We start from the raw sequence: 57,671 nt of genomic DNA, 5'->3' as shown, positions 1-57,671 counted from the left end.
CCAGCACATTCACCTTTTTCTGCTCCATCCAGCGGTCCCAGGCGGCCTGAAAGTGCAGCACGATATAAGCGATGTCCGCGTCGAGCAGACAGATGCCGCTCGGCCAGAGCACGTCCTGGCATGCCCGCTTGACCGCGGCGAACATCCGCGGATACGAGCGGCAGATTTCGCTGGTTAGGGGATTGGGGTACAGCACCCCCTGCAGGTAGCGCATGATCCTGTCAGTCAGGTGGGCAAACAGGTGCTCGTGCAGCTCGGGATCGTCGTCAAACGGCACCTGCATCGCCTGGCTGACCGCTTCCGTCAGCCGGATGGTGACGTCGTAGATGTCGGGAGCCGGGCTGCTGCCGCGCACAGCCGTCAAGGGGTAATCCACCCCCAGCAGGGGGAGGCAGCCGTACGCCAGCTCGTCGGGTGTGACCATCAGTCGCAAGGCAGCAAACAGCCGGTTGGCCGTCTGCGCGAACAAGGGGTAGCCGCTCCATCCTTGCGCGGTTTGAATGGTTGTTTCATCGGCAGTCAGGACTTTCCCCTTTTGTACCCTGTGCACGAGTATGCACAGCCGGATGTGCAGGCTGATCAGCGTCCGGTCCGTCACGGCAAACGACAACTGCGCCATCAGCTCCCGCACCGCCTGATCGATCAGGCGAATCTCCTCTTCGCCGAGCAGCCGCTGTTCCACGAGGGGGCCTGCTTCATCGGCAGCAGCAGCGATGTCCGCCGCGCCTCCCTGTACCCGCTGCACCAGCCGGAACATCTCGTCGCCTTCCAGGAGATCGTGCAGGAGACACTCCAGGGCAAAGCGCACCGACCGCTCTTCTCCGAATATTCTGACTCCATAGCGCGGCCTGCTGATCAACTCCAGCCCCCACCCTGCGAGAAAGCTCTCCGCTTCTCTGAGGTCGGATATCACCGTATTGCGGCTGACCGCCATCCGGTCCGCCAGATCGTTCAGCCGCACGTACCCGTCGGCGAGCAGCAGCATGAGCGCCAGGTGCTTGGCCCGTTCCTTCTGATGCAGGACCCAATCGCTCCGACCCCATCCCTCCAGGTGCCGGCGCAGGCGGGCCCGCTTTTCCTCGTTTTCGCTGATCCAGATGCCCTTGTTCGGCTGGGAGTGCAGGGTGACGTGGCGCTCCTTCAACCACGTGCGGATCGCTTCCAGATCGTACTTGATCGTCCGCTCGCTGACGCGAAAATCGCGCGCCGCTTCCCGGATTTTCATCGGCCGTGTGCTGTCCAGCAGCACTTTCAGGAGCGCGCGGGAACGCGAGGTCAACTGCACCTTACCTCCCCCTTCCCGTCGAATCTTGTCAGCGTTGGTTGAGTCTCATTATAAGTAACCGTTTTCTTGGGGTAAAGCACGATTCTTTTCCCCATCAGATCGTGCAACTTTTGCAAGATTCCGTCGAAACTCTCTAACATGTTAATGAGCCGTCCCCTACAGGACGGCCTCATTAACATGCCCCTTATTCAAAAAAGTTCATGCTCAGATACCGTTCGCCCGTATCCGGCGCGATGCAGACGACCCTCTTGCCTGCTCCAAGCCGTTTGGCAATCGTGATGGCGGCGTACACCGATGCTCCCGACGACGGGCCTACCAAAATCCCCTCCAGCGCGGCGAGCTTGCGCATGCAGTCCAGCGCGTCCTCGTCTGCAATCTGGATGATCTCATTGTAGATGTCCGTATTCAAAATGCGCGGGATGAAGCCCGGACTGGTCCCGACCAGCTTGTGCGGTCCAGGCTTGCCGCCGGACAGGACGGGGGAGCCTTTTGGCTCGACGACAGCGATGTACAGCTCCGGCAGCTGCTCGCGCAAGGCTTCGCCCGTCCCCGTGATCGTTCCGCCTGTGCCCGCGGTTGCGACAAAGGCATCGAGCTGTCCGTTCGTCTGCTCTAAAATTTCGCGGGCAGTCGTGACCCGGTGGATATCGGGGTTCGCCTTGTTTTCAAACTGCTGCGGGATGAAGCTGCCCGGAATCTCCTTTTGCAGCTCCAGCGCCTTGGCGATCGCCCCCGGCATGCGCTGCTCGCTCGGCGTCAGCACCACCTCGGCGCCATACGCCTTCAACAGGTTGATCCGCTCCTTGGACATGTTGTCCGGCATGACCAGTATCGCCCGGTATCCTTTGGCCGCAGCGTTCATCGCCAGGCCGATCCCCGTGTTGCCGCTGGTCGGCTCGATGATCGTGTCCCCCGGCCGAATCAGTCCTTCCGCCTCCGCGGCCGCGATCATATTGTACGCCGCGCGGTCCTTGACGCTTCCGGACGGGTTAAATTTTTCCAGCTTCACCCAAACCTCTGCCGCTCCTTCCGGGACGATCCGGTTCAGGCGAACGAGAGGCGTATTTCCGATCAGCTCTGTAATACTTTCATAGACTCTCATAAAAAACCTCCCGATCAAGCTACAAAGGCGAATGTATACGTTTAAGGATAATACAACAAAACCGATCTGAAAATAACAAAATCACAGTTTGCTTTTTACCGGATTACCGTCTGGTTGACTCTAGTTTGCAAAAAAGCCCAGCCTTCCGCTGCATCGAGCCGTCGGAAAGCTGAGCTTTTTTCCATTCGACTATCTGTACTAGAAGCCGTACTTGGCCCTCGTCTGTTCGAGCACGGCTGCCGCCTGCCGGTAGAGCTTGTCTGCGGAGGCTTTGACGCCAGCCTGCTCATTTCCCAGTGCACTGAGCCGCTCATTTGCCTGCGCGATCGCTTCGGAGCCTGCCTTGACCGCTTCCGTCAACGCTTTCTCCCGCTTCTCTATATCTGTCACGCTCGCCTTGATTTCCTCCCACACCGCCTGCGCGTCTTTCATATCCGTCTCCAGCACGGCAATTATGTCTTGCATGCGCTTTTTCTTTTGCTCGATCGTGCCGTCCATGGCATTGATCCCGTCGACCAGCACCTTCATGTTGTTAAGCGTCCCGGCCATCACGTCGTAGTCCGTTTTGCTCAGACCAGGCTGTTTCGCATATGCAGTCAGCTCGTCCAAAAGTCCTTGCAGCTCGACGACCTGATCTTTGGAAAACTGCAGCTCCTCTGCGAACTGGATCTCCTGCAAATATTGGGCGCTCTCCAGCATATCGGCCGTAAGCCTCTCCGTCCGCTCGACCTTTTTGGCGAACTCGACGCGCGCTGCTTCCTTGGCCCGCTGCTCCTCCACTTCTTTTTTCTTCTGTGCAGCTTCCTGCTCGACGTTCTTCGTCCACACCGCCAGCTTGTCGTCGTACGCCTGCTTGTTGCTGGCCGCGAGCAAGATTTCTGCCGGCTCGCCTTGCGCAAGCGGCCCCTGGAACAGCAGTCCGTCTCTTCTCAGCTTGGCCTGGAGCTTTTGGCTCGTCGTCTTTTCTTGAAGCGTAAGCGTATTGTTTTCCATCGTGCCCGTCCAGACGCTTGTCTCAGTCTGCAAGCGCGGAATCGTATCCTCGACGAGCAGCTTGGTCAAGGTTACTTCAACGCTGACCTGGTCATTTTCCGCTGTTGCCTTCGCGTACACCATCCGGCTGTTGTCTTCGTACATGTATCCTTCGGCCAGTGCAATAGGCCCCAGCAACCGATAGCTCCAAAAGCCCAACACAATGACAACCAGCAGTGCGATTCCAAGGTATAGACGTTTGTTTTTCCCCTGCATGTGGCGACCCCTCATCCGTTTTCTGTTTCTTTTGACCTGCTTTTTTCCAAAACACGCCATAACTTCATCATACATGAACTGCAATCCAAAACCATATGAGTCGAAAGGCCAATTCCTGTGCAGTATGGCGGGGTCGTATTCTTACTTTTTTGCAGAGGGGGGATCAATTGTCAACATACTTCTCCTCATTTCCCTGCCATTTACAATGCAAAAGGCTGTTCCCCTGCCATTTTTCACGGGACAGCCCCTTTCATTCAGCTCTTTTTCTCAATATCACTCCGATAGATCAGATAGCAATCGCTAGGTTCATCGCTAATTTCTTCGTGCGCAAAAACAATCGTCCAGTCCAGCGTAGAGTCAAACAGGTACATATCAAAAGTGAAGCGCGTGTACGATTTCATCAATTTTTCGGCATCCATCGTAAACACTTTGCCGGATGCAAACTCTCTCCCTAACGGGCTTGTTGCATCCCAGAAAAACAGCAGCTCTTGTTTGCTCTTCAAATAATTGGTCGCGTCTTCCAGGCTCATCCCCTGCATGTTGTCAAGAGCCACTTCACTCAGAAACTCCCAAAGGTATCCACTGTGCCAAGGTAATCCAGTGTGTATTGCTTCATATCTTTTATAGAGAAACCTGCGAATTTGGTCGCTGTCCACATCGAAATATGTTTCGATGTACTGTTTGCGAAGCTGTTTGGCCCTCGCTTCGGGCAAGACGGGGATCTGCCGCACATTCACGACATCTGGCGAGTATTCGACTAAATTATAAGTGTACGAATGATACTTGCCGCCTGCTCCCAATACAAACTTTCGATACTCGCTGCAATCGTCCTCATTACCGAGTATGTAATTCGTCATCGAAAACATATCGTGGACATAGATGTCTTGATAATCAGGCACTTTGGCATAAAGACCCGCAGGTACTTTTGCTGCAACACATCCCTCCGGCAGATTCTCTATGGAACTGACTTGCTTGCCGAAAATCTCTTTTTCTCCGATGGAAAAGTAATAAAAGACATGAGGATTAATCACATGGTCAATCTCTGACAAGACAGGGTCGGGGGCTTCAAAATATTCATCCCAGTCAACCCCCAATCCAATCTCAATCCCTGCGATATAAAATTCGTCCATTTCTACAATGGTTAAGCGCATGTTATCCTCCTTATTTTTTACCAAAAACATGGCAGGAAAGGGCGTAACTGTATATGTTACGCCCTACCATTACTTTAACCCACTCACGAGAAGGAATGATAATCTCCCAATCCATCGCTTTACTTTCAGTATTCAGACTTGTTGAGGCTGCTAATCTAGCAACTCAAGATTACAGATTGCAATACCTTCACTATTAAAATCTGGATTTTGTTACCACTTGCACTTATAACATATTTTTACTTTTTCTGTAAACAAATTTTTCCCTCCATCTCAACACTGTCATTCAAAAATGAAAGATAATCATTCAAAAATGAATGAATCTTTGCAATCAGATTCTATTTTTCCAAAAATACAAATTGGTATAATGTTTGCATACTTGAATATAAGCGCGGCACAAATAAAGGAGGATATGTCGATGCAGCATGATTGAATCAGGTTACGAGGTGTTTGACACATACCAACAAGGGGGGAACCACATGTCCCAACAGCAAAGCAACACCTTGCAAAAGAAGTTGAAACCGCGTCATTTGACGATGATCTCGATTGGCGGAGTAATCGGTGCGGGATTGTTTGTCGGCAGCGGTTCGGTGATCAATTCCACAGGTCCAGGCGCCATTCTCTCGTATGCCTTGGCCGGGCTGCTCGTGGTAATGGTCATGCGCATGCTGGGAGAAATGGCTGTCGTCAATCCGGACAGCGGCTCCTTCTCCACCTATGCCCATCAGGCGCTGGGGCCCTGGGCAAGCTATACGATCGGCTGGCTGTACTGGTTTTACTGGGCCATTGTGATTGCCATTGAGGCGACGGCAGGCGGCGCCATCGTTCACGGCTGGATTCCGTCCGTGCCGGTCTGGTTGTTGAGTCTCATTCTGACCGTGTTATTGACCATTACCAACGTGCTGTCCGTGAAGTCGTTCGGCGAATTTGAATACTGGTTTGCCATGATCAAAGTGGTGGCGATCAGCCTGTTCATGTGTATCGGGGCTGCCATTCTGTTCAATCTGATCCCTGCCATCCCCTCGCCGGGATTGACCAACCTCCTGGGACAGGGCGGATTTTTGCCCAATGGCGCTTCGTCCGTATTCGTCGGGATCGTCGTCTGCGTCTTCTCCTTTTTCGGAGCGGAAATCGCCGCCATCGCGGCAGGCGAAACACCCAACCCGGAAAAATCCGTCGTCATCGCCATCAAAAGCGTGATCTGGCGCATTCTGCTCTTCTACATCGGCTCTGTCGCCATTCTGGTGATGCTTCTGCCCTGGAACGCCGCCGACCTGCTGAAGAGCCCGTACGTCACGATGCTGGACATGCTCGGCATCCCGGCAGCCGCGCAAATCATGAACGTGGTCGTGCTCGTCTCCGTTCTGTCCTGCTTGAATTCCGCGCTGTACACCAACTCGCGGATGCTGTATTCCCTGGCGCGCAAAGGAAACGCACCGCGCTCGCTGCTGCAGGTAAACAAAAACGGGGTTCCCGTTCGCGCCGTCCTGGCGAGCACCTTTTTCTCCTATCTCTGCGCGATTTTTCACTTTGTGTCTCCGGACAAGATCTTCCTCTTTCTGGTCAACGCGTCCGGTGCCATCGCCATTCTGGTGTACCTGGTCATCGCCGTGTCGCACGTGCGGCTTAGAAGAAAACTGGAGCGGGAAAATCCGCAGGCCCTCACGCTGAAAATGTGGGCGTTTCCCTATCTCACCTACCTGACCATCGCCGCCATGGTGCTCATTCTGGTGTCGATGCTCTTCATGGAATCCATGCGATCCCAGCTCTACCTGACGATGCTGATCACCGCTCTCGTCGTCGCCTCCTACTTCCTGTTCAAGCGAAAGTCCGCCGCGCTTGCTCATGAAGCTGGCGAAACCGAAGTGGAACACCAAAACCAGAACGCCTCGTAATCCCCCAAAAAATCCGTTAGCGCCCGGAGCGTTAACGGATTTTTTCGCCAGACCGCCGCAGAAGAAAGACAGCTCTTCCCCCACAGAACAAAACAGCCGATACCTGCATGCAGGCATCGGCTCAACCTCTGCTATGAAATTGGCTTGTCGATTGCTACAGGCGATTGAAAATCACCAGTTTGCTTTCCGTCATCTCTTCCACCGCGTACCTGACCCCTTCACGGCCCAACCCGCTTTCCTTGACACCGCCGTACGGCATGTGGTCGACGCGGAAGGTAGGCGTATCGTTGATGAGGACACCGCCCACCTGGAGCTTTTCGGCAGCCTCAAACGCCGTGTGCAGATTCTCCGTGTAGATGCCCGCCTGCAGCCCGTACTTTGAATGATTGACCAGCTCGATGGCTTCCTCGACGGATGCGACCTTGTTGATCAACACCACGGGGGCAAACACTTCCTCGCATGACACTTTCAACGTCGGCGCCGCATCCAGAAGCACCGTAGGCAGCAGGCAGTTGCCCTCTGCCGTACCGCCAGTCGCCACCCTGGCGCCGTGCTGCACCGCTTCGTCAATCCAGCCGAGGACCCGCTGTACTTCGCGCGGGGCGATCAAGGCGGAGATGTCCGTCTCGGGCAGAAGCGGATCGCCCACCTTCAACGTCTGGACCGCCGCGATGAATTTTTCCACAAACTCCTCATACGCCTCCTCGTGGACATAGATGCGCTGCAGCGAGATGCACACCTGCCCCTGGTAGGAAAACGCGCTGGTCACGCAGCGATTGATGATCTTGTCTATGGTGACGCCCTTGTCGACGATCACGGCCGCGTTGGAGCCCAGTTCAAGCACCACGCGTTTTAACCCGGCCTGGTTGCGAATGGCCTTGCCGACTGCGGCACTGCCGGTGAAGCTGATCATGCTGACGCGCTCGTCGGCGACGATCTGTTGGCCCACTTCGCCGCTGCCCGTAACGATGTTCAGCGCGCCGTCCGGCAGTCCTGCTTCCTGCAGCAGCTCGGCCAGGAAAAACGCCGACAGCGGCGTCTGCGGCGCCGGTTTCAACACCACGGTATTGCCTGCTGCAATAGCGGGCCCCACCTTGTGGGCGACCAGATTCATCGGAAAGTTGAAGGGGGTGATCGCTCCGATTACGCCCAACGGCTCCCGCGTGGTATACGCCACGCGCCCTTCGCCGCCCGGGGCCGCGTCCAGGGGAATTGTCTCCCCGTGGATGCGCTTGGCTTCCTCTGCGGCAAACTTGTACGTCGTGATGGTGCGCTGTATCTCTGCTCTGGCTGTCGTAATCGGTTTGGCCGCTTCCCGCGCGATGATGACCGCCGCTTCTTCCTTGCGCTTCTCCAGCAGGGTCACCAGCTTCTCCAAAATGGCGGCACGCTGGTGCGCCGGCATTTTCGCCATGGTGTCTCGGGCCTGGTACGCCGCCTCAATCGCCCGATCCACTTCGGCTGCGGTCGCCATCGGAATTTCTGCGATCTTCTCTCCGGTATACGGGGAAAAAAGGGGGGTGTAAGCCGCGGCTTCCACCCATGCTCCGTTGATAAACAATTTTTGCTTGATCATTTGTGCTCCACTCCCTTATGATGCGAACTTACGGCGTGACGAGTTCCCCCAGGACTTCTTCAATGATGTCAAGACCTTCATCCAACTGCTCATCCGTAATCACCAGCGGCGAGAGAAAACGCAGAACATTGCCGTACAGACCTGCGCTTAACAGTACCAGCCCGCGCTGAATGCACTCCTGCACGATCCGGCCAGTCAGGTCCTTGTCCGGCTCCTTGGTGACCGGATCCTTGACCAGTTCCACCGCACACATCGCTCCCAGACCGCGCACGTCGCCGATCACCGGATACTTCTGCTGCAGGCTGCGGAAGCGCGACATGATGCGTTCCCCGATCGCGTTTGCCCGTTCCGGAATGTTTTCTTGTTCAAACATCTCAATCACTTTCAAGGCCGCCACGCAACCAAGCGGGCTGCCGGCGTAGGTGCCTCCCACCTCGCCGGGGTTGGGGGCGTCCATGATTTCCGCCCGGCCGGTCACGGCGCTGATCGGAATCCCGGCAGCGATCGACTTCGACATCGTCATCAGATCCGGCACGACGTCAAAATGCTCCATGGCAAACATCTTTCCGGTACGGCCGAAGCCGGTTTGCACCTCGTCGGCGATGAACAGAATCCCGTGCGCTTCGCAGATGCGCTTTACCCCTTGGACGAAGGTTTTGGAGGGAACCACGAATCCCCCTTCCCCCTGCACCGGCTCCATGATAATCGCAGCCACGTCTTCGGCAGGCACTTCGGTCAAAAAGAAGGTCTCCAGCCGCTGCAGAAGCTGTCGGTCCAGTTCGTCGGGAGTCAACCCGTCGGCGCGGTAGTAGTACGGATAGCTTATCTTGTAGGTGTCGGGGGCAAACGGACCGAAGCCGTACTTGTACGGTTTTACCTTGCTGGTGAGCGACATGCCCAGCAGCGTGCGGCCGTGGAAACCCCGTTCAAAAGAGATGATCGCTTTGCGGCCGGTGTACTTCCGGGCGATCTTCACGGCGTTTTCCACCGCTTCCGCCCCGCTGTTCAAAAACATCGTTTTCTTTTCATGCGTACCCGGGGTGATCTGGTTCAGCTTCTCGGCCAACTGGACATACGATTCGTACATAAACACATTAAAGCCCGTGTGAATGAACCGGTCCAACTGCTCCTTGAGCGCAGCCACAACGGTGGGGGGACAGTGGCCGGCGTTCAACGTCCCGATCGCCCCCGCAAAATCAATGAAGGTATTGCCGTCAACATCCGTGATCAGCGCACCTTCCGCCCGATCAGCGAACGAAAACACCGTATGGGATAGGCCGCGCGTCACGTGCTTGTCCCGTTTTTCCAGGATTTCCTGCGCTTTCGGACCAGGGATGGCCGTGTTCAGCTTGACAAAGGTACGAGTGGTGGTCTTCATCGTAAACCCTCCTCGGAAGTTCGTTTCGGTCACGATTTTCCTTTTGCAAGGAGCGTGCCAACCTGAAAACACGCAGAGAGTAGGGCAGATGAAACTGTGTATTCCTGACAGTTATTCAAAAATGAATGACCGTTATTCAATGCTGCCGGTGTTCCCGATCCTGCTTGCAAGACAAAAAACCTTAGCCGGTGATACCGGGCTAAGGTTTTGTCTCCTGCTTTCTGTTTCGGCTGATTTTCTGAAATCGCCTGCTGAGCGTGGGCTGGCTCACTTCCAACACTTCGGCCACCTTCGTAATCGTCTTGTACTTGGCCAGGGCCAACTGGATGAGCTGCGATTCCGTCAGCTCCACCGCTTCCTTCAGCGGAATAATGCGGTTGACCTGGACGGGAGACTGGTCCTTCTCCCCACGACGGCTCAAAATGCTCGTCAGTTCATTTGCGGTAATCAGGTTTCCGGGAGAGATCACCATCGCCCGCTCGATCACGTTTTGCAGTTGCCTTACGTTACCCGGCCAGTGGTACGCGTTCAACATCTCGATGGCGTCCTCGGAAAAAAACTTGCGGGTTGAAAACTTTTTGTTGAATTTCTCCAGAAACGCATAGACGAGCGGTTCCACATCCTCGATCCGCTCCCGCAGTGCCGGGATGTACAGGGGAATCACGTGCAGGCGGTAGTACAGGTCTTCCCGGAACTGCCCGCGCTGCACCATCTCCTCCAGGTTTTTGTTGGTGGCGGCGATAATCCTCACATCGACAGGAATCGGACGGGTGCCGCCCACCTTCAGGATTTCTCTCTCCTGCAGAGCACGCAGCAGTTTCACCTGCAAGTTGATCGGCATTTCGGCGATCTCATCCAAAAACAGGGTGCCTTCGTGCGCCAGCTCAAACAATCCCTTTTTCCCCTGCAGGCTGGCACCGGAAAAGGCTCCCTTTTCATACCCGAACAATTCGCTCTCCAGGAGATTTTCCGGAATGGCCCCGCAGTTGATTTTGACAAACGGCTTCTCCCGTCTGGCGCTGCTGTTGTGAATGGCGTTGGCGATCAGCTCTTTCCCGACACCCGATTCACCGTACAGGATCACGGTCGATTCCACCAGCGCGATCCGCTTCACCTGTTCCATCACCTGAGCCATCGCCTCCGACCGGTATATCACCTCGTTTACGGCGACAACCTGGTGATTTCGCAGTTCATCGATTTCTTCCTTGTATTTTTGCGTCAGGCTCTTGGCGCGCTGCAGTTCGCTTTTCAACTCGCTCACTTCGGTAATGTCCCGCGACGCGATGACAATTCTCTCCAACTGCCGTTTCTTGTTGAAAATCGGATTGCCGACCGCCAGAATTTTGCGTCCGAAGCGATTTTGCTGCACGATGGAAATTTTGCGCTTCTCCTCCAACACCTTGCGCGTGACGGACGGCTTGAACCAGCCTTTTTCCTCCAGGTCGAGGATGTTCTTGCCCACCACCGTGGACAGGTTTACCCCCCATAAATTGTTCGCGCTGCGATTGGACACGCGCAGGATCGTTCCCGTCGCGTCCACGACCAGGATTTCATCGTAGATGGAATCCACAATCGCTTCCAGGTCTTTCGTCAATTCCGTCACATCCTGAGACAGCTTTCGTTTCATCAGGATGTTTTCCATTGTCACCGCATCAAGCCAGCCCGCAATCTCTCCCCGGTCGTTTTGGACAAGCCAGTAGGACGCCTGATCGGGCCGCTGCTGAAACAGCGCCTCTTCGTCCACCACGGCAAAGGGCTCGCTATAGGTCAGCTCCGCGGTTCCCTTCTCCAGCTGCCGTAGCAGTCCGTGCGCGTCGCACACGCCTACGATTTCCCCGCGGCGGCGCACGACCAGGAGACGCGCTCCGCTGATCTGTTTCAGGGCTTGTTCGATGGTAACGGGATGTTCTACGATCACAAAATCGTCGTATATTGCTGCCATACGCTCCACAGTCATCTTCCTTGTGATCCAGAATGAACGTGCTCGTTTCGTTTGCCGCCAGATCACGGCTCGATCGCGTGCGACAGAAAGGAGCACCTTGTAGATGAAGTCTACCACAAAGCGTTCAAAAGGCCAAAGCGTTCCATTCCAAAAAAAAAATCCTCCCTTCCATTCGCAAGGGAAGAAAAGGGAGGCCGGGTGGACTGGGTTCAAATCTCTAACTCACCAAGTCGAACGAGTTCGACTACTGCTTGAGATCGACCTTTGACACCTAATTTCTGCATGACATTGCTGATGTGATTGCGTACGGTCTTTTCGCTGATGAAGAGTTGTCCGGCAATCTCTTTCGTCGTCTTATCCTGGACCAAGAGTTCAAATACTTCTCTTTCTCGATTTGTCAACAACGGCTTGGTTTGATCGCTACCCTTCAATCGTGCCACCCCTCCTTGTGGGCTCTACAGGAACAAGGTTGAGGGATTACAGAGTCACCTTATCCTATGTAGGGGGGTGGGTGGTGGTGCCGGAATTACAGGGATTTTAGGCTTTTGTCTTACATCCTATTCAGAAAATGGGCGATGGGTTCCAGAGGTTGCAGCGAAGAGAATTTTCCTTACAGATAAACCAGTTAATCGCGCCCACATGCTGCTCAGATATACGATGTGCGCTTGTACGTCTCCTGGAAGTGATCGCGCAGCCCCTTGGCGAGCAGGGAAAACGACCCGACGGCAAACACGAAGCAGATCAGCGGGATGAGGAAAAGCCAGGCGTTTTTGCTGTAGACAAAGGTGCGATAGGAGCCGAGCAAGCCGGCCCACTCATGCGTGATGGATTGGTAGAGGACCGGATCGTACGACATTTTCGTGCCGCCGATGAACAGGTTGAACATGCCCATCAGCCCCATCAGCGTCATCACGGCCACCGTCTCCGTCGCCATGATGACGACCACCTGTTCCTTGATGTGCGGCAGGACGTGGCGAAACATGATCTGCCCCCGACCCGCTCCCATGGAAACAGCCGCCAGCACAAACTGCGTCTCTTTGATCTGCTCCGTCTTCTGCCGTATGGACGAAGCGACACTGGGCACGCCCAAGACGGACGCTGCGCCGATAAACAGCGCGACCAAGGTGGAGACGGACAGCTCCGAATTAATGCTGACCCCGCGGAGGAAAAAGTAGACCGGGATGAACAGCGGAATGTAGCTCCAGGCGTTTTCCACTGACAGCCACCAGCGCTGCGGCTTGTCCTGAATGCCGATGTACAAGCCAACCAGCGTGCCGAGCAGCACCCGGAGCAGCGCGACGGCCAGCGTGACGAAAATCGTGTACGGCGCCCCGTGGAGCAGCAATGTCAGCAGGTCGTAGCCCCAGTTGTCCGTCCCCAGCCAGTGCTCTGCGGACGGTGGAATCGGCGGGGAGAGGTATACTGATTTGCCGTTCACCGTCTCGCTGCGAAACACTTCCTGAAAATTCAGTTCATACGGAGCGATGTACGGCCCTATGAAACCCAGCACCACGAGAAATGCCACCAGGATTGCACCGATCCGCAATGACCAGTTGGTTCGACGTAACTGCATGACAAAACCTCACTCAAGTGGATCTAATCGTTCATTTGTAGACGAACACCCGCTCAAACAGGTACAGGATGGCCCGGATCAGCACATAGACGAGAATGGAGAGCAATATGATGCCCATCAGTCCCATGACGGCCGCGTTGAACTGCAGGTCGGCATTTTTGCTGAAAATGAACCGGGTCAAACCGACGACGTTCAGCAGGTATTCCACGACAAACAGGTTGGTTACCGTGATCGCGATCGTCTTTTTCAGATCGGCCAAAAGAAACGGTTTGACGTTCTTGTAGACGTGGTGAATGAGAATGTGCCAGATGCCCATGCCTTTGGCCAACACCGTGCGGATGTAGTCTTCGCCTCCGATCTGGGCGTACTTCAGGCTGACCCCCTTCATCAGGAAAATGGTAGGCCCGATGGACAGGATGGTCAGGGGAAGCCAGTTGTTGGTCGAGTCGTTGAAAGGCGAGAGCGAGATGATTTGGATGCCGGTCGCCTTGTAAAACTGGATGCAGCCCAGAATTGCCAGCAAGATCAGGATGAAGTCGGGCACGGTGGTGATGACGTCCAGCACCCGCTGCAGCTGGCGCACGACGCCGAACCGCTGCAGAAACAATCCAAACAATAGACTGGCGGTGACCGCGATCAGGACGCTGAAAAACAGCAGTCGAAACGAGCTCAGCGCAAACGGCCCGATGTCCTGGGCGATGCTTCGCTCCGTATTCCCCACCCAGTACGTGCCGAGTGAACCGTCGGCGATCTGCTCCAGCAAGTACACCGTGAGAATGACCATTCTTTCCGGCTCTACATGCACCTCGTCCTCGTCGGCGTACAGCATGAACGGCGCACTGCAGACGACGACCACGAGCAGAAACATCGCGATCAGCTGCTTGACGTAGGTCAAGCGAATCAGCCCTCCTTCCTACTACCAACAATACACGATTTGACAGAATTCAACCAGACAATAAAGAGTATTTTCTGTTTTCTTGCAATTCCTGCTGCTGCTGAAGAGCGCCTGCCCGAGCGCCGTAAAAATGGCGTGCCGCCTCCTGCCGCACGCCTTCTGCCTATTTCACCACGATGACCTGTATCTCCATGCGCCCCATGTCACTCAGATCCAGAGGAGCCGACAGCGCCGGGCCGCTCACTGTCAGCATGTCACTGTGCTGTATCAACTGCGGCGGCGTGATGTCAATTTCGACGCCCTGGCTGTACAGAATCGTACTGGCGTTGCCGGAGATCATGTTGCCCAGTTCGGAAATCGCGCTTTTTCCCAGCTCGTCCAGTTCACTGACGGGAAAACCGCCCATCATGGCCGAGACAATTCGCAGTGCGAGATCATTGTGCAGGCCGAACAGGACGTCACCTTCCAGATGACCGGTCATGCCGATGCGAATCCAGGTATGGTCGTCTCGGCAGTCCCACTCAGTCACAGCCAGCTCTCCCCGCGTGACGGTCACGTTGCAAAACTGTTGAATGACCATGGAGGCCGACTCCAGAAACGGATTGAGGTAATGGACGTTCATGATGGTTCCATTCCTTTCCCGGTCAAAATCTTCCTGTTTGTGCCCATTATAATGTCGAAATATGACAGTTACAAGAGATTTGCATAAAAAATCCTAATACTTTAGTCCTGGATTACAGGAACATCTGGAAAAAGCCCCCTGATTTCGGCAGCCGCATCCGCCCGCTTGGTGTAGATCCGCACGCATGTACGCAAATCCAGCACCTCCACTCCCACCTCGTGACGGCTGAGCTGCCACAGCGGCCCCTCCAGCCGTTCAAAGGCAAACACCGTATCCCCAAAGCAGAAACACTCCCGGACGCATCGCTCCGGCGGATAGTCCGCTCCCTCCTCCAGCAGGTGGACCGGTTCGAGGCCGAACTGCTGCAGCAGATGAAGCCGGTCGGCGAGCTGATCACCCCGCTTGCGCGAAACGCTGCGGCGCGGCGAGAGCAGCGGATACGCTTCCCGTACATATTCCCACTTGATGCCGTGGAAAAACACAGAAATCCCCTCCTGACCCGTAAAACGCTGTCGCGGCAATCCCCATGCTGCCGACATGGGCGTAAAAACGGTGCCCTTTCAGCGAAAAAAGGATGTCACCCGGACATCCTTTATCCGCCTTTCCCGATGACGATGATCTCGCCGTGGACCTCCCGTCCCAGTGCGTCGGTGGCGATCACCAACAGTTTCTGCTTGCCTTCCCGGACGCCGTCCAGCAGTACGCGAAACTCGCCCCGGTCGTTTACATCCGCCGGCAGCCGGCGATCGCCGTAGACGATCTGCAGCCGCGCGACGCCCGCAGCCGTCACCTTTCCGGAGACGGGAACCGATGACCCGACGCGGGCCTCCAGGCTGTTCTGTTCCAGTTTCAGCGTCGGAGCTGGCAGCGCTCTGGCCGTGTAGGTGAGCCGCTGCTCCCCGTGGTGCAGCACCAGTGAACCGGCATGGGCATCGACGTACGCGTAAACCACCAGCGAGGATTGGTTGCCGGCCCCGTCCTTGCCTTCCAACAGGATGCGGTTTTCCCCGTGCTTAAGGGACAGCGTGTGCGTGAATTGCTTCCAGACCGGCTTTTCCAACTGGTCTTCTTCCCAACTGCCGACGATCTGCCCGTTGACGCTGACCTGCCCCTTGTACGTCTGGTCGCGGTAATGGAAGCGGATCGGGACGAGCATGCGCTTGGTGGCCCCATCGTAGAGAATGTCTTCGGAGCCGTCGTTTGCTAACTGCAGGACCGGCGGCGTCGTGTCCACAATGACCCGCTGCGTGAACTGCCGGGTGTTGCCGTACATGTCGCTGGCGCTGTACGAGACGTAGTTCAACCCCTCCGGCAGGCGCAGGACGGTCTGAAACGCTCCGTCCACCTCCACCTGCACCGGTTTGTTATTGATCAAGAGGCGCACGCGGTCCAGCATGTCTTCCCCGCTGATCCGTCCGCTGATCGCCACTTCCGGCTGACGGGAAATCAGCACGTAGCGGAACAGGTCGTTGGGGAATTGCACGTACGGCGGAACGACGTCGCTCTTTCCGTTGAGGTGGACGATGCTGACATTGCCGGCGTAATCGTAGGCGACCAGCGAGACCTTTTTGTCCGGCTGGCTGACCACCGCGCTCGTGACGTTGGCCGAGTACGGTCCGCCCGTCTTCTTTCCGCCTACGTACAAGAGATAGCCCTGCACATCCTTGTCCTTGCAGCTCCATTGGACGCGGTTGCCCGACAGCGACGCGGTGACGACGGGTGCTTTGGTGTCCACCCGGACCGGCAGGGTCAACGTCTGCCAGTTGGCGTTTGGCCCGTCGATTTTGGCACGGATGACAAACTGGTAGACGCCGTCTGGCACCGGCTCGTACGTGCCTTTTTCCGGGGAGTACCCCCTGCCGTCCCAGCTCCACTCCTCCCGCTCGGTGTAGTAATAGGGAATGCCCCGTTTGGACTGATCGTACTTCCTCACCTTTTCGTCGCGAGCCAGGGAGCGAATCAATTTGCCCGTGCGGTCCGTCACGTCCACCATGACCTGCTTCGCGTTGCGCAAAAAGGTGATCGACGGAGCGGCCGTGTCGTAGTGACCGTCGCCGTTGGGAGAGAACGCAATCTTCGCCGGGTCCACCTGCACTGTCCCGTCTTCACTCACCCCGACGACTCCCAGGTAGTCACGGTATTTCCACTTGTCGTTTTCCTTGTCGTGATACCAGGTAGTCTTCACGCCGGTCCGGTTTTCCTGGCTTTCCTCCTCCCACATGGGGGCGTCCATCACCCGCGGCTCGTCCCAATCGCCGTAAAAGCCGTAGTACGGCACGCGCAGCACGGGCTCATCGCCATTCACCGGCTCAAAGGCGATATAACCTTCGGCAAAAATGTTGCGCTCCGTCTCCGCCGGAATGTGCAGCGTTACCTTGACCTCCGCACGCTCACCCGGCCGAACGGTCACCTGCTGGCTGGAGAATTGCAGCCGTGCCCCTTTCAGCGGGGTTTCCGTCAGCAGGTTCAACCCGTTTTGACGCAGGTCGGTCAGCACGCCGAACTCGTCCTTGATTTTGTAGGTGAGCGGTTTTTTCCCGAATTTGTTGTCCACGAAGAGGGAAAACGTCGTGCGGTTGCCGATTTCCCCGAGCGAGACACCTGCCTTTCCTTTGGCATCGGTGACAATCGCCGGCGTCTTGATCGCCTTGGCGATCTGCATGAGCCCCGCACCCTGGACGCGCGGGCTGTACGGCAGTTTTCCCGGCCGGCTGCCCTCAGAAGCGGCAGCAGTCTCCCGCGGGTCGAGGACGGGATTGGCCGTATTCATTGCGGCCGCCTTTAGCGTCTCCACCAGTGCCCGCCCTTGCAGGTTGCGCCCTTGCTTCAGATACGCCTGCTTGATGAGCGCCATCCCTCCCGCGACGTGCGGCGTTGCCATTGACGTGCCGCTTTTGACCGCGTAGTCTGACTCCCGCACTATCGACAAGATCCCTCCGCCCGGTGCGGCGATTTCCGGTTTGAACTGCAAATCGGGCGTCGGCCCCCAGGAGGAAAAGGCAGAGATGGTGCCCCCATCCGGATACGGCATTGGATTTTGCGCATACTGGCCGTCAAAGGTGACCGTAACCTTTTTGCCCTTTTTCAGCGCCTGGGCCAGCCGCTCGCCCGTCTGTTTCAAAATGGAGACGGCGGGAATCTGTTTGGCATTCTCCGCGCTGATGATCAGCGGCCCCGACTGGTTGTTGTAGATGATTACGCCTGCCGCTCCCGCTTCCTTGGCCAACCGCAGCTTCTCGTCAAACGGGATGTCACCCCGCTCCAGGAGCACCACTTTTCCCTTGACGGAGACGTTGTAATCTTCCTTTTTCCCCTTGCCCATATAGATCAGCGGATACGGTTTGAACAAGGACTGGACAGGATTCATCACGCTGCCGCTGCTGGCGTGGCCGTGCAGGTAGACCACCCGCTCCAGCCCGTCAACCCCCTGTACGGCAAAGCTGTAGCCGGCCAGGGCGGTCGCATTGACCGACGCGACGGAAAAAGCGTCCGGTGCCAGACCGGGAGAGCCGATCATGGAGACATCGGGATTTTGCGCTTTTACCTTGTCGCTGCCAAAGTAAGCGTCGTTGCCCGCTGCCGCCACCACAATCACACCGTTGTCCACCGCCCGCTTGATGGCATACTGCTCCGTGTTGGTCTCGTCCACATATCCGGCCGCTGAGCCGAGGCTCAGGTTGATCACATCCGCTTTTTTCGCAATCGAATCGTTGATCGCAAACAGGATCGATTCGCTCAATCCCGGCACTTCCCCTTGGTAATTGCTGAACACTTTCTGGCTCAGCAGTTGAGCTTCAGGCGCCACGCCCTTCAGCTTCCCGTTGGCCGCCACAATCCCGGCGACGTGCACGCCGTGCTGCGATTCGCCCACGTCCTCGGTCGTCTGGTTGCGGTCTGCCCAGTTGTAGCCGGGGATCACTTTTTGCGTCGAACCGGACTTTTGCTGGGCAAGCCGCTTGTCGCGCGGCGCAGGCAGATCGGGGTGCCTGCTGTTGATACCGGTGTCGATCACCGCCACCAGCATGCCTTCCCCTTTGACGCCGGCTTCCTGCCACGCTTTCGGCGCCTCAATCATCTCCAGTCCGGAGGCAGGGGGCTGCGCCACCATTTCGCCCTTTAGCACGTGCTCTGCCGCATTCCACTCGTCTGCGCCGGAAGCAGTAATTCCGCTGCGCTCCGGTTCAGACGCAGCCGCCTTCGCCTGCCAGTGGGCATCGCGAAGATCCTGAAGCACTTGTTTGGCAAAAGCGGCATCCTGCCCGCGTTGATTGGCCTCTGCCGTCCACATGTCCGCCATCTGCGCCGGAAGCAGGGATAGTGCCATCCCGATGCACAAGATCCGTTTTTTCATCGTCTGCCCCCCAAAAAAACATCCATTTCTTTCAGTTTTCCTTTGAAGGGAGATTCGTATTCCCAGAAATCGGATGGGCGAACAGATTGACAAATGCGTTGGCGCGCTATATATTTAAATACGTTAAATATTAGACACGATAAATTTTAACGATAGAAATTGAAGTGTCGTTGATAATGGAAGGTGAGTGACATGGATCAACTGGACTTGGATCAAGCGACTGAGCGGCTTCAGATCGCCTTTACCACGACGATGAGAAAAATAGGACAGGAACTGGCGGAATCGTCAACGGATATGACCGGTCCGCAGTTTTACATCCTAAATATGCTCGCCAAAAAGGGGCCGGATTCCGTGAGCGACTTGGCGGACGCCATGTGCGTCAAACCGAGTGCGATCACAGCAATGGTAGACCGGCTGCTGAAACACGGTTACGTCCAGCGAGATCGGCACGAGCACGACCGGCGTGTCGTGACCATCCGCTTGACCGAACAAGGTGCAACCATCTTGAAGCAGGCCAAACAAAAGCGAAAAGCGGTCATTGAACGCTATCTGCGCCATCTGAGTCCGGATGAGCTGGAGGCGCTCGTCCAGCTTTTCGAGAAGCTGGCCCGTATCGCAACACATGAGAAGGAGTGACATCATATGCAAGAACAGCAAGAACAACAGGAAAAACGCGGACTTCTCATTGTCGGACTGTTAGTGGCGATGTTCTTTGCGTCGCTGGACAATACGATTGTGGGAACCGCCATGCCGCGCATCGTCGGCGAACTGGGCGGCTTGGGGGTCATGACCTGGCTGACTACAGCCTACATGCTGACGTCCACCGCTGTCGTGCCGATCACCGGCAAATTGGCGGACTTGATCGGCCGAAAAGTGATCTATGTGACCGGTTTGATTCTATTCATGGTCGGTTCTGTCCTCTGCGGAGCTGCCCAGTCGATGAACCAGCTCATCATCTTCCGCGCGATCCAGGGCATCGGCGGCGGCATCATGATGCCGATGGCGATGATCATCGTCGGCGATTTGTTTACCGGCGAGCAGCGGGCCAAATGGCAGGGGGTCTTTGGCGCAGTCTTCGGCCTCTCCTCCATTCTGGGGCCGCAGGTTGGCGGCTGGATCGTCGACTCGTTGAACTGGCGATGGGTCTTTTACATCAATCTGCCTGTCGGCATTCTCGCCGTGATCCTGATTGCATCGGCACTTAAATCGCAGCGGCTGAACGGACCGGTCAACATTGACATCTGGGGCATGTTTACCATGACCGGCGGCGTCGTCAGCCTGCTTCTCGCTCTGACGTTTGGCGGAAAAGACTTCCCCTGGGCGTCGTGGCAGATTCTCTCGCTGTTTGCTCTCTCAGCCGCGTTTCTGATCGCGTTCGTGATCGTGGAGTCGAAAACAGCTGAGCCGATTTTGCCGCTGCATCTGTTTCGCAACAAAACCTTTTCGCTGTTGAACGGCATCGGGTTTCTCATGTCGGTCGGGATGTTTGGCGCCATCATGTTCGTGCCGTTATTCATGCAGGGCATCGTCGGCATCAGCCCGTCCGAGTCCGGGACCATCATGGTGCCGATGATGCTGGCCATGATGCTGACCAGTATCATCGGGGGCCGGATCGTGAAAAAAATCGGCGTCCGCACGCAAATGCTGGTCGGGATGATCACGATGGCTGTGAGCTTCTGGCTCTTGTCCACGATGGTCGTAACCACTTCCCAATGGGAAGCCATGGCATACATGATCGTGCTGGGATTGGGAATCGGGCTGGTGATGCCGCTGATTACCATCGCGCTGCAGGAAGCCTTCCCCAAATCGCAGCGGGGGGTCGTCACATCCTCCAGCCAGTTTTTCCGACAAATCGGCGGAACGTTTGGCATGACCGTTTTGGGAGCGGTCATGAACCATCGCTCGACCGCCCTGCTGACGCACGACCTCATGCCGCGTCTGGAAAAACTGCCGCAGGAGGCTCACGGCATGGCGGAGCAGTTCTCCAATATGATTCAGACGAACCCGCAGGGCCTATACTCCATGCTGCTGAGCCCGGAGGCGCTGGCCGCCATTCCGGAGAACATTCGGCAGTTTCTGCTGCCAATCCTCAAGACGGACATGGTCGCCTCGCTCCATGAGGTGTATCTCGTCGGACTTGTCTTTATCCTGGCAGGCGCCGTGCTCGCCATGTTCCTCGGCAAGATCAAGCTGTCTCCACGGGAGCAAAAGGCAGCCGAACAGAAAGCCGCGTAACCATCGCACGGCGCTCACTCGGGAAAACGGCTCGAACATGATTCCAGGCAGATACCGACATGCAAACAGGCGTGCAAACCACAGTAACGGTTTGCACGCCTGTTGTCTGTCATCCCCTGAAAAAATCAGGAGAAGAAGAATTTCTTCAGCGCGTGTTTGGTCGTCTCTTTGTTCATGTGAGCGATGGAAGTCGTCAGCGGAATGCCTTTCGGACAAGCCTGCACGCAGTTTTGCGAGTTTCCGCAGTCGGCGATGCCGCCGTCTTCCATCAGCGCTTCCAGACGCTCATGTTTGTGCATCGCACCAGTAGGATGCTGGTTGAACAGACGCACCTGGGAGATGGCAAACGGACCGATAAACGCCGATTTTTGGTTGACGTTCGGGCACGCTTCCAGGCAGACACCGCAGGTCATGCACTTGGACAGTTCGTACGCCCATTGACGTTCCACTTCCGGCATGCGCGGACCCGGTCCCAGGTCGTGGGTACCGTCGATCGGAATCCATGCCTTGACGCGTTTCAGCGCGTCGAACATGCGGCTGCGGTCTACGGACAGGTCGCGCTGTACCGGGAAGGTGCTCATCGGTTCCAGACGGATCGGCTGCTCCAGCTTGTCGATCAGAGCGGAACACGCCTGGCGCGGTCTGCCGTTAATCACCATGGAGCACGCGCCGCACACCTCTTCCAGACAGTTGGATTCCCAGTTGACCGGTGTCGTTTTTTGACCTTGCGCGTTCACCGGATTGCGCTGTATTTCCATCAACGCCGAAATCACGTTCATGTTCGGACGGTACGGAATCTTGAATTCTTCCTTGTACGGAGTGCTGTCAGGGCTGTCTTGACGAGTGATAATCAAGTGGACAAACTTTTCGGCCATGATCAGTTCCCTCCCCTCTTACTTCTTCTTGTCGGACGTGTAGTCGCGCTTACGCGGCGGAATCAGCGAAATATCCACGTCTTCGTAGTAGATCTCCGGTGCGGTGGTCTCCGGATTGAATTTGGCCATCGTCGTTTTCAGGAACTTCTCGTCGTCGCGTTCCGGGAACTCCGGTTTGTAGTGAGCGCCGCGGCTTTCGTCGCGCATCAGTGCGCTGATCGTGATAACGCGGGCAAGCACCAGCATGTTCCACAGGTGACGAGTGAAGGTTGCGCCGGAGTTGCTCCATTTGCTCGTGTCATTGATGTTGATCCGTTTGTAGCGCTCCATCAGTTCCTGAATTTTTTCGTCCGTCTTTCTCAGGCGGTCGTTGTAGCGCACGACGGTCACGTTGTCGGTCATCCACTCGCCCAGTTCCTTGTGCAGGAGGTACGCGTTTTCGGTGCCGTCCATCTTGAGGATGTTGTCGTATTTCTCCTGCTCTTTCTTCGTGTAGCTGTCGTACAGCGTGGAGGGAAGAACGTCGCAGGACTGTTCCAGACCGTTCATGTATTCGATTGCCTTCGGACCTGCCACCATGCCGCCGTAGATCGCGGAGAGCAGGGAGTTGGCACCGAGGCGGTTCGCACCGTGCTGGGAGTAGTCGCACTCACCCGCAGCGAACAGACCCGGGATGTTGGTCATTTGGTTGTAGTCTACCCACATGCCGCCCATCGAGTAGTGCACGGCCGGGAAGATTTTCATCGGTACCTTGCGCGGGTCATCGCCCACGAACTTCTCGTAGATCTCGATAATACCGCCAAGTTTGACGTCCAGTTCTTTCGGATCTTTGTGGGACAGGTCGAGATACACCATGTTTTCGCCGTTGATGCCCAGCTTCAGATCCACGCAGACGTGGAAGATTTCGCGGGTGGCGATGTCGCGCGGCACCAGGTTGCCGTAGGCCGGGTACTTTTCTTCGAGGAAGTACCACGGTTTGCCGTCCTTGTAAGTCCAGACGCGTCCGCCTTCACCGCGGGCCGACTCGGACATCAGGCGCAGCTTGTCGTCGCCCGGGATGGCGGTCGGGTGAATCTGAATCATTTCGCCGTTCGCGTAAATGACGCCCTGCTGGTACGCCGCAGATGCCGCCGTACCGGTGTTGATGATCGAGTTGGTCGATTTGCCGAAGATGATGCCAGGTCCCCCGGTTGCCAGGATGACGGCGTCGGCACGGAAGGATTGAATCTCGCCGGTACGCAGGTTTTGCGCCGTGATCCCACGACAGGTGCCGGCATCGTCCAGAACAACCCCGAGGAAATCCCAGTATTCGTACTTGGTCACGAGACCTTCCGTTTCAAAGCGGCGCACTTGCTCGTCCAGCGCGTAGAGGAGCTGCTGTCCGGTCGTTGCACCGGCAAACGCGGTACGGTGATGCTTGGTCCCCCCGAAACGGCGGAAGTCCAGCAGACCTTCCGGTGTACGGTTGAACATGACACCCATCCGGTCGAGCATGTAGATGATGCCCGGTGCGGCGTCACACATTGCTTTAACAGGCGGTTGGTTGGCCAGGAAGTCGCCGCCGTAAATGGTATCGTCGAAGTGCTCCCAGGTGGAGTCGCCTTCCCCTTTGGTGTTCACCGCACCGTTGATACCACCCTGGGCACAGACGGAGTGAGAACGCTTTACCGGAACCAGGGAGAACAACTGTACGGGAACGCCCTTTTCTGCTGCTTTGATCGTAGCCATTAATCCGGCAAGGCCGCCGCCGACAATGATCAGTTTACCTTTTGCCATGAATGAGTCCCCCAATCCCTACAGAATGAATGCAGACATCGCCCGCAAGCCAATGAGCGAAACGATTACAAAAATGCCCATGGTCAGATAAGTGGCGAAACGCTGGGAACGTGGACCGACGGTGATGCCCCAGTGTACGAGGAACGACCAGAGCCCGTTGGAAAAGTGAAACACGGTGCTGAGAATCCCGATCGTGTAGAAGACAACCATCATCGGACTGCTGAGAATGTTGGTCATCATGTCAAAGTTCACTTCGGCACCCAGCGCTTTTTGAATGCGCGTTTCGTACACGTGCCAAGCGACAAAGATGAGTGTGATGATTCCCGTAAGGCGCTGCCAGAGGAACATGTGGTTGCGGAAATGTCCGAAGCTGCCCACATTGTGTTTCGCCTGGAAGGCAATGTAGATCCCGTACACAGCATGGAACAGGATGGGAATGTAGATGAAGATGAATTCCACGGCGAGCAGGAATGGAACGTTTTCAATCATTCCTACTACCTGGTTGAAAGCTTCCGGTCCCCGGGTTGCCTGATAGTTCGCTGTCAAGTGGAACAAGAGGAACAGCCCGATTGGGAACAAACCGAAAAGAGAATGCAGCTTGTGGTTCAGAAAGCTATGGCCTTTTGCCATACAATGGTCCCCCTTTCAATCGTAAGTAGCGTTCTTTGGTTAATCTTTTCCCCACTATCCTAACCCATTGCCCAGCCGGTTAGACATGACGGCAGCTGCCTGCCACCCTGCTACACAGCCAGACAAATTGTGTCGGAAAACGGAAAAAAGTTGGGCAAAACGTTGAACCACAACCAATTGTACTCCTGTCTACAGAGAGCGTCAAGACAGTGAATAGACTAATTCCATTGTTGGATTACACGTATTAATCGTCCGATTTTTCTATGAATCTGTCATAGATTCGGCCGCTCTCTCATAATCTGTTACCAAACAGGTAGAGCAAACCGGCTGTAATAGACCTGGCGGCCGCAGGAGGGTCCGACAGGGGACAAGCCTCGCGCGGCCTGCAGCCGGGAAGGAGGGTCGTGACGTGAAAGAACCGGATCAACTGGAAGCCTTGCTGCCTTCCCGCATCATCGCAGATATTGAGCGCATCCACATGCCCTATCTGGGCTATCACTTACTGCGCGAGCACCTCACCCGCTCGCTTTTGGGCGAAAGCGAACCGCCCATTCTCCACTGGCTGGGAAAGGAAATGGGGCGGCAGATTCCCATCCGCTCCGCCAACGGTCTGGTGTTTCCCTTTATCCGTCTGGGGCTGGGCAAACTGGACCTGTTGGAAGACGGGGAGCGGCAGATTCGTTATCGGCTGACCCATACCATCTATCGCTACATGTCGCCCGAACGCATCAACCGTTCCCTCTCTCTGGAGTGCGGGATCATCGCCGGTGCTGTCGGCCGTTGGAAGCAGCGGGAGATGAAAACCCGGATGGAGACGGAGGAGACGGGCAGCGTCCTGATTACCGTTCACTGGTAAGGTCTGGCCGGGACGAAAGTGAGCCGACCGGGCAGGAGCGGGGAGGCGAGGCATCGCGCTGCCGCTGCCACGCGATTTCCCGCAAACATCCCACCAGAAGAAAATCCCCCTTTTTCCGCGGCGAAAAAAGGGGGACAGCATGTGTGTTCCGTATTGGGCTGTCAGCGGGTCATACTCCGTGTACGACAGCTGTTTCCGCCACGTCGAGGCCGTATGCGGTGTGCAGGCAGCGCACGGCCCGCTCGGTGTGTTCCGCCGGGATGACGCAGGACACCTTGATGTCAGACGTGGAAACCATTTTGATCGTGATCTCCTGCTCGGCCAGCACGCGGAACATCTCGGCGGCCACGCCCGGATTGTTCACCATGCCGGCTCCGACAATCGAGACCTTGGACAAGCCCTCTTCGCATTCCACTTTTTCAAAACCGAGCTGCTCGCGGTGGGCGTTCAGCGTATCGAGCGTCTTTTTCAAGTCGCTTCCTGCCACCGTGAAGGAAATGTTGGTCACGGCCGCGTCGTACGAGCTTTGGATGATGATATCCACGTTTACCTGGTGATCCGCCAGCGTGTTGAACAGCCGGGACAGCGTGCCTACGCGTGCAGGCATCCCCACAACCGTCACCTTTGCGACGTCTTCGTCGTGGGCGACGCCGCTAACTACTCTTCCTGTTTCCATATGCGCACCCTCCTCTACGTACGTGCCTTCTTCTGTCGTAAAGCTGGAGCGGACGACCAGCCGGACCTTGTGGGTCTTGGCTGCCTCCACCGAGCGCGGATGCAGCACGCCCGCCCCCAGGTTGGCCAGTTCGAGCATTTCATCATACGAGATGCTGTCCAGTTTGCTCGCCGTCGGAACCACACGCGGGTCGGCAGTGTAGACGCCGGCCACATCTGTGAAAATTTCGCATTTGTCCGCGTTGAGACTGGCTGCCAGCGCCACCGCGGACGTGTCCGAACCGCCGCGGCCCAGCGTGGTGATCTCGCCTGCTTCGCTGACGCCCTGAAATCCAGCCACGATGACGACCCGGCCGCGCGCCAGTTCCCTTCGGATTCGTTCCGTCTCAATATGGGTGATCCGGGCCTTGCCGTGGATCGACTCGGTCGTCACTCCCGCCTGCCAGCCCGTCAGGGAAATGGCGTCATACCCCTTTTGGTGCAGCGCCATCGCCAACAGCGCAATCGACACCTGCTCGCCAGTCGCCAGCAGCATGTCCATCTCCCGCTCCGACGGGTAGGGGGAAATCTGTTTGGCCATATCCACCAGCACGTCCGTGGACTTGCCCATTGCCGACACGACGACGACCATGTCGTGTCCAGCTTCCTTATATTGAATAATCCGGTCCGCTACTTTCATAATCCGTTCAATGGTACCTACGGAGGTGCCTCCGTATTTATGCACGATCAACCCCATGCGGCTTCTCTCCCTTTTCCTATTCAACATGTTCACATATCTCTTTGGATTCTTCTTTCATCAGGCCATCTTCTCAGGCCATCTTCGTTTCACTATTATTATTTCTCACTCTTGCAAAAAAGGCAGCGACGAGGATACACCTGTCACTGCCTGCCAGTTCGACATACCGGTTCCTCCTTCCCTTGGCCACGTGAACAGTTGAGCATGACAGAACATCCCCTGTTCCATTCTCAACCGACATCGTGAGATAGCTCTCCATCCGGCAACGGGAATTGCACGGATGACAGTCCTGCGCTTATTCAACGCAGACCCAGCACGGAGGAAGCGGGCCTTTCTCCGTACTTCGGCGAATTCCCCTTTCCCGTACCCGTCACAGATGCCCGATCTCAGGGAGGTACTCATGGTTTTCGCGCCTCTACCTCACTCCTAACGGGAAGTGAGGCTTGTTATGCTGTTTGTATGGGATTATACCACGTGTACGAAGGCGGTTCAATCAGAAATTTCATTAAAGTTTGCAGCATCATGGTAAAGTCCGTGCCTGTACGAGCCGTAACTTCTGTCCTAGCCCTTATTGCCAGATGATGCCGAAAATTGTATATTATTTCTCAATTTCATAGATTTTCATGTTGGGGGTATGCGAATGAAGACGATCGGCCTGATTGGAGGAATGAGTTGGGAATCGTCGCTCGAATACTATCGGTTGATCAACCAGCTCGTCAAAGAGCGCCTGGGCGGCCTGCATTCCGCCTGCTGCATCATGTACAGCGTCGACTTTGCACAGATCGAGGCATTTCAGCGTGAGGGGCGCTGGGACGACGCCGGTGCAGCGCTTGCACATGCGGCAAAGGCGCTGGAACGGGCGGGAGCCGACTTCATCGTGCTCTGCACCAACACCATGCACAACAACGCGGAGGCGATTGAACAAGCGGTGGCAATTCCCCTGCTGCACATCGTCGACGCCACGGCAGAGCGAATTGTTCAGCGCGGAATTCGGCGCGTTGGCCTGCTGGGCACCCGTTACACCATGGAATTTCCCTTCTATCGCGAACGGATGCGCCGATACGGAGTAGAAGTGCTGGTGCCGGACGAGCCTGACCGCGCCATCGTCAACCGCATTATTTTTGAAGAGTTGTGCCTGGGAAACGTATTGCCAAAGTCCAAGCAGGAGTACCTGCGGGTAATGGACGGCCTCGTTCGCCGCGGAGCGGAGGGCGTCATCCTCGGCTGCACGGAAATCACTCTGCTGATCAAACCGGAGGATATGCTTGTGCCGCTGTTTGACTCCACACGCATCCACGCGGAGGAAGCCGTGACGCGGGCTCTTGGATGACACACGTAAAAAAGGCTGATGCCCGCTCCCGTCAGGCGTCAGCCTTTTTGTCTGTTTCGCCGGATGCTCCGTTTGCATCCCCGTCCGCCTGTTGTCGCAGGTGGCGCAGGATCTCTCGGGCCAGCTTGTCGCCGATGCCGATCTGCCGGAAGTCTTCCACGGTCGCTTCACGCATTTTTTTCAGCGAGCCAAAATGCTGGAACAACAGCTTGCGCCGCTTTTCGCCAACACCGGGAATCTCGTCCAGCCGTGACGATAGCATCGTCTTGCTGCGCGCCTGCCGGTGAAATGTGATGGCAAAGCGGTGCACCTCGTCCTGAATTCGCTGCAGCAGGTAAAACTCGTAGCTGTCCCGGCGAAGCTCCACCGGCTCCGGCGGATCGCCGTAGAGCAACTGCGCGGTCCGGTGCTTTTCGTCCTTGGCCAGGCCGCAGACGGGGATGTAGAGCCCCAGCTCGTTTTCCAGCACGTCCATCGCCGCGCTGATCTGCCCCTTGCCGCCGTCGATGACGATAAGATCGGGCAGCGGCTGGCTTTCCTTCAGCAGGCGGGTGTAGCGGCGGCGAATCACTTCCCGCATCGCCCCGTAGTCGTCCGGCCCCTCCACGCTTTTGATCTTGAATTTGCGGTACTCTTTCTTGTCCGGCCGGCCATCGGTAAAGACCACCATCGCTGACACCGGTGTCGTGCCCTGAATGTTGGAGTTGTCAAATGCCTCGATGCGGTGCGGCGTACCAATCCCAAGGATGTGCCCCAGATTGTGCACCGCCTGGATCGTCCGCGCATCGTCCTTGGACATCAGCGCAAATTTTTCCTGCAGGGCAATCCGCGCGTTTTCGGACGCCATCTGCACCAGTTCCCGCTTTTTCCCTCGCTTGGGCGCGTACACCTTGACGCCCAGCCACCCCGCCAGCAACTCCGGTTCGCTTCGTTCCGGCAGCAAAATCTCCTTGGGCAGCGCGTTTTGCTTGTCGTAGTAAAACTGGGTGACGTAGGACATGAAATCCTCCGTCTCGTCGCCGTAATACGGGAACGACGTCGTCTCCCGTTCGATCATCTTGCCCTGCCGCATGTAAAAGATCTGGATGCACATCCAGCCCTTGTCGACAGCAAAGCCGATGATGTCCCGGTCCACCGTGTCGGTAAACGTCACCTTCTGTTTTTCCATCACGGCTTCGATGCTGCGGATTTGGTCGCGAAGCTCCTTGGCGCGTTCAAACTCCATGTTTTCCGCTGCCTGCAGCATCTTTTCCGTCAGCTCCTGCTTGACCGCCTCATGGCCGCCGTCGAGAAAACGGCAGATCTCTTCCACCAGCCGCTGATTCTCTTCCGCAGGCACCTCGTGAACACAGGGGGCCAAACACTGCCCCAGGTGGTAGTACAGACACACCTGCTTCGGCAGCGTTTTGCACTTCCGCAACGGGTAGAGGCGATCCAGCAGCTTTTTCACCTCGGATGCCGCTCCCGCATTGGCGTAGGGGCCAAAATAGCGCGCCTTGTCCTTGACCACCTTGCGGGTGATTTCCAGGCGCGGATGTTTTTCATTGGTAACCTTGATGTATGGATAGGTTTTGTCGTCCTTCAGCATTACATTGTAGCGCGGATTGTGCTGCTTGATCAGGTTGCACTCCAAAATCAGCGCTTCGATCCCCGAAGAAACGACGATGTATTCAAAATCGGCAATTTCGCTGACCAGTAATTGCGTCTTGCCGTCGTGACTGCCTACAAAGTAGGAACGGACGCGGTTTTTCAGCACTTTGGCCTTGCCCACGTAGATGATGTCTCCGTCCTTGTTTTTCATCAGGTAGCAGCCCGGCTTCTCCGGCAGGACGGCCAGCTTGTCTTTCAAGGAGCTGTTCACGGCTGCCCCCTCCTTTCTTCATATCCGGACCAACGGCCCTTCCCGCGCGGGCGGGAATATACGTTCCGTCCCCATGTTACCACGTTTTGCGGCGAAACACGAGTGTTTGCGCTGGCATAAAAAAATCAGCATCCGCGCAGTGCAGATGCTGATGACGGCCCCCGCCCGGCGCAAGCGGCCAGGCAGGTGCAGATCCGTTTTCCTTACAGGTGTTTGTTCAACGTGCCCATCAGCGCATCCTTCGGTTGGAAACCGATTACCTTGTCAACCGGTTGACCGTCCTTAAACACGATCAGGGTCGGAATGGACATTACGCCGAAACGGCCGGCAGATTCCGGATTCTCATCCACGTTTACCTTTACGATTTTCAGTTTGGTCCCTACTTCACTGTCGATCTGCTCGAGTACCGGCGCGATCATTTTGCAGGGACCGCACCACGGAGCCCAGAAATCAACCAGGACAGTGCCGCCTTGCTCCACTTCCTGGGAAAAGGTCTGGTCGGTTGCATTCACAATTGCCATGGTATCGTTACCTCCTTTCTATACGGTACGCCAAAAGGTTCCATACGCCCTACAGTATATCATTCTCCACCGGAAATGACTACAACGGACGACACTTTGCCGCGCTTTCCCCGTTAGTCTGTCCGAAATCGCCGCTCTCTATTGTCCCAAGTGCTTCAGGCGGTTGATTTCCCGCTCGTGGTCGCACACTTTGCGGTGCAGCAGGTCAAAAAACGGATTTTAGCAGTTGATAATGCCGTTCCAGGCGGTCAAAGCGGCGGTTGGTTTCGTCGCGAAACGCGTACATGTCGTCGCGAAACGCGTACATTTCACGTTTGAACTCACGGAGCTCCTCGACCGATTCCTTGACGATGCGGTTGTTTTCCGCCACCATGTGGATCAACTGATGCAGCAGTTCCTCACTCATTCCGACCACTCTCCCTTTCCTAGTTATTATAGCGGACAGGAGAAGCATACGACAGCGGGGGCGGACAAAAAAACGACCGCAGACAGAGAGCGCTTCATGATGACTGATGCCCGCCGCATGACTTCCCGTACAAAAAACGGCGCCCCGTCCAGGGCGCCGTTCCGTACCGCTCGCTTATACGAGCACTTTTTTGAATTCAGCCGTGAGCAGGGGAACCACCTCAAACAGATCGCCGACGATGCCGTAGTCCGCCACCTGGAAAATGGGGGCTTCCGGGTCCTTGTTGATGGCGACGATCACTTTGGAGTTGGACATACCTGCCAGATGCTGGATTGCTCCAGAGATGCCGCACGCGATATACAGGTCGGGTGTAACCACTTTCCCCGTCTGGCCGATCTGCATGGAGTAGTCGCAGTAATCGGCATCGCACGCGCCGCGGGACGCGCCTACTGCGGCGCCAAGCACCTCAGCCAGTTCGTAGAGCGGTTTGAAGCCGTCCGCGCTTTTCACGCCGCGACCGCCGGAGACGATGATCTTGGCCTCGGAGAGATCCACCTTTCCGCTCGTTTTGCGAACCACTTCCTTGACGATGGAGCGCAGATCCTTGATCTCCACGTCAAACAGCACCACCGTCGCCGTTTTCCCGGTGTCGGCCGCAGCCGCCGGGATGTTGTTGGGCCGAATCGTAATCATGATCATGCCGTCGCTGAACTTCCGTTTTTGGAAAGCCTTGCCCGCATAGATCGGCCGCGTAAAGACCGGACCGGGCTCCAGAGCCGTCACGTCAGAGATCAGACCGTACCCGAGACGGGCGGCAACACGCGGCGCCACGTCACGGCCGATCGCCGTGTGCCCCAGCACCACCGCGTCAGGAGAGACATGGTCAATCAACTGTTTCAGCGCTTGGACGTACGCGTCCGGCGTATACTGGGCCAGCGCGGCGTGATCCGCCACGTAGACCGTACCGGCGCCGTGATGTCCCAGTGTCGCCGCATGCGCGCCGCTGTCCGGTCCGAACAGGGCAGCCACCACTTCGCCGCCTTCTGCCAACACCTGCGCGGCGGCCAGTGCTTCCAGGGACACGTTGCGCAGTTGACCGTCACGCGTTTCTGCCAATACCAGTACCTTTTTCATCTGGATCCTCTCCCTCTCGCTTAGATCACTTTTGCTTCGTTACGCAACAATTGGACCAATTCGGACACCTGTGCCGCCAATTCGCCGGAGAGAATGCGGCCCGCCTGCTTTTTCGGAGGCAGGGTCTGGTCGACGATGACGGTCTTCGCCTGGACGTCCTGGGCGGACAGGCCAAGATCGTCCGCAGAGAGGCGATCCAACGGTTTTTTCTTGGCTTTCATGATCCCCGGGAGGGACGGGTAACGCGGTTCGTTCAGCCCCTGCTGGGCGGTGATCAGCACCGGCAGGCTGGTTTCCACCACTTCCAGGTCCCCTTCGACGTCGCGTTCCACCCGCACCTGGGTGCCGTTGATCTCCAGTTTGACAGCCGTGGAGACGTGGTTGATGCCCAGCTCTTCAGCCAGACGGGGACCGCCTTGTCCAGCGCCGGTGTCAACGGCCATCTGTCCGGCGAGGATGATGTCGTACCCCACTTTGCGGGCGACGGCAGCCAGCACTTTGGCAGTCGTGTACTCGTCGCCGAACAGGCTTTCGTCGTCAACCAGAATTGCCTTGTCCGCTCCCATCGCCAGTGCCGTTCTAAGCTCTTGTTCCACGCTGTCCGTACCGATGGAGACGACGGTCACCTCGCCGCCGTGCTCTTCCTTCAGTTTGATCGCCTCTTCCAGGGCGTATTCGTCGTACGGGTTAATGATGGTTTTCGCGCCGTCATCCAGGATTTTTCCATCCTCGATGACGATTTTTTCTTCCGTGTCAAAGGTTTGCTTCATGACAACCAAAATGTTCATGGGATTCCCTCCTTACTAGGTGGCGCAATTCCAATAGAAGCTAGCGGTCGGCAAACTGCGGCTTGCGCTTTTCCAAAAACGCGGCAACGCCTTCCTTGACGTCTTCCGAAGCGAACGCTTCAGCGAACAGTTCCGCTTCGCGCTGCATGCCATCTGCCTTGCCGAGCACCGTCCCGGCATGCACCGACTGCAGTGCCAGCCGCAGGGCGACAGCGCTTTTTTGGGCAATGGCGGCAGCCAGTTTTTTCGCTTCGTCCAGGAGCTGGTCCAGCGGATGGACCGCTTCCACCAGTCCGATGCGCAGCGCCTCTTCGCCGTCGATCATTTCGGAGGTGAGGATCATCTGCGTCGCCTTGCCCCGGCCGACCAGACGCGGCAGCCGCTGCGTGCCCCCGTAACCGGGGATGAGGCCCAGGTTGAGCTCGGGCAGGCCCAGCTTGGCTTCGGGCGCCGCCAGCCGAATATGGCAGGCCATCGCCAGTTCCAGACCGCCGCCCAGGCACGCCCCGTTGATCGCGGCAATGATCGGTTTCGGGAAGGTTTCCAGACGGTCAAACAATTGCTGTCCGGCTTTCGCCATCGCTTGGGCATCTGCGGGCACCAGTTGGGTAAACTCCTTGATATCCGCCCCGGCGATGAAAAAACGGCCTTCGCCGGTCAAGACGATCGCCTTTACCTGACCGTCCCGTTCCAGATCGTCCAGAAGCGCTGCCAGCTCCGTCAGCGCCGCCTGGCTCAGCGCGTTGGCCGGCGGACGGCTGATGGTGACGACGGCAACGCGATCTTCCTTGTGCACTTGCCAATACGAATACATCCCTCTCCCCCCTGCTTGCGTCAAGTCATGAAGCATCCGCCATCTGAGCGAACGCTCAGTCTTCACGTTTTTATTGTAACAAACGAAATCTTGCAAAAAAAGCGTTTTCTTTTGTCATTTTCCCTTCATACCGTACAGGAAGAGGTTATGAATGGGGTCAACATGGGAGACAAGATCGTACTTGCATTGTTTCATGACCCAGGATGTCGTCACTTCATCCAGCGTTCCGAAAATCATTTTCCGCGCCACGCGGACGTCGATGTCCGGGCGGAACACGCCTACCTGCATGCCTTCGTGGATCACTTCGTCAATCAGGTTAAAGTACTGCTTCATCACGGCACCAATGCCCTCACTGATTTCCGGATTGGACTGGCGCAGTTCAATCTGCGTCACTTTTGCCAGATCCGGGTCTTGGGCCAACTGGCTTAAATGGGCGTGAACCAGGACGTACAGTTTTTGCTCGACCGACTCTGCTTCAGCGATTCGTTCCCGGCAGGTTTCGATAAAGGCCCCCATCTTTTCGTTGAACAGGGAAATGAGAATGTCATCCTTGTTCTCAAAGTAGAGGTAGATGGTGCCGTCCGCTACCTTCGCTTCTTTCGCAATTTTGGAAACCTGAGCGCTGTGATAGCCATGACGAGCGATGACGCGAACAGCCGCATCAATAATGGCTTGATATTTTTCCCCCGTTTTTTTCGCCATACGTACCTCCACGTTTGCTTCGAATCAATGCAAAATGAATGATTATTCATTCATGTTTACAGTGTAATATAGGGCTCCATCCGCTGTCAATCCCTCGTCCGCCTGGCCAAAAACAAGCGGCAAGTGGACTGTCCGGGAAGTCCTCTGCTGAAATAGCCTGTCCCCCGGTCTGTCAAGAAAAAGGCCGCTCCCGATCAGGAGGGCGTTACGGGACAGCATTCACGGTCGATGCGATTGTGCGGCGGTTTCCGCCTGTCTTTCCGTTCGTTTCTGGCGGGCTTCAGCTCGTCTTGACCTGGTCTTGGTCGGCGCTCCGTTTCTTTTCTTCCTCCTGCAATTGGCGGCGCAGCACTTTGCCCACCATCGTCTTGGGCAGCTCTTTTCGGAACTCGTATAACCGCGGAATCTTGTAGGCAGCCAGGCGCTTGCGGCAGTGGTTCTCCAGCTCTTCCTCGCTTACCTGCGCTCCTTCCTTCAGCACGATAAACGCCTTGACCGTCTCGCCCCGGTAGGGGTCCGGCACGCCGATGACGGCTGCTTCCTGGACGGCGGGATGCTCAAACAGCACTTCTTCCACCTCACGCGGGTAGATGTTGTATCCGCCGGCGATTATCATGTCCTTCTTGCGGTCGACGATGTAAAAGTATCCGGCTGCGTCCATGTAGCCCATATCTCCGGTCAGCAGCCACCCGTCCCGCAGGACAGCCGCTGTGTCTTCCGGACGGTTCCAGTATCCGAGCATCACCTGCGGCCCTTTGACCGCCAACTCGCCGATCTCTCCCTGGGGCAGTTCTTCCCCGGTTGCCGGGTCGACGATACGGCAGTCGGTGTCCGGCCAGGGCAGGCCGATGCTGCCGTTGACCCGCTTCCCCCAGATCGGATTGGAGTGGGTGACGGGGGACGCTTCCGTCAGGCCGTACCCTTCCACCAGCCTGCCGCCGGTCAGCTCTTCAAATCTGCGCTGCACCTCCACGGGCAGCGGTGCGGAACCGCTGACACAGGCGGTAATGGAGGACAAATCGTATTTGGGCAAATCAGGGTGATTGATCAGTCCGATGTACATCGTAGGTGCGCCGGGAAACAAGGTGGGTTTTGTCTTGTCGATCAGTTTGAGGATTTGCTTGGCGTTGAATTTGGGGACGAGAATAATTTCCGCCGCAATGGAAATGCCCTTGTTCATCACCGTGGTCATTCCGTAGACGTGGAACAGTGGCAGGGCGGCGAGAATTCGTTCCCGCCCTCTGACGAACTTATACATGACTGCCTGGCACTGCAGCGTGTTGGCGACGAGGTTGCGGTGTGTCAGCATGACTCCCTTGGCCAGGCCGGTGGTGCCGCCGGTATACTGCAGAAGCGCGATGTCCTTTTCCGGGTCAACCTCAGGCGTGACCGGATTGGTAGCGCTTTCTTTCAACACGGAAAGAAAAGGCTCAACATCACCGCCGTAGGTTATCTGCGGATGGTCGCCCTGTTTCTTCTGCACCAGCGGATACAGTATCTTTTTGAAGAAGGGTAGAAAATCACCCACACTTGTAACGATCAGGCGTTTCAGTGGGGTGGAGGCCTTCACGGCCGCGACGCGGCTGTACAGCAGGTCCAATGTGATAATCGTCTCGGCTCCCGAGTCGTTCAACTGGTGAATCAGTTCCCGTTCCGTGTAAAGCGGGTTCGTCATGACCACCGTCCCGCCGGCCATCAGAGTGCCGTAGTAGCAAATGACTGCCTGAGGCGTGTTGGGCAGCATGACGGCGACACGGTCCCCTTTTTTCACGCCGCGCTTGATCAGCGCGTTGGCGAACTGATACGACATCGCCAGGAGCTCCCGGTAGGTGATCCGCCTGCCCATGAAGTACAGCGCAGGACGATCGGGAAACTCCGCGGCCGACTGTTCCAGAAAGTGAGTCAGTGGAACACGGGGGTATTCCAATGACGGTGCGGTCTCGGGCGGGTAATTGGCAATCCAAGGCTTGGCGTTTGACATGGGCAAATTCCCTCCAGTCCCTTATTGGCCTTACCTCTCCCGTACGATCCACATTCATAACCTCTTCCTGCTTCCATTCTAGTCGAAAGATAGGTAATTTTCCAACGAAAAAAATCGAATTGGATGTGATTTTTGCAAAAAAGGGCGGGCGCTTTCCTGCTCCGATCAATGCCGGGCAGGAAACCAGTGCCCGTGGTCAAGGGATCAGCGCCTCCATCAGCAGTTGGCGAACGCGGGACCGCTCCTCTTTTGGCACCAGATGATACCAGCCGAGGACGCCGTTGTGCCAGATCCGCTCGTCCGCTCCCGTAAGCGTGTCCGTCGTCAGCGTATTCGGCTCGGTGTCGCCGTAGGCCAGCAGGAGGGAGGCGATCTCCCGGTCGGTCAGATCGGTTTTGATATGGCTGCCGAGAATGTCCATCAGCGAAAACGCCTTGACCAGCGCCTGCGCCGACGTGCCCTTGTCAATCAGGGCCTGGACGATTTCCTGCTGCCGGGCGATGCGTTGGTAGTCGCTGTCTTCCCGCCCGATGTCACTTTTGCGGTAGCGGACGTAGTCGAGCGCCTGTTGACCGTTCAGTGTCTGCAGTCCCGGCTTCAGGTCAATGTAGGTGTCGTCGCTCGGATCAGTGTACTTCATCCGTTTTTTCACCTCGATCTGCACCCCGCCCAACGTGTCCACCACCTGCCGGAAGCCTTCGAAGTCGATCGTCACGTAGCGGTCGATCTTGAGGTTGAAAAAGCGCTCCAGCGACTGTTTGACCAGCTTGGGGCCGCCGTAGGCCATGGCGTGGTTCAATTTGTCGTAGCCTTTTCCGGGAAGTTCCATGTAGCTGTCCCGGGGGATGGAGACGAGATGCACCTGCTGCTTGGAGGGATGCACAGCCGCCAGCATCATCGTGTCAGAGCGGGCCTGCTCCCCGTCCCGGCTGTCTGTCCCAATGACGAGCAGAAGAAACGGTTTCAGCGTTTTGGCTTGGGCCAACAGCGCACCGGGCAGCTGGTCCCCCTTCGCTTGCAAAGACGCTTCCGTTCCCGCCTCGAGCGGGGCGTACCATTCCCGCGTCATCCGTTTGAACTGGAAGGCGGCAAAGGAGACCGCCGCCAATACGCCGATCGCCACAACGACTGCTCCGTACCGGGCGATTCTCTTTCCGTATCTGCGCCAAAACGTATGCATGAACGAGACCTCCCTTTGACAAACAGGACCCCATCTGTGCTAAGAGATTGATGGGGTCCTGCTTCCATTGTTGACCGGGGAGATCTTGTTTAAACCTGAGCGTTGGCGCTTCAGTCCCTTTCCACAACCATCGCCATGCCCATTCCGCCACCTACGCAGAGCGTGGCCAACCCGCGCTTGACCTGGCGGCGCTTCATTTCGTGCAGCAGCGTGACGACGATGCGGCAGCCCGTGGAGCCGACCGGATGGCCGAGTGAGATGCCGCTGCCGTTGACGTTCGTGATCTCGCGCGGCAGCTCCAGCAGCTTTTCCACCGCCAGATACTGGGCGGCAAACGCTTCGTTTACCTCGATCAGATCAATGTCGGCCAGAGTCAGGCCCGCTTTGGCTAGCGCCTTTTTCACCGCCGGCACCGGTCCGTATCCCATCAGATCAGGCTCCACCCCGGCCCAGGCATACGAGACGATCCTGCCCAGCGGAGCGATGCCCAGCTCCCGTGCCCGGCTCTCCTTCATCAGCACGACCGCAGATGCCCCGTCGTTCAGCCCGGAGGAGTTGCCCGCCGTCACGGTCCCGTTTTCGCGAAAGCTGGGCTTCAGCTTGGACAGGCCCTCCAGCGTGACGTCCCGGCGGGGATGTTCGTCTGTCTCCACCATCGTCACCGCTCCCCGCTTCGTTACTGCAACGGGAATGATTTCCTCACGAAACAGGCCGCTGTCGATCGCCCGCACCGCGTTTTGCTGGCTGCGCAGGGCGATTTCATCCTGTTCGGCGCGGCTGATGCTGTAGCGCTCCGCCAGCCGTTCCGCCGTCTCCCCCATCAGGATGCCAAAATGGGGATCGGTCAAAAGTTCCCACATCGCGTCGGTCATCTCCCCGTGCGTGAGGCGTTTGCCCCAACGGGCGTTTTTCAACACGTACGGCGCATTGCTCATGCTCTCCACGCCGCCGGCGATTACCACCTCACAGTCCCCCAGCAGAATTTGTGCGGCACCGCTGACGATCGCCTGCATGCCGGAGGCGCACTGGCGCTGTACGGTAAAACCGGTCACCCGGTTGCCGAGCCCGGCGTCAAGGGCTGCCACGCGTGCAATGTTGGCTTCATCGGTCCGCTGGATGCAGTTGCCAAGGATCACTTCATCAATCAGCGACGGATCTACTGACGATTTGGCAATGACGCCGCGAATCACCGTTTCCGCCAGTTTGCGAGCGCTTACATCTTTCAGCGCGCCGCCGAACGTGCCGATCGGCGTGCGTCCGGCTGCGACAATGACGATTTGTTCCATCGCAATTTCCTCCCCCGCGTTCGATTTTCCCATTTCTCCCATTGTGACACAGGTCCGATCGGGCGTAAATCGTTCCCGTACCATCTCTACTCCCGGGCGTCTTTCATCATGACCGTCACCCACTCGTCACTGTGCCGCTCCGCCACCAGCGAAAATCCGGCCTGTTCGTAAGCAGCCAGCACCTTGTCGCGATTCCACTGCACAATCCCGGAAAGGATCACCGTCCCTCCCTGCGCAATTCGCTTCCGCACCAGCGGCAGCATGGCCACGTCTTCGTCACCGCCGATATTGATCAGGATCAGATCCGCCTCCCGGGGCAGCCGCTCCTGTACGTCCGGTTCCAGCGCGTCACCCAATACGATTTCCACCGCATCCTCCGCCAGGTCGTTGTTGGCCAGGTTTACCCGGATCTGGTATTCGCTCTGCGGGTTGAGATCCACCGCAAAGACCGGCTGCCGGGCGCCGTTTTTGACGCAGAACAGCGACAGGATGCCGGAACCGGCGCCGATATCCAGCACTCGTTTGCCGGCGGGAGACCACTCCTGCAGCAGCAGCAGGATGTCCTGGGTAGTGCCGTGGTAGCCGGTGCCAAACGCCGCGCCGGGATCGATCCAGAGCACGTGTCTGGCTTGGGCCAGCGCCTCCGGCGGGGTCCACGTGGGTGCAATCCACCAGTCGCCCACCTGCACCTCGTGAAATGTCTCCTTCCACGACTCATTCTCCGCGGTCACCGTCTCTACTTCCTTAAGGCGGACCTGCTCCCCCCAGCGGCTGAGATAGTTCCGAAGCTGCTCCACATGCTCGGCTTCGCTCTCCCTAAGCGGCTCAAACAGGTAGGCGATCACCGGCCCGTCCGTCTTTTCCGCATAATCGTAGCCGTTTTCCGTCGTCAGCACCTCGATCTGCGGCTCCACCCAACCGAGTGTGTAGGCGCTGGCCAGCACCTCGCTGACAAACGCGTCTTCCGCATCCCGATCGACCAACAGGATGTACTTTAGCCATGTTTCTTCCATCGTCTGCCTGCCCCTTTCTCCCATCTGATCCTCTGAATGGATGGCGAGGATATGCGCTTGCATGGTATGATTATAGAATGGATGAAAACTTGTTTGGAGGCTTGCCATGTTTGACGAATTTTTTTACCGGCGCCGCAAGAACAAGGGGATGCTGATCCTGATGATCGCCCTGCTCATTATGGGGGCCGGTCTGTTCGCCCTGGGCTTCCTCTATTTGTTCTAGGGTTGCTTTACTTCCCCGTATTTACTCGATTATACTTGAGAATGTGTTTTTCCTGTACGTTTGATATAGAAAGAAGGTTCACTCCATGTCGCGTATTCTCATCTCCGGGTACTACGGCTTTAACAATGCCGGAGACGATGTGGTCCTGTATGGCATCATCAGCGCGCTGCGTCGGGAACAACCGAATATTTCCCTGGCCGTGTTGTCCAACCAACCGGAGCGAACGACGGCCCTGTTTGGCATTCCGGCGTACAACCGCTGGAGCCTGCCGACCATCGTGCGCGAGTTGATGCGAAGCGACATGCTGGTGATGGGCGGCGGAACGCTGATGCAGGACGTGACCAGTCCGCGCAGCGTGCTTTACTACCTGGGGATCGTCTCGATCGCCAAGCTGCTGGGTAAACCGGTCGTGTTTTACGCTCAGGGGTTTGGTCCGGTCCAGAAGCTTATCAGCCGCCTGTTGATCAAGCAGGTGGTGAACCGGGTAGATGTGATCACCGTACGTGACTTTGAATCAGGCGAAGATTTCAAGGCGTGCGGAGTGAGCAAGGCGCCGGTCTACGTGACCGCCGATCCGGCACTGACCATTTCGCCGGACGACGTGTCTGACGAGCGGGGGCGCCAGCTGTTGGCGGACAAGTTTGTCGACCTGTCCAAGCCGCTGGTTGCCATCTCGGTCCGCGACTGGAAGCAGGAGCAGCGCTTCAAGCAGTCGATCGCCCGGGCAGCCGACCTGTTTGCAGAGCGTGGATGGAACGTGCTGTTTGTGCCGATGCACTATCCCAGCGATCTGGCTCCCTCCCGCGACATCATCGCGATGATGCGCCAGCCGGGGGCAAAGCTGTTGGACGAGCCGGTCACCTTTCACGACATCATGTCCGTGCTGAAACAGTGCGAGTACGTGCTCGGCATGCGGCTGCACTCCCTGATTCTTGCCTGCATGCTCCAAACGCCGTTTACCGGCATCTCCTATGATCCCAAAATTGACCGGTTTGTCGAGCGGGCCGGCATGCCCAGCGCCGGCCATATCACCCGTTTGGACGAATCGGCGCTCCTCGCCCTTTTGGACGAGCGGCTGGCCGACCTGGAGCGGGAAAAACGCGTGATTGCCGAACGCTCGCAACTGCTCGCCCAGGAAGCGGCCAAAAGCAGTGAACTGGTGCTTCAGGCACTGCGCCGCAAAGCGTAAGTCTGACCACGTGGCTTAAAACGCCGACAGGGGCAGGTCTCCCCACAACGCGGACGAAAGGAGGACGTGCAGATGTCCGTTTCTTCCCAGTTGCTGATACGTTTGAACAAGCTGTTTCCGCTCCCCGTTCACCCGTTCAATCTGGCGAACGACGGGACGATGAGCTACACCGAATGGCAGTTCCAAAAAGGGGACCAGACGATCCAGTTTTTCCTCCCCTATCATTCGCAGGAGCAGATGTTCGTCGACAAGACAGTCCTGGACATCGGCTGCGGCGGCGGAGGCAAAACCTGCTATTACGCCACATTTGGTCCCAAGCAGATGATCGGCATCGACATTGTGCCCCATTACGCCGAGGAAGGAAACGCCTTTGCCCGCGAAAAAGGGCTGGCGGACCGGGTCTCGTTCATGACCGCCGACTCTGCCGATCTGCCGTTTGATGACAACACGTTCGACACGATTATCATGAACGACGCGATGGAACACGTCGACCGTCCGGAACAGACGCTGGACGAATGTTTCCGCGTTTTGAAGCCGGGCGGTCATCTGTATATCAACTTTCCACCGTACTACCACCCGTACGGGGCCCATCTCTCCGACGCCATCGGGATTCCCTGGGTGCACGCGTTTTTCTCCGAGCAGACGCTGATCGACGCCTACAAGCAGTTGGTTCGCCACCTGCCTGACGGCGAGGAGCGGATCTCCTTCCGCTTCGGTCAGGGGCCGGATGGCAAGGAGACCATTTCCTACATCAACCGGATGACGATCAAACGGTTCCGCCGCATCCAGCAGGGGGTCCACCATCCAGTGGTTTACCAGCAGGAAGTACCGCTGCGCCCGGTCGTCTCCGGCCTGGCCAAACTGCCGTTTTTGCGTGAGTTTTTTGTCAAAATGGTAGTCTGTATTTATCAAAAGCAGGCATAGCAGACCGATATGCGTGAAGCCGTCCCAAACAAACGGGGCGGCTTTTTGCCGGGGGCTGGGCCGCACCGGTCCTTGACAGACAGAGAAAAGGGCTGTGCCGTAATCGGAGGTGTTCCGTTTACGGTACAGCCCTTGTTTTCATGCCGCCAGGCCGAGGTCAGCGGATATCGGTCGGCGACTCTTTCCGGCGCAGCAGGTTCACCAGGCCGCGCAGCCGGTTGCCTCCGGGCAGCCACTCCAGCTCTTTTTCTTCGATCAGCGGTATGACCAGCAGCATGCCCAGGTAGACGAGCATCCCCGTTCCAACCCCGACCACCGTTTCCACCGCCCCCACCAGGCGGGCTTTTCCATGCAGCAGGAAACCGACCGTCTCCGTTGCCCCCCAGGCCAATACCAGCATCAGGTTGGCGACGAGCAGCGGATACAGCGTGTCAAAGCGCCACTGAATGTCCACCTTCACCAGACGGTTGATCGCCCGCATGTTCAGGGCACAGACCAGGGCGGTGGCGCACAGCCAGGATACGGACAGCCCGTCCATCCCCAGCAGGGAAGTAAACAGGATCGTCGTCCCGATCTTGGCCAGCACGCCCCACAAGAGGTGCAGTGCCGGCACTTTTTCCCGGCCCAGCCCCTGCAGGATGCCGTTGGTGGCCAGCAGCAGGGAAAGCGGAATGGCGCTGACGCCCAAAATCGCCATCGCCCGTGTCCCCTCCACGTCGCCGTACAGTGCCTGGTTGGCCCCTTCAGCCACGGCGGTCAAGCCCAGACCCGCCGGCAGGCCGATCAGCCAGGCAAAGCGCAGGGAGAGCTTGGTCAGCGTGCTCACCCGTTCTTCGTCACGCTGCTGCCGTGCTTCGGCGATGGCAGGAACGATCGACAGCGCAATGGACGAGCCGAACAGGCTGGCCAGCTGCAGCAGCGGTCCTCCACGGCTGTAGATGCCGAACCAGGTGTCGGCGGTCAGTCCGTCCACATGCCAGACGTAGCGAAAGATGTTGATCGCCAAAAACGAGTCGACCAGGCTGAAGATCGGAATGACCAGCGCGCTGATACAGATCGGCCAGGCGATGCGCCACATCGACAGGAAAAAGGTGCGGTCGAACCACCAGTCAAGCCGCTTCCACCCGTCCGCAGACGCGAACGGCTGCTTGCGGTTGTGCCGCCACAACAGGAACGCAAGGAAGCCAAGGCTCAACATCGTGCTGATCATCGTCCCAAAGTTGACGCCCGTGATCACCTGATCCGTATCTTCGCCCAGCGAGACGAGATAGAGCGAGGCGATCAGGATAAAGGCCACCCTCAGCGTCTGCTCCACGATCTGGGAGAGGCCGACGTAGAGCATTTTCTGATGTCCGTAAAAGAAGCCCCGGATCACCGCGATCAAGGGAACGAACAACAGCGACAGCGAAATGGCCCGAATCGGTTCGATCAGATGAGGGTTGCCCATCAACCGGGCGATCAGGGGAGAACCCAGGTAGAGCAGGGCAAACAAGACGATCCCGATCCCGCCCATCATCACCATGCTGCGGGCGAGAATCTGGCTGACCGCATCCTGCTTTCCTTCCGCCAGCGCTTCGGCGATCACCCGGGAGAGAGCCACCGGGACGCCCGCTGTGGCTAGAATCAGGAATGTGAGGTAGAGCGGATATACCTCCTGGTAGAGACCCAATCCGTTGTCACCCACGATTTCCTGCAGGGGGATGCGGTAAAACATCCCGATTACCTTGGACAAAATCCCGGCCACAGCGAGAATCAACGCCCCGGCGAGGAATTGACTTTTTTTGGTCATGGGAAACTCCTTTGCAACAATGTCAAATCAGATCGTGTACCGCACAGCCGGGTTGCTTTGCAAGTCGGCGGCAGTTTGCTTCACGCACAGACAAACATAAACCGTCCGGGCAAACCGCTGCCGTCCCTCGTGCACACACCTGCTGTAAATTCTCTCTCTATCCTACTAGGAAATCTCCCATCCGGCAAACAGGTATAGGGGCCCGATCCGGCAGTCATACTAATGGGAAAAGATTCCAAACATTGTATCGGCAGCCGGAAAGGAGCAACCCCCCAATGCAACTGACAGGCACACTCATCCGCCGCGTGCACTGGCCGTTGATGGAACGGCTGAAACAGAACCGCACGCGTCAGTATTTGCACGAACTGCGAGAGGCGCAGCAGTTGTCGCCGCAGGCGCTGCGGAAACGCCAGGCGGACAAGCTGAGGCGCTTATTGGACCACGCCGTCCGCCGTGTCCCCGCCTACAGCGAATACGCATCCGACTGGGAAGCGGCTGATGACGACCCGATTCGCTTCCTGGAGCGCCTTCCCGTGCTCAGCAAGGCCCGTTTCCGCGCGTCGTTTGACCAGTACCTCAGCAACGATGCAGACCCCTCCCGGCTCATTGCCAACCGGACTGGCGGCTCCACGGGAGAGCCGACCCGTTTTTACCTGAGCCGGCCGGCTGTGGAACGCTACGAAGCAGCCCGCTGGCTGGGGCTCTCCTGGCACGGTATTCGCATCGGCGACCCGTCCGTCATGGTCTGGGGCTCGCCGCTTGAACTCAACCAGCAGCAGGCCCGCCGCTATCGCCTGAAAGAGCGATGGTTGAAAAATCGGCTGATGATACCCGCCTACGACCTGGACGAGCGGCGGCTGGACGAACACCTGCAGCTAATCCGCCGGTTTCGCCCAGTCTACCTGTACGGGTATGCTTCTGCCCTCCACCTGTTGGCTGAGATGATGCTGGCGCGCGGCGCCAGTCCAGGTGTGAAGCTGAAAGCGGTGGTGTCCACGGCAGAGACGCTTCATGACTACCAGCGGCAAGCAATCGCCAAAGCGTTCCAGGCGCCTGTCGTCAACGAATACGGCGCCCGCGACGGAGGCATCATCGCCTACCAGTGTCCGGTTGGACGCATGCACGCCTTCAGCGAAAACTGCGTGCTGGAAGTGGTCGATCCCGCCAGCGGCCGCCCCCTTCCCCCGGGGGAAAGAGGGACGCTTCTGGTCACTGACCTGCACAACACAGTCATGCCCCGGCTGCGCTACCAGTTGGGCGACGTCATCGCCCTCTCGTCGGACACCTGCACCTGCGGCATCAGTTATCCGCTGCTGGCCGCCATTGACGGCCGGGAAGACGACATGTTTGTCACCGCTCACGGTACGTATGTGCACGGCCACTACTTCAACCACATCATGCGCAATCTGGACAGCTTCCGCACCTTTCAAATCATCCAGCACAGGCCGGACCAGGTGACGCTCAAACTGGTAAAAGAGCCGGATCGGTACGATCCGGCTGACGAAGCCCGGCTGTTGGAGGCCGTTCGAGACAAACTGGGGGAAGTCAGCATCGAGGTATGCCACGTCGACCGGATTCCACCGAGTGCTTCCGGCAAGACCCGCTACGCCATTCGCGAATGTCCGCTTACCGGTTTGCTGCGGGAGTAGACCGTCTGCGCAGCTTTTGCACCAATTCGGCGACCAGCGGTTCACGCAGCGCGAACAGTGCCGCAAAGTACAGCAGCGCCCCGCCCGTTACCCCAAGCAGCAGGTAACACCACAACGGCAGAGCGGACAGCCAGGCATCAGCCAGCAAAATCCCGCCGCTCATGACAGCGCAGGCGGCCAGCGTCCGCAGCGCTGTCCACACAAAGCTCCGGCTGATGGGCGCACCCACTTTGCGCCAGAGCAGGGCGAACAGCAGCACCGACTGGAAGAGTACGGAGACGGCCATCCCCAGGGCGATCCCCCCGTGTCCCATCCAGGGGATCAGCAACCAGTTGGCAACAGCGTAGACGGCGATCCCGATTACGCCGACCACGACCGGCGTCCGCGTGTTGTCCAGTGCGTAAAACGCCCGGGTGATCAGGTCGCGGGCGGCCATCCCGTACAGCCCCAAGCCGTAAAATGGCAGCGCCCAGGCGGTCAGCGCGACGGACAGCTCGCCGAACTCGCCGCGCTGGAACGCCAGCCGCACGATCGGTTCGGCGTAGAGGATCAGTCCCGCCGTCACCGGCAGGAGCAGAATCAGCAGATACGCCAGCCCTTTTTGCAGAATCTGCTTCATCTGGTCCATCTCTCCCCGCTTCACGTGGCTGGCCAGCAGCGGAAACAGCGGCAGAGTAAACGCCCCAACGAAGATCGCCATCGGCATCTGCACGATCTGGTTGGCGTTGGCCAGCGCGGATACGTTGCCTGCTCCCAAGCCGTTGGCAAACCCCCGCTCCAAAAACGTGGTCGCCTGGGACACGACTGCTCCGATCAGGATGGGCACCACCCGCTCGCCCATGCTGCGCAGTGCTTCATCCTCTTTCCATGCAAACGACAAGCGGTGGCGGTAGCCAAATCGGCGCAGCGTTGGCAGCATCGTCAGCATCGCCGCCAAGTAGCCGAGAGTGGTCGCCATGGCCAGTCCGTCAGGTCCGTAGAGCGGCACCAGGAGATACATGCTGACAATCACCAACGCGCCGTTGGCCACCGTTCCCAGCGTCGGAGTGAAGAAGTGCTGGTGGGCGTTGCAAACACTGGACCACAGACCGGCAAGCCCGATGAAAACAGCGGACGGCCACATCCACCGCAGCATGTCGGCCGTCATCTCCAGCGTGTTTTCCTGTGCTCCCATCAACCAGGCGATCTCCCGGGCAAAGACGACGCCCAGCACCGCCATCGCCAGAAACGCCGCGAACACGACGGTCAGCACCTTGTTGTACAGCACCCCGGTCCGCTCCTCTTTTTCCATCAGCCCGCGCATGGTGGGAATCAGCACGGCATTGATCGCTCCCGGCACGACCAGAAACAGCGTCTGCGGAATCGTCACCGCTGTGTAAAAGGCGTCGGACGCTGCACTGGTGCCGTAGAGGTTGCTTACGTAGACGTTGCGAAAAAAACCGAGAAGCCTTCCGATCAACGTGAGTGCGACGATCATCGAGGCAGTCTTGAATATGCTCATCGTTCGAATCTCCCATCTTTGCAATACGCGCCCATCCTCTTAAAAAGCACACCTGTTATCATAGCGCATTTCTCGTAATCCTACCAACCTCTATCCCCTTCGCCTTGCGACAGCATTCGCCCATTCATTATAATAGTGGGGTTAATCCCTGTGTAGGAGGATCAAAAACGAAATGAAAGAGAACGTATGGAAGTGGGGGAGGCAGTCAGACACCTGGGTCTATCTCCTGCTGGCCTACCCCGTTATCGATTACGTCTTGCGAAAGATTTTGCCGATTCCAGTCGTCTCGTCGCTGTGGGATGACGGCCTGCTGCTCGTCCTCCTGCTGTTTACTTTTCTCGCCTACTGGAAAGGTTCGCGGGACATGCCCGCCATCAAGCATACGTTTGCGGCGTTCATCGTCTACGGACTGGCGCTGACGGTGGCCGACATGGCCAACTGGGACGCCAGCGTGGAGGGCTTCCGCGCCGTCTACCAGTACATGATTGCCTTTTTCATCGGCTTTTACCTGCTGCGCGACACAAAGCAGCTGGTCGTGTTCCTGAAAGTGCTCACCGCATTCGGGTTTCTCGCCGCGGTCGTCGGCATCATGCAGGTAGTGCTGGGCGTACAGACGCCGCAGTCGTGGGTGCAGGAAGGGGAAGCCGTCACGACGCGGGCGTTTTCGATTGTCACCAGCCCCAACGTGCTGGGCAGCTACATGGCCCTGATCGCTCCTGTCGCAGTCGGGTTGGCCGTCACAACAGCCAATCGGAAAGAGCGCATCATCTGGTGGATCGTCGCGCTGACGACGCTGCTCACCTTGCTGCTGACCAGTTCGCGCGGAGCCTGGATCGCGCTGGCTGTGGCGCTGTTCGTCTGCTGCTATCTGTGGAACAAGCGGCTGGCCGGCTTTCTCGTGATCGCCGGCATCGTCGGCCTGATCGGCCTGTACTTCGTGCCGGAGTCGACGCCCCTGATCGGGAAGATTTCCAACCGCATCTTCACCCTGTTTACCCCCGAGTACCTCCAATCCAGCATGCAGGCCGGACGTCTCGACCGCTGGGGGGAGGCGTACGACAAGATGCGGCTGGAACCGCTGTTCGGGGTGGGGCTCGGCCATCACGGCGGCGCCGTCGGTTCCCGCCACTTCGGCACAATCTACACCGACAGCTACCTGTTTAAAAGCATCGCGGAGCTGGGCCTCATCGGCGTCATCATGCTGATTGCGCTGATTGCCATGACGTTTGCCTACGCGGTCCGGCTCATCCGGGCACAGGCAGGAAAGCCGCCGTTCTTTTTGATGCTGGGTCTGTTTGGCGGCCTGTTTGCCGTCGCCATGCACAACCTGGTGGAAAACATTTTTGAGGTGCCGTTCATGTCCCTCTACTTCTGGTTGTTTGGCGGCTTCCTGTGCGCACTGTACGCCGACCAAGCGAAAGAGAAAAGGTGGTGAGTCCATGCGCCGCAATGGTGTATTGTCAGCCGTGAACTGGGCGCTGTACGCAATCGCCCTGTTCCTCATCTATCACATTCTGGTCAAACCGGCGTTCCTGGACCTCTCCTGGATCGCCCTGATCGTCTTTTTGCCGCTGCTCGGTTTCCTATATGTCCTGGTACATCCGGACGAACGGCGGCAGGTAGTCGTCTTTACGCTCGGCTTTTTGCTGCTGGACCGTGCCCTCGCTCACGTAGACGTGAAATCGCTCGCCGCCGTGCTGATCGGCGGAGCGGTGGCGAGCGGAGTCATCGCCCTGATTGCCAAATGGTACGGCCGTCTGAGCTGGTCATCTGTCATCGCGCTGGTGCTCGTCGCCGTGCTGACCAACGTCAGCTTCCACCGGGACAACCTGGCCGCGCTCAGCCACTTCACGCTGAAGTATGAATCGGAACGCCTTTACAACGGAGCCTGGGTGGATTACTTCCCCGTCATCCTCTACGACGTGGACGGAGACGGCAAGCAGGAGATCATCACGTACGGCAACGCCGAGGAGTTGCCCCTGCCGGAAGAAAAGCCGAAAAAGCCGGAGACGGAAGCAGAGCGGAAGGAGCTCGCCGACAAACTTTTGCATCTGAAGGCCGAACCCATCTCCCTGTACGTGCTCACCTGGAAAGACGGCAAGCTGGTGCGCATGCCCAACGACCAAATCGCGGCGGAGACGATGGCTAAAATCAAGGAGCAAATGCCGACAGACTACCCGGGCTTCCCGTACTACACAATGAAAGACGGCCAACTGCTGCCAAACGTGCAGCGCCAATCCTACGCGGAAGCGATGCTGCAGGTGGGAACCGCTCCGAATCGCGCCCTGCTGTTGGACATGCAAATCATCGGGGACAAGCTGGCGGAAAACGACGGCGGCCTGGACGTGCGCAGCGCGATCGGCGAGAAGTACCGCGATGTCTCGATCAAAGAGGGGCTGCTGAGCGGCACGTATGAAGGCAGGCCGTTTGTCGCCACGACCAAGGCAACCAAGCTGATTGGCACGATGAAGCTGCCGGACGGTCGCGAGGGGCTTATCATCATGGGCGAACACCTCAGCGTCATGGCTGTAGAACCGGACGGCACCGCCGTGGAGGCGTACTCCCTGACGCGCAAGGAAATGCCGCTGGCAACCGCGGAATTCATCCCGGCCGATTTGGACAAGGACGGAGCCGATGAACTGCTGGTGGCCAACAGTCCGTCCTACATCCTGAAAGCGAAGCAAAACGGCACCTGGGAAATCCTCTGGGCAAGCGAGGAAGGCGATCGCAGCTTCCGCTTCACCAACTACGCTCCGATCGGATCTAGCACAGAGCCGGAAATCGTCGCCATGGCGAAAAGCTGGGTGAGCACCACCGACTCCCGTTACCTGTCCGGGTACCGCTACACCCCGGACGGACTGAAGCAGACCTGGCGCATCTACCTGCCGCTTTTAAACGTGCAGGTGGGTGACATCGACGGCGACAAGGAAAATGAAATCGTCGCCACCATCTACGACAAGCACCGCCTCATCGTGTTCAAGCAGCACAACGTGCCCGTAGTGCCGCTCGTCATCCTCCTGTTTGCCGGATTGATCGGCTACGGGATCGCAAGGAGGGTTCGCCATGCGTAAACGAACCGTAGGAATGCTTACCCTGTCTGCGCTCGCTGCCACCCTGCTCTTGACCGGATGCACCTACGAGTCGGGGCCCAAGTCGTTCGCCTCCACCAATTACGGCACGAGCTCGGCAAAGACGGCCCCGCAGCAGACCGAGTCGGCGAGCGAGTGGCTGAAGACAGCGCTGGAACGTGCGAAAACGGACAAGGACGCACAAAAGTTCTGGTACAAAGGCCACGTCAAGACCATTATGAACCGCACCACAACCAGCATGTTTAACGGGGCCGTCGTACAGCCAAACGGATACAATGTGGATGCGCGGATTGCCCGCCAGGACTATCAGTATTACCGTATCGGTGACAAGCGGTACATCCGGGTCGGCGATGCCTGGATGACTGCTCGGGAAACCCCGCTTCCGTTTGACGTGCTGGCCGGTTTTGACGACTGGCTGCCGTTTATGGAACAGGCGGTACAGTTAAAAGAAGAAAAAGTGTACGGCACGGTTTGCGTCCCGTTTGAAGTGAAAATGACCGGCGCAGACTGGCTGGCGGCGAGCAAGAGTCCGCTGTTTGAGCCGCTGCGCCAGCAGGTGGCCGACCGCCCGGACATGGCGGCCGTTCTAAAGGATTCCACGATCAAGACCACTTTCTGGTTCGGCAAGGACGACCGGCTGATCCATCAGTTCGAGACCTGGATCATCCTGCCGATGCCGGAAGGAGGCACGATGGACCAGCAGGTGTTCTTCCAGTTTTACAAGTACAACGACCCGGGAATCCAGATCAAGGACCCGGAAGAAGTGGAAAAGTATCTGCTGTACTAAACAAGCGCACATAAAAAAGAGGCGAATCTATCGCCTCTTTCTGTTTGTAGGCAAAATGGCCGTTGCGAGGAGAACACGCTTCCGTCATCCACTCCGTTCTTTACCCACTGAACACAAGCTAATGCTCGCGTCCGGCGGGGCCCAGTCAATGCCCAGCAGGGAAGCACAAACTACACGCTCCGCATCGATTTGCGGGGGATCGCCAAAGCCGCATCGCTACGCAACCGATTCAAAGGTGACGCTCCTTTTTCCCGCAAATCGCTGCTTTGCTCGGTAGGGCTCTCAAGTCGCTCTGCCTGGAAACGTGATTCTCCTTCGGTACAATCAGTTTGTCTTCATTCTGAAAGAGTCAAATTCATCGCCTCTCAGACTGAAGACAAACTGTTTTTTATTGAGTGTCCGCAAGGAAACGATCTTCCATCATTTCCAGGCCGGAAGGCCTGCACATTCATCAACCGAAGGTGGAGAAAAAGTAGATGGCATAGAGTGATGGGCCAAGCGAGCTCCTTTGACGACCTGCTCAGCGGAAAAACGAAAGACGCGGGAAAAAACAGGGGGCACAAGTCTCACTTCATCGAACTACCCAGATGTTTGCCCCCTGCCCGCGTCGCGTTTTGAAGCGGACATCATTCACTTCTTTGCTGGTCGTCAAGAGAACGAGCGAGCCCGATCACCCATGCGCCACGGACTTTGTCTACACACTGAGAGGTTCATGCCTCATTTTCATTGTCCGACCAGTTCGTTCATCAATTCAGCCAGTTGGCGGGCCTGTTCACGCCGTTCGTACGGCTTGACCCGTTCGGCAAAGTCGTCGTCACGTTCCGCCGCGCCGGCCGCTCCCCGCTCCTTCCACTCGCGGTACAGCTTCAGAAACGCCTGCTTGACGGCTTCCTTGTCTTCCGGGTCGGCCACTTGGCCCAGGCGGAATGCCTCAATAATCTGCGTTGCCTCCCCCGCCTTGTTCAGGGCGAGGATCGGCTTGCCAATGCCCATGTACTCGTACAGCTTGCCGGGGATGTACGCTCCGGCGTCCGGCGAAACGTCCCCGATCAGCAGAAGCGCATCTGCTCCTTTCATCAGGCCGAGCGCCTGTTTGTGCGGCAGGTTGCCGAGCACGCGGACGACGTCGCTCAATCCCAACGCCTCCACACAGTCCCGGTTTTCCGAATAACCCGGATAGTCAAACACGCCGGCAAAACTGAGCTGCAGGTCCTCGCGCTCCACCTCTCCCGCGTCGATCAGCTCACGGATCGCCCGCAGCAGCAGGCGCGGGTTGCGCTTCTGATACAAAATGCCGGCGTAGACGGCGTGAAACTTGCCGGGCGCGGTATACTCAGGCGTGAGGCCGACGAAATCTGCCTGGTCAAAGCCGTTGTAGATCAGCTCCAGACGGCGAATGCGGCTGCCGTGTTTTTTGCGGAAGTTCTCGGCAAATGTGGCCGTCACCGTGGTGATGGCGTCAGCCTCTGCCATCACACCCGCTTCCATGCGCTCCTCCAGCCGCTCCCGCCAGGCGATCCCCGACGAATGCATGTTTTGCGTCCAGGGATCGCGGAAATCAGCCACCCATTTTACCCCGAACTCGCGGGCGAGTCGGCGGGCGACGAGGTGATTGGTCACGGGGCCGGAGGTGGAAAAGATTACATCGATTTTTTCCCGGCGGATGATCTCCCGTCCCAGCTTCAAAGCGTTGGGCAGCCAAAGGATCTGGTCGTCGGGGATCAGCAGGTACGGTTTCACTTTTTTCAACAAACCGACCGCCTGCTGCTTGAGCGTCGCTGTCAGGGAACGTCGGGCCAAAGCAGCCTCTCCTCCGGCAGCAGGGGCAGCACCCCCGCCCCGTCGCGGCAGCAAGGGCCACTCCTTGGCGCGGTGTATCGTCACGTCGGCCGGCACCTGCGCTAAAAGGGACGGGTCCAATGTAGCGTGGTAGACAGGGTCAACAGTCAGTACGTGCACCTTCCACCCAAACTCGCCCAGGTATTTGGCCATTTTTAACGGCCGCGGCACGCCTCCTCCGCCGATCGGCGGGAATATGTAACAGATGATCAATACACTGCGGGTCTTCATTGGGATACCTTCCTCGTTTTTGTCCATTCTCGTAATGCTCCTTCACCAAGATACCACAAGTCCAGTCTTATTGCGAATCCACCAGTCATCTGCTATAGTGAGAATGGCTTTGTTTTCAAATCAGGAAGAGATGATCTTTCACGTCGCGACGGCAGTGTTGCACGATTGGTTGGAGAGCCCCGCCCGGCGAAGCAAGGGACCCTGCTCGACACAGCGTCAACCATTGAGTGGGGGAAGCGTATGCTATGGCCGGGTGGGTTTTCTTACAGGATCAGCATGCAGGTAACTTCCCGGTGCTGCTGGCTGATCCGGCAGAAATCTACCTCTACCGAAGAACGGACTGATGTGAATGCTTTCGATAGAGGGTTTGTCATAAAGGTTTGGGTGGATTGTCATGAGCAAATTACGAGTCCTCCACGTCATTGGCGGGGGGGAATTTGGCGGAGCGGAACAGCATATTCTCAACCTGGTCACCTCCCTGCCGCAGGAAGCAGTGGACGTGGCGGTCGTTTGCTTTTACAACTCCCTGTTCGCCGACGAGCTGCGCAAGGCCGGCGTCTCCGTCATCCCGCTGGACAGGTTCGGCCGCTTCGACGTGCGCCTGCTGCAGGCGCTGCGCGACACGTTTCGCCGCTATCAACCGGACATTGTACATACCCACGGCGTAAAAGCAAACTTTTTTTCCCGGTTGGCCGTGCGCGGAACCGGCCCTGTACTGGTCACGACCGTACACAGCCACCTCCGCTACGACTACGTCCATCCACTGGCGTACGCCGCCGTCACGATGATGGAACGGTCCACCCGCCGATGGAACCGACACTTTGTGGCAATCAGCGGCGCACTTGCAGACATTTTGCGGCAAGAGGGAGTGCCTAAAGACCGCATCAGCATCATCTACAACGGCATGGACCTGGCCCCCTACCGGCAGACGCATCGGCGCGTCGAGGACCGGAAGCGGCTGCGCGCGGAGTGGAACATCCCCGAAGAGGCGTTTTTGTTCTCCACAGTCGCCCGGTTCGTCCCGGTAAAAGGGCTTCCACACCTGATCGACGCGTTTGCCCAGCTGACGCGGAATCCCGGCACAGAGGACGTCCGCCTCGTCATGGTGGGGGACGGTCCGGAGCGAGCGCTGCTGGAAACGAAGGTGCGCGAACACCGCCTGGAGGACAAGGTCCGGTTCGCCGGTTTCCGCCAGGACATCCCCGCCTGCCTGCATGCTTGTGACGCGTTTGTCCACTCTTCTCTCTACGAGGGACTGGGTTACACGCTCATCGAAGCGATGGCCTCGGAAGTGCCGGTCATCGCCAGCAACGTCGGGGGCGTCAAGGAGTTTGTCAAGGACAGGGTAACCGGTCTGACGGTGGAACCGGGCGACGTCGAGCGGCTGAGCCGGGCCATGCAGGAGCTGCATCAATCGCCCGAGCTGCGCGAAACACTCGTCGAAAACGCCCTGCGAACGGCAGAAGACACCTTTACCATCGAGCGCATGGCGGAATGCACCCTGGCGCTGTACCAGCGGCTGGTGTAAAGAAACTGGAAACACGGCAACAAACGCCCGAATGCAGACGTTCGGGCGTTTGTTATACTTATTACCGGGACTTGCTGAATTGACTCTATCAAAAGAATCTCCTCTCGTCTCGAAGACTCGGAGGTCTGCTGGCATACTTTGTTGCCTTTGGCAAGACAATCTGCTTTCATAGAAGTGAAATAATTCGGAATCATGCGAGAAAGGATGGGCCCGATGAAACTGTTTCTCTCCGTCGACATGGAAGGCATCTCCGGCATTGTCGACACCAGCTACATCAATCCGAACGCCGGAGTCAACTACCAGCGCGGCCGCCAGTTCATGACGGACGACGCCAATGCTGTCATCGAAGCCGCTCTGGAGTGGGGCGCAACGGAAATCGTGGTGGCGGACAGCCACAATACCATGAACAACATCCTGTGGGAGTCGCTGCATCCCCAGGCGAGACTGTTGGCCGGCTCCCCCCGCAACTTTTCGATGATGCAGGGGTTGGACGATAGCTATGACGCCGCCTTCTTCATCGGCTATCACACGCGGCAGGGGGTACCCGGCGTCCTCAGCCACACGATGTCAGGCTGTGTTCGCAACATGTACATCAACGGCATGGTGGTGGGAGAATTCGGCTTCAACGCCGTCTACGCCGGCTTGTACGGCGTGCCTGTCTGTCTCGTGTCGGGGGACAACCTGATCGCGGAAGAGGCGAAGGCGCTCATCCCCGACATCTGTACCGCCGTGGTCAAACAGGCGGTATCCCGCACAGCCGCCCTTTGCCTGTCCCGCGAGGAGGCGACTGCCGAACTGAAGCGGCAGACCAGGCTGGCCCTGTCTAAAGTCGAGCAGATTGCGCCGCTCACCGTCACGACACCGCTGGAACTGGCCATCGAGTTCACCCATGCCGGTCAGGCAGAGATGGCCGCGATCGTTCCCGGCACCCGGTACGAAATGGAAAGCTGCACGGTATATTACACTGCCGCCGATCAGCACGACCTGTACAAAACCATGCGGGCGATGATCAATCTGGCGGGAACCGCGGAATTTTTCTAAAGGCCGCTGCCCTATTCCCCCAACAGCAAGGCGGGCACGCTTCCTCAGCGCGCCTGCCTGTTTGCCGTTTCACACAATCCGCGCCGTTTCAGAAACCAGCGGATGGAAAACGAGAAGACGGTGACGATAAACAATACGCGAAAGAGCTGAAAGGCCGTCACCAGCAGCGGGTCGGCACCGATCGCCAGGGCAGTCAGACTCATTTCTGCTGCGCCGCCGGCCGCTGTCGCCAGCATGCCGGTAAGCAGGTCGATGCTCGTGGCATACGACAGCAGGAAGGCCAGCGCGAACGTCAGGGTGGTCAGCAGCAAAGACGCGGCCAGCGAAGGCACCAGCAGCCTGCGGTAGGTGCGAATCTCCTCCCGCCTGAATTCAATGCCGATCCCCGCCCCGATCAAAAGCTGGGCGCCTTTCACGACGAGGCCGGACAGGGCCGGCGTGCCCGCACCGGCAGTGCCGCCTGTCATCGAAAGCGCAAAGGACACCAATGACGCCGTCAAAAGCGGACCCAGGAAATACGGCGCCGGGAACTTCAAACGGGCGGCTGCCACCGCTCCCAGCGCTCCGGCGGCCAAAAACACCGCCGCCTGCATCCAGCCGACCGTCTGACTTGCGGGTTGTACCGGCAGCAGGTTGGCCTTGTGGGACAGCGTCATCACGACGAACGGCGTCACGAACACAACCGTGACGATGCGAATGGAGTGGAACAGGGAAATAATCTGCAGGTTACCGCCCTGCTCCCTGCCGATCGTGGACATTTCCGAGAGCCCGCCGGGGATGTTGCTGAAAATGGACGTGATCGCGTCCACCTGGTACAGTTTGTGGATCGCCCAGGCCTGCATCAGGCCGAACAGGATCGTCACGAGCGTGGCTGCCAGCATCATCCCGATGTGATCTGCCATGGTCCCCCAAATGTCCCGGGTTATCCGCATGCCCAGCGCGACGCCGACGATCAAGAGGCCGATCCGGCGAAACCAGGAAGGCAGCCACAGTCTGTCACACCCCAGCATGACCGAAACGACTGTTGCTGCCAGCGGTCCCAGCAGCCAGGGCAGCGGCAGACGAAGCAGGGTGAAAACGGCGCCACCTGCCGCCGCGATCAGGATGGTGAGAACCGGCCGCAGCGCGATCATCGTTCCGCCATTCCTTTCGCCTTTTTCACGCTTTTGTAGACCCTCTCCGGCCGTCCCACCGCCCCGTAGGAGAGGTCTGCGACCGCCTCCCCAGTGACGACCAGGTATTCCAGGTAGCGGCGTGCCGTCGAACGGCTCGTCCCCGTTGCCCTTCGCACCTGTTCGGTGGTGACTTCCCCCGCCTCGCTGAGACAGGCAGCCACTTTCTCCAGCGTGATCCTGTCGATTCCCTTGACCAGACCGCTATCCCTTCCGCCGTTGGGTCCCGCCGCGCGTATGAGCTCGTCAATTTCTTCCTGATTGATGTGCCCCCGCTCTGTTTTCAAGGCGCGCACCCTCTGCCGGAACTCCCGGTAGTTGGCAAGCGTTTGCTGCAAGCGCTCGAAAATCAACGGCTTTGTGATGAAATCAAACACGCCGCAGCGGATCGCCTCCACCACCGTGTCCACTTCCTTGGAGGCGGTCAGCATGATCACATCCGTCTCCGAACGCCGCTCCTTGATGACCGACAAAAAGTCCAAACCGTTCATGTCGGGAAAGTAGATGTCCAACAGCACCAGATCGGGCTGGAGAATGTCCAGTTGGTCCACGGCCTCCTGCTGGTTCGTGGCAATGCCGATGACCTGATACCCGCTCACCTTTTCCACGAAGCGCCGGTTCACTTCGGCAATCCGCACGTCGTCCTCGATGATCAACACCTGAATCATGGGCTCATCACTCCTCGCTTTCATGGCGTTCCCTTCACCCTCTTTGCTGTGTCGGCTTCTTTTGGAATGACGACGGTAAAAATCGTTCCCCCGTCCGGATTGGGCGTGTGACTGACGTGTCCGTTCAACTGCTCGACAGCCTGTTTGACCAGGGCGAGGCCAAATCCGTGATTTTTCTGCGCTTTTGTGGAAAACCCCAATTCGAACAAGCGGTCTGCGTGTTCGTC

At 57.7% G+C, this 57,671-nt stretch carries 47 protein-coding genes and 1 riboswitch (2 of these 48 only partly in view); of the genes, 13 read left to right on the top strand and 34 right to left on the bottom strand.

Going from position 1 to position 57,671, the window contains the following annotated elements:
• The 4 genes from IRT44_RS11145 to IRT44_RS11130 all read right to left on the bottom strand — a co-directional run.
• A protein-coding gene (locus IRT44_RS11145) for a BglG family transcription antiterminator (RefSeq protein ID WP_230076666.1) crosses the window boundary here: on the bottom strand, positions 1 to 1,285 show its 5' portion. It extends 662 nt beyond the left edge of the window; only the first 1,285 of its 1,947 coding nucleotides appear in the window; it begins with the start codon at positions 1,283 to 1,285; its stop codon lies beyond the left edge, outside the window.
• Between the two features lie 184 nt (positions 1,286 to 1,469).
• Positions 1,470 to 2,387: a cysteine synthase A gene (cysK, locus tag IRT44_RS11140; RefSeq protein WP_171566412.1), complete on the bottom strand. Its 918-nt coding sequence runs from the start codon at positions 2,385 to 2,387 to the stop codon at positions 1,470 to 1,472.
• Between the two features lie 198 nt (positions 2,388 to 2,585).
• Positions 2,586 to 3,635, bottom strand: a complete 1,050-nt coding sequence (locus tag IRT44_RS11135; protein ID WP_230076665.1) for a lipocalin/fatty-acid binding family protein — start codon at positions 3,633 to 3,635, stop codon at positions 2,586 to 2,588.
• 254 nt (positions 3,636 to 3,889) lie between these two features.
• Positions 3,890 to 4,786, bottom strand: coding sequence for a GyrI-like domain-containing protein (locus IRT44_RS11130; RefSeq protein ID WP_230076664.1), 897 nt, complete (start codon positions 4,784 to 4,786; stop codon positions 3,890 to 3,892).
• A gap of 476 nt (positions 4,787 to 5,262) precedes the next feature.
• Between IRT44_RS11130 and IRT44_RS11125 the strand changes: the two genes are divergently transcribed.
• Positions 5,263 to 6,678, top strand: coding sequence for an amino acid permease (locus tag IRT44_RS11125; protein WP_171566415.1), 1,416 nt, complete (start codon positions 5,263 to 5,265; stop codon positions 6,676 to 6,678).
• A 154-nt stretch (positions 6,679 to 6,832) separates the two neighbouring features.
• Here IRT44_RS11125 and IRT44_RS11120 read toward each other — a convergent pair whose 3' ends face one another.
• From IRT44_RS11120 to IRT44_RS19395, 9 genes are all read right to left on the bottom strand, one after another.
• A complete protein-coding gene (locus tag IRT44_RS11120) occupies positions 6,833 to 8,254 on the bottom strand; it encodes an aldehyde dehydrogenase family protein (RefSeq protein WP_171566416.1) in 1,422 nt (473 codons plus the stop codon).
• 28 nt (positions 8,255 to 8,282) lie between these two features.
• On the bottom strand, positions 8,283 to 9,632 hold the full coding sequence (gabT, locus tag IRT44_RS11115) for a 4-aminobutyrate--2-oxoglutarate transaminase (protein ID WP_171566417.1): 1,350 nt from the start codon (positions 9,630 to 9,632) through the stop codon (positions 8,283 to 8,285).
• Between the two features lie 199 nt (positions 9,633 to 9,831).
• Entirely contained in the window at positions 9,832 to 11,574 is a 1,743-nt protein-coding gene (locus IRT44_RS11110; protein WP_230077878.1) for a sigma-54 interaction domain-containing protein, read from the bottom strand.
• A gap of 209 nt (positions 11,575 to 11,783) precedes the next feature.
• Positions 11,784 to 12,005 (bottom strand): helix-turn-helix domain-containing protein, encoded by a 222-nt coding sequence (locus IRT44_RS11105; RefSeq protein ID WP_003387736.1) that lies wholly within the window; start codon positions 12,003 to 12,005, stop codon positions 11,784 to 11,786.
• A gap of 215 nt (positions 12,006 to 12,220) precedes the next feature.
• Entirely contained in the window at positions 12,221 to 13,147 is a 927-nt protein-coding gene (locus IRT44_RS11100; protein ID WP_171566419.1) for an ABC transporter permease, read from the bottom strand.
• A gap of 31 nt (positions 13,148 to 13,178) precedes the next feature.
• Positions 13,179 to 14,042 (bottom strand): ABC transporter permease subunit, encoded by an 864-nt coding sequence (locus IRT44_RS11095; protein WP_230076663.1) that lies wholly within the window; start codon positions 14,040 to 14,042, stop codon positions 13,179 to 13,181.
• A gap of 163 nt (positions 14,043 to 14,205) precedes the next feature.
• The gene (locus tag IRT44_RS11090) at positions 14,206 to 14,664 is read right to left on the bottom strand and encodes a chemotaxis protein CheX (RefSeq protein ID WP_171566420.1); all 459 of its coding nucleotides are present in this window, start codon (positions 14,662 to 14,664) and stop codon (positions 14,206 to 14,208) included.
• 101 nt (positions 14,665 to 14,765) lie between these two features.
• Complete coding sequence (locus tag IRT44_RS11085) at positions 14,766 to 15,146, bottom strand: hypothetical protein (protein WP_171566421.1); 381 nt, start codon at positions 15,144 to 15,146, stop codon at positions 14,766 to 14,768.
• Positions 15,147 to 15,256: 110 nt separating this feature from the next.
• Entirely contained in the window at positions 15,257 to 19,015 is a 3,759-nt protein-coding gene (locus IRT44_RS19395) for a S8 family serine peptidase (protein WP_326838912.1), read from the bottom strand.
• Between the two features lie 192 nt (positions 19,016 to 19,207).
• On the opposite strand from IRT44_RS19395, the gene IRT44_RS11070 reads away from it, so the two are divergent.
• Together IRT44_RS11070 and IRT44_RS11065 are read left to right on the top strand one after the other, a co-directional pair.
• Complete coding sequence (locus tag IRT44_RS11070) at positions 19,208 to 19,651, top strand: MarR family winged helix-turn-helix transcriptional regulator (RefSeq protein ID WP_171566423.1); 444 nt, start codon at positions 19,208 to 19,210, stop codon at positions 19,649 to 19,651.
• Positions 19,652 to 19,657: 6 nt separating this feature from the next.
• The gene (locus tag IRT44_RS11065; RefSeq protein WP_171566424.1) at positions 19,658 to 21,250 is read left to right on the top strand and encodes an MDR family MFS transporter; all 1,593 of its coding nucleotides are present in this window, start codon (positions 19,658 to 19,660) and stop codon (positions 21,248 to 21,250) included.
• A 125-nt stretch (positions 21,251 to 21,375) separates the two neighbouring features.
• On the opposite strand, the gene sdhB is transcribed toward IRT44_RS11065, so the two are convergent.
• Genes sdhB through IRT44_RS11050 form a run of 3 tightly spaced genes read right to left on the bottom strand, consistent with a single transcriptional unit; the run spans position 21,376 to position 24,531 of the window.
• Positions 21,376 to 22,125 carry a succinate dehydrogenase iron-sulfur subunit gene (gene sdhB, locus IRT44_RS11060; protein ID WP_171566425.1) on the bottom strand — a complete coding sequence of 250 codons (750 nt, stop codon included), beginning with the start codon at positions 22,123 to 22,125 and terminating at the stop codon, positions 21,376 to 21,378.
• An 18-nt stretch (positions 22,126 to 22,143) separates the two neighbouring features.
• A complete protein-coding gene (gene sdhA / locus IRT44_RS11055; RefSeq protein ID WP_171566426.1) occupies positions 22,144 to 23,901 on the bottom strand; it encodes a succinate dehydrogenase flavoprotein subunit in 1,758 nt (585 codons plus the stop codon).
• Positions 23,902 to 23,919: 18 nt separating this feature from the next.
• Positions 23,920 to 24,531, bottom strand: coding sequence for a succinate dehydrogenase cytochrome b558 subunit (locus IRT44_RS11050; RefSeq protein ID WP_230076662.1), 612 nt, complete (start codon positions 24,529 to 24,531; stop codon positions 23,920 to 23,922).
• A 409-nt stretch (positions 24,532 to 24,940) separates the two neighbouring features.
• On the opposite strand from IRT44_RS11050, the gene IRT44_RS11045 reads away from it, so the two are divergent.
• A complete protein-coding gene (locus tag IRT44_RS11045; RefSeq protein WP_171566428.1) occupies positions 24,941 to 25,387 on the top strand; it encodes a DUF2507 domain-containing protein in 447 nt (148 codons plus the stop codon).
• Between the two features lie 169 nt (positions 25,388 to 25,556).
• Here IRT44_RS11045 and IRT44_RS11040 read toward each other — a convergent pair whose 3' ends face one another.
• Positions 25,557 to 26,798: an aspartate kinase gene (locus IRT44_RS11040; RefSeq protein WP_171566429.1), complete on the bottom strand. Its 1,242-nt coding sequence runs from the start codon at positions 26,796 to 26,798 to the stop codon at positions 25,557 to 25,559.
• 240 nt (positions 26,799 to 27,038) lie between these two features.
• Positions 27,039 to 27,224, bottom strand: a riboswitch (Lysine riboswitch).
• Positions 27,225 to 27,438: 214 nt separating this feature from the next.
• Between IRT44_RS11040 and IRT44_RS11035 the strand changes: the two genes are divergently transcribed.
• Entirely contained in the window at positions 27,439 to 28,128 is a 690-nt protein-coding gene (locus IRT44_RS11035; RefSeq protein WP_230076661.1) for an aspartate/glutamate racemase family protein, read from the top strand.
• A 31-nt stretch (positions 28,129 to 28,159) separates the two neighbouring features.
• On the opposite strand, the gene uvrC is transcribed toward IRT44_RS11035, so the two are convergent.
• From uvrC to IRT44_RS10980, 11 genes are all read right to left on the bottom strand, one after another.
• Positions 28,160 to 29,989: an excinuclease ABC subunit UvrC gene (gene uvrC, locus IRT44_RS11030; RefSeq protein ID WP_171566431.1), complete on the bottom strand. Its 1,830-nt coding sequence runs from the start codon at positions 29,987 to 29,989 to the stop codon at positions 28,160 to 28,162.
• 203 nt (positions 29,990 to 30,192) lie between these two features.
• Positions 30,193 to 30,510 (bottom strand): thioredoxin, encoded by a 318-nt coding sequence (trxA, locus tag IRT44_RS11025; RefSeq protein WP_171566432.1) that lies wholly within the window; start codon positions 30,508 to 30,510, stop codon positions 30,193 to 30,195.
• Positions 30,511 to 30,715: 205 nt separating this feature from the next.
• On the bottom strand, positions 30,716 to 30,916 hold the full coding sequence (locus tag IRT44_RS11020) for a hypothetical protein (protein WP_230076660.1): 201 nt from the start codon (positions 30,914 to 30,916) through the stop codon (positions 30,716 to 30,718).
• A 174-nt stretch (positions 30,917 to 31,090) separates the two neighbouring features.
• Positions 31,091 to 32,050: an electron transfer flavoprotein subunit alpha/FixB family protein gene (locus tag IRT44_RS11015; protein ID WP_230076659.1), complete on the bottom strand. Its 960-nt coding sequence runs from the start codon at positions 32,048 to 32,050 to the stop codon at positions 31,091 to 31,093.
• A gap of 20 nt (positions 32,051 to 32,070) precedes the next feature.
• The gene (locus IRT44_RS11010; RefSeq protein ID WP_171566434.1) at positions 32,071 to 32,838 is read right to left on the bottom strand and encodes an electron transfer flavoprotein subunit beta/FixA family protein; all 768 of its coding nucleotides are present in this window, start codon (positions 32,836 to 32,838) and stop codon (positions 32,071 to 32,073) included.
• A 40-nt stretch (positions 32,839 to 32,878) separates the two neighbouring features.
• Positions 32,879 to 33,652: an enoyl-CoA hydratase gene (locus tag IRT44_RS11005; RefSeq protein ID WP_171566435.1), complete on the bottom strand. Its 774-nt coding sequence runs from the start codon at positions 33,650 to 33,652 to the stop codon at positions 32,879 to 32,881.
• Positions 33,653 to 33,766: 114 nt separating this feature from the next.
• Positions 33,767 to 34,354, bottom strand: coding sequence for a fatty acid metabolism transcriptional regulator FadR (locus tag IRT44_RS11000; RefSeq protein ID WP_171566436.1), 588 nt, complete (start codon positions 34,352 to 34,354; stop codon positions 33,767 to 33,769).
• Between the two features lie 280 nt (positions 34,355 to 34,634).
• Positions 34,635 to 36,335, bottom strand: coding sequence for a long-chain-fatty-acid--CoA ligase (locus tag IRT44_RS10995; RefSeq protein WP_171566437.1), 1,701 nt, complete (start codon positions 36,333 to 36,335; stop codon positions 34,635 to 34,637).
• 196 nt (positions 36,336 to 36,531) lie between these two features.
• Positions 36,532 to 37,515: an LCP family protein gene (locus tag IRT44_RS10990; protein ID WP_230076658.1), complete on the bottom strand. Its 984-nt coding sequence runs from the start codon at positions 37,513 to 37,515 to the stop codon at positions 36,532 to 36,534.
• A gap of 110 nt (positions 37,516 to 37,625) precedes the next feature.
• On the bottom strand, positions 37,626 to 38,801 hold the full coding sequence (locus tag IRT44_RS10985; RefSeq protein ID WP_212132714.1) for a thiolase family protein: 1,176 nt from the start codon (positions 38,799 to 38,801) through the stop codon (positions 37,626 to 37,628).
• A gap of 86 nt (positions 38,802 to 38,887) precedes the next feature.
• On the bottom strand, positions 38,888 to 39,814 hold the full coding sequence (locus tag IRT44_RS10980; protein ID WP_212132713.1) for a 50S ribosomal protein L11 methyltransferase: 927 nt from the start codon (positions 39,812 to 39,814) through the stop codon (positions 38,888 to 38,890).
• Positions 39,815 to 40,122: 308 nt separating this feature from the next.
• Here IRT44_RS10980 and csaB point away from each other — a divergent pair, with 308 nt between their 5' ends.
• Entirely contained in the window at positions 40,123 to 41,226 is a 1,104-nt protein-coding gene (gene csaB, locus IRT44_RS10975) for a polysaccharide pyruvyl transferase CsaB (RefSeq protein ID WP_230076657.1), read from the top strand.
• A 72-nt stretch (positions 41,227 to 41,298) separates the two neighbouring features.
• Positions 41,299 to 42,150, top strand: coding sequence for a class I SAM-dependent methyltransferase (locus IRT44_RS10970; protein ID WP_230076656.1), 852 nt, complete (start codon positions 41,299 to 41,301; stop codon positions 42,148 to 42,150).
• Between the two features lie 157 nt (positions 42,151 to 42,307).
• Here the strand turns inward: IRT44_RS10970 and IRT44_RS10965 are convergent, their stop codons facing one another.
• The gene (locus IRT44_RS10965) at positions 42,308 to 43,939 is read right to left on the bottom strand and encodes a putative polysaccharide biosynthesis protein (RefSeq protein ID WP_230076655.1); all 1,632 of its coding nucleotides are present in this window, start codon (positions 43,937 to 43,939) and stop codon (positions 42,308 to 42,310) included.
• A gap of 275 nt (positions 43,940 to 44,214) precedes the next feature.
• On the opposite strand from IRT44_RS10965, the gene IRT44_RS10960 reads away from it, so the two are divergent.
• On the top strand, positions 44,215 to 45,588 hold the full coding sequence (locus IRT44_RS10960) for a phenylacetate--CoA ligase family protein (RefSeq protein ID WP_171566444.1): 1,374 nt from the start codon (positions 44,215 to 44,217) through the stop codon (positions 45,586 to 45,588).
• On the opposite strand, the gene murJ is transcribed toward IRT44_RS10960, so the two are convergent.
• Positions 45,566 to 47,089 carry a murein biosynthesis integral membrane protein MurJ gene (murJ, locus tag IRT44_RS10955; protein WP_230076654.1) on the bottom strand — a complete coding sequence of 508 codons (1,524 nt, stop codon included), beginning with the start codon at positions 47,087 to 47,089 and terminating at the stop codon, positions 45,566 to 45,568. The two genes, IRT44_RS10960 and murJ, sit on opposite strands and share 23 nt — an antisense overlap.
• Before the next feature lie 172 nt (positions 47,090 to 47,261).
• Here murJ and IRT44_RS10950 point away from each other — a divergent pair, with 172 nt between their 5' ends.
• The 3 genes from IRT44_RS10950 to IRT44_RS10940 are packed head-to-tail and all read left to right on the top strand — an operon-like array spanning position 47,262 to position 50,965.
• A complete protein-coding gene (locus IRT44_RS10950; protein WP_171566446.1) occupies positions 47,262 to 48,524 on the top strand; it encodes an O-antigen ligase family protein in 1,263 nt (420 codons plus the stop codon).
• Between the two features lie 4 nt (positions 48,525 to 48,528).
• Complete coding sequence (locus IRT44_RS10945; protein WP_230076653.1) at positions 48,529 to 50,160, top strand: hypothetical protein; 1,632 nt, start codon at positions 48,529 to 48,531, stop codon at positions 50,158 to 50,160.
• Entirely contained in the window at positions 50,153 to 50,965 is an 813-nt protein-coding gene (locus IRT44_RS10940; protein ID WP_171566448.1) for a hypothetical protein, read from the top strand. Before IRT44_RS10945 ends, IRT44_RS10940 begins: the two co-directional genes overlap by 8 nt.
• A 723-nt stretch (positions 50,966 to 51,688) precedes the next feature.
• Here IRT44_RS10940 and IRT44_RS10935 read toward each other — a convergent pair.
• Entirely contained in the window at positions 51,689 to 53,035 is a 1,347-nt protein-coding gene (locus tag IRT44_RS10935; RefSeq protein ID WP_230076652.1) for a glycosyltransferase family 4 protein, read from the bottom strand.
• Between the two features lie 394 nt (positions 53,036 to 53,429).
• Here IRT44_RS10935 and IRT44_RS10930 point away from each other — a divergent pair, with 394 nt between their 5' ends.
• Together IRT44_RS10930 and IRT44_RS10925 are read left to right on the top strand one after the other, a co-directional pair.
• Positions 53,430 to 54,563 (top strand): glycosyltransferase, encoded by a 1,134-nt coding sequence (locus tag IRT44_RS10930; RefSeq protein ID WP_171566631.1) that lies wholly within the window; start codon positions 53,430 to 53,432, stop codon positions 54,561 to 54,563.
• A 213-nt stretch (positions 54,564 to 54,776) separates the two neighbouring features.
• The gene (locus IRT44_RS10925) at positions 54,777 to 55,604 is read left to right on the top strand and encodes a M55 family metallopeptidase (RefSeq protein ID WP_171566632.1); all 828 of its coding nucleotides are present in this window, start codon (positions 54,777 to 54,779) and stop codon (positions 55,602 to 55,604) included.
• A 44-nt stretch (positions 55,605 to 55,648) separates the two neighbouring features.
• On the opposite strand, the gene IRT44_RS10920 is transcribed toward IRT44_RS10925, so the two are convergent.
• The 3 genes in view from IRT44_RS10920 to IRT44_RS10910 are tightly spaced (at most 20 nt apart) and all read right to left on the bottom strand, a layout consistent with a single transcriptional unit that may run on beyond the window.
• Positions 55,649 to 56,737 (bottom strand): AbrB family transcriptional regulator, encoded by a 1,089-nt coding sequence (locus tag IRT44_RS10920; protein ID WP_212132705.1) that lies wholly within the window; start codon positions 56,735 to 56,737, stop codon positions 55,649 to 55,651.
• Positions 56,734 to 57,444, bottom strand: coding sequence for a DUF977 family protein (locus IRT44_RS10915; protein ID WP_171566634.1), 711 nt, complete (start codon positions 57,442 to 57,444; stop codon positions 56,734 to 56,736). Before IRT44_RS10915 ends, IRT44_RS10920 begins: the two co-directional genes overlap by 4 nt.
• Positions 57,445 to 57,464: 20 nt before the next feature.
• Positions 57,465 to 57,671, bottom strand: partial view of an ATP-binding protein gene (locus IRT44_RS10910; RefSeq protein WP_230076651.1) — the 3' end only. It continues 1,404 nt past the right edge of the window; only the last 207 of its 1,611 coding nucleotides appear in the window; its start codon lies beyond the right edge, outside the window; its stop codon occupies positions 57,465 to 57,467.

Origin of the sequence: Brevibacillus sedimenti (genome assembly GCF_020923495.1) — a bacterium.
Taxonomy (GTDB): domain Bacteria; phylum Bacillota; class Bacilli; order Brevibacillales; family Brevibacillaceae; genus Brevibacillus; species Brevibacillus aydinogluensis.
Note: the sequence above shows the minus strand (reverse complement) of the source record. Positions and strands in the feature narration are given on the sequence as shown.

Bases quoted from the DNA above. Each gene is read 5' to 3' on its own strand.
- sdhA (WP_171566426.1), bottom strand. From the start codon at position 23,901: ATGGCAAAAGGTAAACTGATCATTGTCGGCGGCGGCCTTGCCGGATTA.
- IRT44_RS11135 (WP_230076665.1), bottom strand. From the start codon at position 3,635: ATGCAGGGGAAAAACAAACGTCTATACCTTGGAATCGCACTGCTGGTT.
- IRT44_RS10920 (WP_212132705.1), bottom strand. From the start codon at position 56,737: ATGATCGCGCTGCGGCCGGTTCTCACCATCCTGATCGCGGCGGCAGGT.
- IRT44_RS11130 (WP_230076664.1), bottom strand. From the start codon at position 4,786: ATGCGCTTAACCATTGTAGAAATGGACGAATTTTATATCGCAGGGATT.
- IRT44_RS10950 (WP_171566446.1), top strand. From the start codon at position 47,262: ATGAAAGAGAACGTATGGAAGTGGGGGAGGCAGTCAGACACCTGGGTC.
- IRT44_RS10915 (WP_171566634.1), bottom strand. From the start codon at position 57,444: ATGATTCAGGTGTTGATCATCGAGGACGACGTGCGGATTGCCGAAGTG.
- IRT44_RS11005 (WP_171566435.1), bottom strand. From the start codon at position 33,652: ATGTATTCGTATTGGCAAGTGCACAAGGAAGATCGCGTTGCCGTCGTC.
- IRT44_RS10965 (WP_230076655.1), bottom strand. From the start codon at position 43,939: ATGACCAAAAAAAGTCAATTCCTCGCCGGGGCGTTGATTCTCGCTGTG.
- IRT44_RS11065 (WP_171566424.1), top strand. From the start codon at position 19,658: ATGCAAGAACAGCAAGAACAACAGGAAAAACGCGGACTTCTCATTGTC.
- IRT44_RS11090 (WP_171566420.1), bottom strand. From the start codon at position 14,664: ATGAACGTCCATTACCTCAATCCGTTTCTGGAGTCGGCCTCCATGGTC.
- IRT44_RS10995 (WP_171566437.1), bottom strand. From the start codon at position 36,335: ATGTCAAACGCCAAGCCTTGGATTGCCAATTACCCGCCCGAGACCGCA.
- trxA (WP_171566432.1), bottom strand. From the start codon at position 30,510: ATGGCAATTGTGAATGCAACCGACCAGACCTTTTCCCAGGAAGTGGAG.
- IRT44_RS10935 (WP_230076652.1), bottom strand. From the start codon at position 53,035: ATGAAGACCCGCAGTGTATTGATCATCTGTTACATATTCCCGCCGATC.
- IRT44_RS11035 (WP_230076661.1), top strand. From the start codon at position 27,439: ATGAAGACGATCGGCCTGATTGGAGGAATGAGTTGGGAATCGTCGCTC.
- IRT44_RS11100 (WP_171566419.1), bottom strand. From the start codon at position 13,147: ATGCAGTTACGTCGAACCAACTGGTCATTGCGGATCGGTGCAATCCTG.
- IRT44_RS10940 (WP_171566448.1), top strand. From the start codon at position 50,153: ATGCGTAAACGAACCGTAGGAATGCTTACCCTGTCTGCGCTCGCTGCC.
- IRT44_RS10925 (WP_171566632.1), top strand. From the start codon at position 54,777: ATGAAACTGTTTCTCTCCGTCGACATGGAAGGCATCTCCGGCATTGTC.
- IRT44_RS10990 (WP_230076658.1), bottom strand. From the start codon at position 37,515: ATGCATACGTTTTGGCGCAGATACGGAAAGAGAATCGCCCGGTACGGA.
- sdhB (WP_171566425.1), bottom strand. From the start codon at position 22,125: ATGGCCGAAAAGTTTGTCCACTTGATTATCACTCGTCAAGACAGCCCT.
- IRT44_RS10960 (WP_171566444.1), top strand. From the start codon at position 44,215: ATGCAACTGACAGGCACACTCATCCGCCGCGTGCACTGGCCGTTGATG.
- IRT44_RS11110 (WP_230077878.1), bottom strand. From the start codon at position 11,574: ATGGCAGCAATATACGACGATTTTGTGATCGTAGAACATCCCGTTACC.
- IRT44_RS11120 (WP_171566416.1), bottom strand. From the start codon at position 8,254: ATGATCAAGCAAAAATTGTTTATCAACGGAGCATGGGTGGAAGCCGCG.
- IRT44_RS10930 (WP_171566631.1), top strand. From the start codon at position 53,430: ATGAGCAAATTACGAGTCCTCCACGTCATTGGCGGGGGGGAATTTGGC.
- cysK (WP_171566412.1), bottom strand. From the start codon at position 2,387: ATGAGAGTCTATGAAAGTATTACAGAGCTGATCGGAAATACGCCTCTC.
- IRT44_RS19395 (WP_326838912.1), bottom strand. From the start codon at position 19,015: ATGAAAAAACGGATCTTGTGCATCGGGATGGCACTATCCCTGCTTCCG.
- IRT44_RS10985 (WP_212132714.1), bottom strand. From the start codon at position 38,801: ATGGAACAAATCGTCATTGTCGCAGCCGGACGCACGCCGATCGGCACG.
- IRT44_RS11020 (WP_230076660.1), bottom strand. From the start codon at position 30,916: ATGAGTGAGGAACTGCTGCATCAGTTGATCCACATGGTGGCGGAAAAC.
- murJ (WP_230076654.1), bottom strand. From the start codon at position 47,089: ATGAGCATATTCAAGACTGCCTCGATGATCGTCGCACTCACGTTGATC.
- IRT44_RS11070 (WP_171566423.1), top strand. From the start codon at position 19,208: ATGGATCAACTGGACTTGGATCAAGCGACTGAGCGGCTTCAGATCGCC.
- IRT44_RS11125 (WP_171566415.1), top strand. From the start codon at position 5,263: ATGTCCCAACAGCAAAGCAACACCTTGCAAAAGAAGTTGAAACCGCGT.
- IRT44_RS11050 (WP_230076662.1), bottom strand. From the start codon at position 24,531: ATGGCAAAAGGCCATAGCTTTCTGAACCACAAGCTGCATTCTCTTTTC.
- IRT44_RS11000 (WP_171566436.1), bottom strand. From the start codon at position 34,354: ATGGCGAAAAAAACGGGGGAAAAATATCAAGCCATTATTGATGCGGCT.
- csaB (WP_230076657.1), top strand. From the start codon at position 40,123: ATGTCGCGTATTCTCATCTCCGGGTACTACGGCTTTAACAATGCCGGA.
- IRT44_RS11010 (WP_171566434.1), bottom strand. From the start codon at position 32,838: ATGAACATTTTGGTTGTCATGAAGCAAACCTTTGACACGGAAGAAAAA.
- IRT44_RS10980 (WP_212132713.1), bottom strand. From the start codon at position 39,814: ATGGAAGAAACATGGCTAAAGTACATCCTGTTGGTCGATCGGGATGCG.
- gabT (WP_171566417.1), bottom strand. From the start codon at position 9,632: ATGAAGACCACCACTCGTACCTTTGTCAAGCTGAACACGGCCATCCCT.
- IRT44_RS10945 (WP_230076653.1), top strand. From the start codon at position 48,529: ATGCGCCGCAATGGTGTATTGTCAGCCGTGAACTGGGCGCTGTACGCA.
- IRT44_RS11040 (WP_171566429.1), bottom strand. From the start codon at position 26,798: ATGGGGTTGATCGTGCATAAATACGGAGGCACCTCCGTAGGTACCATT.
- IRT44_RS10970 (WP_230076656.1), top strand. From the start codon at position 41,299: ATGTCCGTTTCTTCCCAGTTGCTGATACGTTTGAACAAGCTGTTTCCG.
- IRT44_RS11015 (WP_230076659.1), bottom strand. From the start codon at position 32,050: ATGAAAAAGGTACTGGTATTGGCAGAAACGCGTGACGGTCAACTGCGC.